The organism is Paenibacillus harenae (assembly GCF_030812415.1).
Lineage (GTDB): Bacteria > Bacillota > Bacilli > Paenibacillales > Paenibacillaceae > Pristimantibacillus > Pristimantibacillus harenae_A.
Window position 1 is genome coordinate 573,629 of the sequence record NZ_JAUSST010000001.1, and the last position, 56,387, is coordinate 630,015.

General features: G+C 52.2%; 58 protein-coding genes and 1 other RNA gene (1 of these 59 cut by a window edge). 22 read left to right on the top strand and 37 right to left on the bottom strand.

All coding sequences use genetic code 11. The features are described 5' to 3' along the window. From J2T14_RS02745 to J2T14_RS02765, 5 genes are all read right to left on the bottom strand, one after another. Nucleotides 1-28 carry the 5' portion of a hypothetical protein gene (locus J2T14_RS02745; protein ID WP_307467472.1) on the bottom strand. Its footprint begins 338 nt before the window's first position, so 28 of the gene's 366 nt are visible here — the first part of the coding sequence; it begins with the start codon at nucleotides 26-28; the stop codon falls past the left edge of the window. Nucleotides 29-109: 81 nt separating this feature from the next. Further along, nucleotides 110-1,375, bottom strand: coding sequence for a CynX/NimT family MFS transporter (locus J2T14_RS02750; protein ID WP_307467474.1), 1,266 nt, complete (start codon nucleotides 1,373-1,375; stop codon nucleotides 110-112). Nucleotides 1,376-1,426: 51 nt separating this feature from the next. Further along, complete coding sequence (locus J2T14_RS02755) at nucleotides 1,427-2,644, bottom strand: GNAT family N-acetyltransferase (RefSeq protein ID WP_307467477.1); 1,218 nt, start codon at nucleotides 2,642-2,644, stop codon at nucleotides 1,427-1,429. Between the two features lie 173 nt (nucleotides 2,645-2,817). Beyond that, the gene (locus J2T14_RS02760; RefSeq protein WP_307201955.1) at nucleotides 2,818-3,120 is read right to left on the bottom strand and encodes a hypothetical protein; all 303 of its coding nucleotides are present in this window, start codon (nucleotides 3,118-3,120) and stop codon (nucleotides 2,818-2,820) included. 55 nt (nucleotides 3,121-3,175) lie between these two features. Continuing rightward, complete coding sequence (locus tag J2T14_RS02765) at nucleotides 3,176-3,385, bottom strand: YwbE family protein (RefSeq protein WP_307201957.1); 210 nt, start codon at nucleotides 3,383-3,385, stop codon at nucleotides 3,176-3,178. A gap of 128 nt (nucleotides 3,386-3,513) precedes the next feature. Here J2T14_RS02765 and J2T14_RS02770 point away from each other — a divergent pair, with 128 nt between their 5' ends. Continuing rightward, nucleotides 3,514-5,292 carry a DEAD/DEAH box helicase gene (locus J2T14_RS02770; RefSeq protein ID WP_307467480.1) on the top strand — a complete coding sequence of 593 codons (1,779 nt, stop codon included), beginning with the start codon at nucleotides 3,514-3,516 and terminating at the stop codon, nucleotides 5,290-5,292. Between the two features lie 440 nt (nucleotides 5,293-5,732). After that, on the top strand, nucleotides 5,733-5,825 hold the full coding sequence (locus J2T14_RS02775) for a YjcZ family sporulation protein (RefSeq protein ID WP_307201961.1): 93 nt from the start codon (nucleotides 5,733-5,735) through the stop codon (nucleotides 5,823-5,825). Nucleotides 5,826-5,903: 78 nt separating this feature from the next. Here the strand turns inward: J2T14_RS02775 and J2T14_RS02780 are convergent, their stop codons facing one another. The 3 genes from J2T14_RS02780 to J2T14_RS02790 all read right to left on the bottom strand — a co-directional run bounded on the left by J2T14_RS02780 (nucleotide 5,904) and on the right by J2T14_RS02790 (nucleotide 9,139). Next, the gene (locus tag J2T14_RS02780) at nucleotides 5,904-6,695 is read right to left on the bottom strand and encodes a Cof-type HAD-IIB family hydrolase (RefSeq protein ID WP_307467483.1); all 792 of its coding nucleotides are present in this window, start codon (nucleotides 6,693-6,695) and stop codon (nucleotides 5,904-5,906) included. A gap of 103 nt (nucleotides 6,696-6,798) precedes the next feature. Continuing rightward, nucleotides 6,799-7,545 carry a pseudouridine synthase gene (locus J2T14_RS02785; RefSeq protein ID WP_307467486.1) on the bottom strand — a complete coding sequence of 249 codons (747 nt, stop codon included), beginning with the start codon at nucleotides 7,543-7,545 and terminating at the stop codon, nucleotides 6,799-6,801. A gap of 1 nt (nucleotide 7,546) precedes the next feature. Beyond that, entirely contained in the window at nucleotides 7,547-9,139 is a 1,593-nt protein-coding gene (locus J2T14_RS02790) for an RsmB/NOP family class I SAM-dependent RNA methyltransferase (RefSeq protein WP_307467489.1), read from the bottom strand. 145 nt (nucleotides 9,140-9,284) lie between these two features. On the opposite strand from J2T14_RS02790, the gene J2T14_RS02795 reads away from it, so the two are divergent. Continuing rightward, nucleotides 9,285-9,803 (top strand): thioredoxin family protein, encoded by a 519-nt coding sequence (locus tag J2T14_RS02795; RefSeq protein ID WP_307467491.1) that lies wholly within the window; start codon nucleotides 9,285-9,287, stop codon nucleotides 9,801-9,803. Then, nucleotides 9,800-10,339: a PCYCGC motif-containing (lipo)protein gene (locus J2T14_RS02800; RefSeq protein WP_307467494.1), complete on the top strand. Its 540-nt coding sequence runs from the start codon at nucleotides 9,800-9,802 to the stop codon at nucleotides 10,337-10,339. The genes J2T14_RS02795 and J2T14_RS02800 overlap by 4 nt, the downstream gene beginning before the upstream one ends. Nucleotides 10,340-10,400: 61 nt before the next feature. Here the strand turns inward: J2T14_RS02800 and J2T14_RS02805 are convergent, their stop codons facing one another. Together J2T14_RS02805 and J2T14_RS02810 are read right to left on the bottom strand one after the other, a co-directional pair. Continuing rightward, the gene (locus J2T14_RS02805; RefSeq protein WP_307201973.1) at nucleotides 10,401-11,204 is read right to left on the bottom strand and encodes a GTP pyrophosphokinase; all 804 of its coding nucleotides are present in this window, start codon (nucleotides 11,202-11,204) and stop codon (nucleotides 10,401-10,403) included. A 17-nt stretch (nucleotides 11,205-11,221) separates the two neighbouring features. After that, entirely contained in the window at nucleotides 11,222-12,319 is a 1,098-nt protein-coding gene (locus J2T14_RS02810) for a quinone-dependent dihydroorotate dehydrogenase (protein ID WP_307467496.1), read from the bottom strand. Between the two features lie 169 nt (nucleotides 12,320-12,488). On the opposite strand from J2T14_RS02810, the gene J2T14_RS02815 reads away from it, so the two are divergent. Then, nucleotides 12,489-12,626 carry a hypothetical protein gene (locus J2T14_RS02815; protein WP_307467500.1) on the top strand — a complete coding sequence of 46 codons (138 nt, stop codon included), beginning with the start codon at nucleotides 12,489-12,491 and terminating at the stop codon, nucleotides 12,624-12,626. A gap of 16 nt (nucleotides 12,627-12,642) precedes the next feature. Here the strand turns inward: J2T14_RS02815 and J2T14_RS02820 are convergent, their stop codons facing one another. From J2T14_RS02820 to J2T14_RS02830, 3 genes are all read right to left on the bottom strand, one after another. After that, entirely contained in the window at nucleotides 12,643-14,103 is a 1,461-nt protein-coding gene (locus J2T14_RS02820; RefSeq protein WP_307467502.1) for a L,D-transpeptidase, read from the bottom strand. A 163-nt stretch (nucleotides 14,104-14,266) separates the two neighbouring features. Further along, nucleotides 14,267-14,503: a ferredoxin gene (locus tag J2T14_RS02825; RefSeq protein ID WP_307201979.1), complete on the bottom strand. Its 237-nt coding sequence runs from the start codon at nucleotides 14,501-14,503 to the stop codon at nucleotides 14,267-14,269. 58 nt (nucleotides 14,504-14,561) lie between these two features. Then, nucleotides 14,562-15,854, bottom strand: coding sequence for a DNA polymerase IV (locus tag J2T14_RS02830; protein WP_373458093.1), 1,293 nt, complete (start codon nucleotides 15,852-15,854; stop codon nucleotides 14,562-14,564). A gap of 242 nt (nucleotides 15,855-16,096) precedes the next feature. Between J2T14_RS02830 and cimA the strand changes: the two genes are divergently transcribed. Then, a complete protein-coding gene (gene cimA / locus J2T14_RS02835) occupies nucleotides 16,097-17,713 on the top strand; it encodes a citramalate synthase (protein ID WP_307467505.1) in 1,617 nt (538 codons plus the stop codon). Between the two features lie 71 nt (nucleotides 17,714-17,784). Here the strand turns inward: cimA and J2T14_RS02840 are convergent, their stop codons facing one another. Further along, on the bottom strand, nucleotides 17,785-18,318 hold the full coding sequence (locus J2T14_RS02840; protein ID WP_307201984.1) for a TlpA family protein disulfide reductase: 534 nt from the start codon (nucleotides 18,316-18,318) through the stop codon (nucleotides 17,785-17,787). Nucleotides 18,319-18,456: 138 nt separating this feature from the next. Here J2T14_RS02840 and J2T14_RS02845 point away from each other — a divergent pair, with 138 nt between their 5' ends. Further along, nucleotides 18,457-19,668 (top strand): MFS transporter, encoded by a 1,212-nt coding sequence (locus J2T14_RS02845; protein ID WP_307467508.1) that lies wholly within the window; start codon nucleotides 18,457-18,459, stop codon nucleotides 19,666-19,668. 69 nt (nucleotides 19,669-19,737) lie between these two features. Continuing rightward, entirely contained in the window at nucleotides 19,738-20,205 is a 468-nt protein-coding gene (locus J2T14_RS02850; protein WP_307467510.1) for a M67 family metallopeptidase, read from the top strand. Here the strand turns inward: J2T14_RS02850 and J2T14_RS02855 are convergent. The 3 genes from J2T14_RS02855 to J2T14_RS02865 are packed head-to-tail and all read right to left on the bottom strand — an operon-like array spanning nucleotide 20,191 to nucleotide 23,427. Next, complete coding sequence (locus tag J2T14_RS02855; RefSeq protein ID WP_307467511.1) at nucleotides 20,191-20,925, bottom strand: 3'-5' exonuclease; 735 nt, start codon at nucleotides 20,923-20,925, stop codon at nucleotides 20,191-20,193. The genes J2T14_RS02850 and J2T14_RS02855 overlap by 15 nt on opposite strands. A gap of 15 nt (nucleotides 20,926-20,940) precedes the next feature. Beyond that, nucleotides 20,941-22,008, bottom strand: a complete 1,068-nt coding sequence (locus tag J2T14_RS02860; protein WP_307467513.1) for a DUF294 nucleotidyltransferase-like domain-containing protein — start codon at nucleotides 22,006-22,008, stop codon at nucleotides 20,941-20,943. 48 nt (nucleotides 22,009-22,056) lie between these two features. Then, a complete protein-coding gene (locus tag J2T14_RS02865; RefSeq protein WP_307467515.1) occupies nucleotides 22,057-23,427 on the bottom strand; it encodes an ammonium transporter in 1,371 nt (456 codons plus the stop codon). Between the two features lie 334 nt (nucleotides 23,428-23,761). Here J2T14_RS02865 and J2T14_RS02870 point away from each other — a divergent pair, with 334 nt between their 5' ends. Continuing rightward, nucleotides 23,762-24,220, top strand: a complete 459-nt coding sequence (locus J2T14_RS02870) for a MerR family transcriptional regulator (RefSeq protein ID WP_307467518.1) — start codon at nucleotides 23,762-23,764, stop codon at nucleotides 24,218-24,220. A 79-nt stretch (nucleotides 24,221-24,299) separates the two neighbouring features. Then, the gene (locus J2T14_RS02875) at nucleotides 24,300-24,608 is read left to right on the top strand and encodes a zinc metallopeptidase (RefSeq protein WP_444939708.1); all 309 of its coding nucleotides are present in this window, start codon (nucleotides 24,300-24,302) and stop codon (nucleotides 24,606-24,608) included. Between the two features lie 157 nt (nucleotides 24,609-24,765). Here J2T14_RS02875 and J2T14_RS02880 read toward each other — a convergent pair whose 3' ends face one another. Together J2T14_RS02880 and J2T14_RS02885 are read right to left on the bottom strand one after the other, a co-directional pair. Continuing rightward, entirely contained in the window at nucleotides 24,766-25,665 is a 900-nt protein-coding gene (locus tag J2T14_RS02880; RefSeq protein WP_307201998.1) for a LysR family transcriptional regulator, read from the bottom strand. A gap of 67 nt (nucleotides 25,666-25,732) precedes the next feature. Next, on the bottom strand, nucleotides 25,733-26,380 hold the full coding sequence (locus J2T14_RS02885; protein WP_307467521.1) for a rhomboid family intramembrane serine protease: 648 nt from the start codon (nucleotides 26,378-26,380) through the stop codon (nucleotides 25,733-25,735). 98 nt (nucleotides 26,381-26,478) lie between these two features. On the opposite strand from J2T14_RS02885, the gene tpx reads away from it, so the two are divergent. Further along, nucleotides 26,479-26,997, top strand: a complete 519-nt coding sequence (gene tpx / locus J2T14_RS02890) for a thiol peroxidase (RefSeq protein WP_307202002.1) — start codon at nucleotides 26,479-26,481, stop codon at nucleotides 26,995-26,997. 101 nt (nucleotides 26,998-27,098) lie between these two features. Here the strand turns inward: tpx and J2T14_RS02895 are convergent, their stop codons facing one another. The 4 genes from J2T14_RS02895 to J2T14_RS02910 form a co-directional block, all read right to left on the bottom strand. Then, nucleotides 27,099-27,488 (bottom strand): DUF1499 domain-containing protein, encoded by a 390-nt coding sequence (locus tag J2T14_RS02895; protein ID WP_307202004.1) that lies wholly within the window; start codon nucleotides 27,486-27,488, stop codon nucleotides 27,099-27,101. A gap of 287 nt (nucleotides 27,489-27,775) precedes the next feature. Continuing rightward, nucleotides 27,776-27,958: non-coding RNA, 6S RNA (gene ssrS / locus J2T14_RS02900), on the bottom strand. 47 nt (nucleotides 27,959-28,005) lie between these two features. After that, nucleotides 28,006-28,800, bottom strand: coding sequence for a YesL family protein (locus J2T14_RS02905; RefSeq protein WP_307202006.1), 795 nt, complete (start codon nucleotides 28,798-28,800; stop codon nucleotides 28,006-28,008). Nucleotides 28,801-29,050: 250 nt separating this feature from the next. Further along, entirely contained in the window at nucleotides 29,051-30,649 is a 1,599-nt protein-coding gene (locus J2T14_RS02910; protein WP_307202008.1) for a DEAD/DEAH box helicase, read from the bottom strand. Nucleotides 30,650-30,846: 197 nt separating this feature from the next. Between J2T14_RS02910 and J2T14_RS02915 the strand changes: the two genes are divergently transcribed. The 3 genes from J2T14_RS02915 to J2T14_RS02925 all read left to right on the top strand — a co-directional run bounded on the left by J2T14_RS02915 (nucleotide 30,847) and on the right by J2T14_RS02925 (nucleotide 33,380). Then, nucleotides 30,847-31,647 carry a YitT family protein gene (locus tag J2T14_RS02915; RefSeq protein WP_307202353.1) on the top strand — a complete coding sequence of 267 codons (801 nt, stop codon included), beginning with the start codon at nucleotides 30,847-30,849 and terminating at the stop codon, nucleotides 31,645-31,647. Nucleotides 31,648-31,790: 143 nt separating this feature from the next. Continuing rightward, nucleotides 31,791-31,985 (top strand): hypothetical protein, encoded by a 195-nt coding sequence (locus J2T14_RS02920; protein ID WP_307202010.1) that lies wholly within the window; start codon nucleotides 31,791-31,793, stop codon nucleotides 31,983-31,985. Nucleotides 31,986-32,183: 198 nt separating this feature from the next. Continuing rightward, nucleotides 32,184-33,380: a putative glycoside hydrolase gene (locus J2T14_RS02925; protein ID WP_307467526.1), complete on the top strand. Its 1,197-nt coding sequence runs from the start codon at nucleotides 32,184-32,186 to the stop codon at nucleotides 33,378-33,380. Nucleotides 33,381-33,454: 74 nt separating this feature from the next. On the opposite strand, the gene pfkA is transcribed toward J2T14_RS02925, so the two are convergent. From pfkA to J2T14_RS02940, 3 genes are all read right to left on the bottom strand, one after another. After that, entirely contained in the window at nucleotides 33,455-34,423 is a 969-nt protein-coding gene (gene pfkA / locus J2T14_RS02930; RefSeq protein ID WP_307202014.1) for a 6-phosphofructokinase, read from the bottom strand. A gap of 49 nt (nucleotides 34,424-34,472) precedes the next feature. Further along, the gene (locus J2T14_RS02935) at nucleotides 34,473-35,501 is read right to left on the bottom strand and encodes a tetraprenyl-beta-curcumene synthase family protein (protein ID WP_307468578.1); all 1,029 of its coding nucleotides are present in this window, start codon (nucleotides 35,499-35,501) and stop codon (nucleotides 34,473-34,475) included. 79 nt (nucleotides 35,502-35,580) lie between these two features. After that, entirely contained in the window at nucleotides 35,581-35,898 is a 318-nt protein-coding gene (locus tag J2T14_RS02940; protein WP_307202015.1) for a hypothetical protein, read from the bottom strand. A gap of 138 nt (nucleotides 35,899-36,036) precedes the next feature. Here J2T14_RS02940 and J2T14_RS02945 point away from each other — a divergent pair, with 138 nt between their 5' ends. Then, a complete protein-coding gene (locus J2T14_RS02945) occupies nucleotides 36,037-37,230 on the top strand; it encodes an MFS transporter (protein ID WP_307467528.1) in 1,194 nt (397 codons plus the stop codon). Between the two features lie 205 nt (nucleotides 37,231-37,435). On the opposite strand, the gene J2T14_RS02950 is transcribed toward J2T14_RS02945, so the two are convergent. Beyond that, nucleotides 37,436-37,633: a cold-shock protein gene (locus J2T14_RS02950; protein WP_307202019.1), complete on the bottom strand. Its 198-nt coding sequence runs from the start codon at nucleotides 37,631-37,633 to the stop codon at nucleotides 37,436-37,438. A 78-nt stretch (nucleotides 37,634-37,711) separates the two neighbouring features. Then, nucleotides 37,712-38,413, bottom strand: a complete 702-nt coding sequence (locus J2T14_RS02955; RefSeq protein WP_307467531.1) for a class I SAM-dependent methyltransferase — start codon at nucleotides 38,411-38,413, stop codon at nucleotides 37,712-37,714. Between the two features lie 123 nt (nucleotides 38,414-38,536). Here J2T14_RS02955 and J2T14_RS02960 point away from each other — a divergent pair, with 123 nt between their 5' ends. From J2T14_RS02960 to pepF, 3 genes are all read left to right on the top strand, one after another. Further along, nucleotides 38,537-38,770 carry a hypothetical protein gene (locus tag J2T14_RS02960; protein WP_307202023.1) on the top strand — a complete coding sequence of 78 codons (234 nt, stop codon included), beginning with the start codon at nucleotides 38,537-38,539 and terminating at the stop codon, nucleotides 38,768-38,770. Between the two features lie 142 nt (nucleotides 38,771-38,912). Continuing rightward, nucleotides 38,913-39,095 carry a hypothetical protein gene (locus J2T14_RS02965; protein ID WP_307202025.1) on the top strand — a complete coding sequence of 61 codons (183 nt, stop codon included), beginning with the start codon at nucleotides 38,913-38,915 and terminating at the stop codon, nucleotides 39,093-39,095. Nucleotides 39,096-39,301: 206 nt separating this feature from the next. Beyond that, entirely contained in the window at nucleotides 39,302-41,092 is a 1,791-nt protein-coding gene (gene pepF, locus J2T14_RS02970; protein ID WP_307467533.1) for an oligoendopeptidase F, read from the top strand. 127 nt (nucleotides 41,093-41,219) lie between these two features. On the opposite strand, the gene J2T14_RS02975 is transcribed toward pepF, so the two are convergent. From J2T14_RS02975 to J2T14_RS03005, 7 genes are all read right to left on the bottom strand, one after another. Further along, nucleotides 41,220-42,083: a DUF92 domain-containing protein gene (locus J2T14_RS02975; RefSeq protein ID WP_307467535.1), complete on the bottom strand. Its 864-nt coding sequence runs from the start codon at nucleotides 42,081-42,083 to the stop codon at nucleotides 41,220-41,222. Then, the gene (locus J2T14_RS02980; RefSeq protein WP_307467538.1) at nucleotides 42,077-42,844 is read right to left on the bottom strand and encodes a glycerophosphodiester phosphodiesterase; all 768 of its coding nucleotides are present in this window, start codon (nucleotides 42,842-42,844) and stop codon (nucleotides 42,077-42,079) included. The genes J2T14_RS02975 and J2T14_RS02980 overlap by 7 nt, the downstream gene beginning before the upstream one ends. 28 nt (nucleotides 42,845-42,872) lie before the next feature. Beyond that, nucleotides 42,873-44,180 (bottom strand): CapA family protein, encoded by a 1,308-nt coding sequence (locus J2T14_RS02985; protein WP_307467539.1) that lies wholly within the window; start codon nucleotides 44,178-44,180, stop codon nucleotides 42,873-42,875. Nucleotides 44,181-44,270: 90 nt separating this feature from the next. Beyond that, nucleotides 44,271-45,749 carry a protoporphyrinogen oxidase gene (gene hemG / locus J2T14_RS02990; RefSeq protein ID WP_373458105.1) on the bottom strand — a complete coding sequence of 493 codons (1,479 nt, stop codon included), beginning with the start codon at nucleotides 45,747-45,749 and terminating at the stop codon, nucleotides 44,271-44,273. 5 nt (nucleotides 45,750-45,754) lie between these two features. Continuing rightward, the gene (gene hemH / locus J2T14_RS02995) at nucleotides 45,755-46,702 is read right to left on the bottom strand and encodes a ferrochelatase (protein WP_307202034.1); all 948 of its coding nucleotides are present in this window, start codon (nucleotides 46,700-46,702) and stop codon (nucleotides 45,755-45,757) included. Further along, on the bottom strand, nucleotides 46,695-47,765 hold the full coding sequence (hemE, locus tag J2T14_RS03000) for a uroporphyrinogen decarboxylase (RefSeq protein ID WP_307202036.1): 1,071 nt from the start codon (nucleotides 47,763-47,765) through the stop codon (nucleotides 46,695-46,697). The genes hemH and hemE overlap by 8 nt, the downstream gene beginning before the upstream one ends. 195 nt (nucleotides 47,766-47,960) lie before the next feature. Further along, nucleotides 47,961-48,326: a hypothetical protein gene (locus J2T14_RS03005; protein WP_307467545.1), complete on the bottom strand. Its 366-nt coding sequence runs from the start codon at nucleotides 48,324-48,326 to the stop codon at nucleotides 47,961-47,963. Nucleotides 48,327-48,511: 185 nt separating this feature from the next. On the opposite strand from J2T14_RS03005, the gene J2T14_RS03010 reads away from it, so the two are divergent. After that, a complete protein-coding gene (locus tag J2T14_RS03010; RefSeq protein ID WP_307467548.1) occupies nucleotides 48,512-49,723 on the top strand; it encodes an MFS transporter in 1,212 nt (403 codons plus the stop codon). 154 nt (nucleotides 49,724-49,877) lie between these two features. Continuing rightward, nucleotides 49,878-50,555, top strand: a complete 678-nt coding sequence (locus J2T14_RS03015) for a DNA-binding response regulator (protein WP_307467551.1) — start codon at nucleotides 49,878-49,880, stop codon at nucleotides 50,553-50,555. Nucleotides 50,556-50,791: 236 nt separating this feature from the next. Here J2T14_RS03015 and J2T14_RS03020 read toward each other — a convergent pair whose 3' ends face one another. Then, entirely contained in the window at nucleotides 50,792-51,421 is a 630-nt protein-coding gene (locus J2T14_RS03020; RefSeq protein WP_307467553.1) for an O-methyltransferase, read from the bottom strand. Between the two features lie 144 nt (nucleotides 51,422-51,565). On the opposite strand from J2T14_RS03020, the gene J2T14_RS03025 reads away from it, so the two are divergent. Continuing rightward, nucleotides 51,566-52,711 carry a THUMP domain-containing class I SAM-dependent RNA methyltransferase gene (locus tag J2T14_RS03025; RefSeq protein ID WP_307202046.1) on the top strand — a complete coding sequence of 382 codons (1,146 nt, stop codon included), beginning with the start codon at nucleotides 51,566-51,568 and terminating at the stop codon, nucleotides 52,709-52,711. Between the two features lie 24 nt (nucleotides 52,712-52,735). Beyond that, a complete protein-coding gene (locus tag J2T14_RS03030; protein ID WP_307467556.1) occupies nucleotides 52,736-54,793 on the top strand; it encodes an LTA synthase family protein in 2,058 nt (685 codons plus the stop codon). Nucleotides 54,794-54,843: 50 nt separating this feature from the next. Here J2T14_RS03030 and J2T14_RS03035 read toward each other — a convergent pair whose 3' ends face one another. Beyond that, complete coding sequence (locus J2T14_RS03035; RefSeq protein ID WP_307467559.1) at nucleotides 54,844-56,277, bottom strand: PDZ domain-containing protein; 1,434 nt, start codon at nucleotides 56,275-56,277, stop codon at nucleotides 54,844-54,846. Nucleotides 56,278-56,387 lie beyond the last annotated feature (110 nt).

A 56,387-nucleotide genomic window follows, 5' to 3' on the forward strand; every position in this document is an offset into this window, starting at 1 on the left:
TAACCAAGCATCCGATTATATAGATCAAAGCTATTCCCTCCACTAAAAAACGTTGGACTGCTTTCTACTAAACGGATACGTCCAGGAAAAGGTTGCCGGAATATCCCAATTATTGCGCATTGACGGTTTTGTCGGCGGCCGCATACCAGCCCGCGAGCCCGAATAAGGCCGATACAATTAAAATCATCCATAACGAAGCCGTCCAATCATGCGTAGCGTCGTGCAGCAAACCGAACAGCAGCGGTCCGGCTGCCGCCAACAAGTAGCCGATCGATTGCGCCATGCCGGATAGCTCCGCCGATTGCTCGGTGCTGGCAGTGCGCAGGACGAAGAACATAACCGCCAGACTGAAACCTGCCCCTCCCGAGATGCCTAGCAGCATAATCCATAGCGGGATCCACGCGGACGGAGCGATTAGCAGTCCCAGGTAGGAGACGACAAGCAAGATTGCCGTAATCATGGCAAGCGGCCGCTGGCTTCGGCTCTTCGCCGCGATTATCGGCACGATGAACGTCGCGGGCAGGCTGACGATCTGAAGCAGGAACAGCATCCATCCCGCTCCGCTATGACTCATGCCGCGGTCATGCAATAGTTCCGGAAGCCACGTTATATTGACGTAGAACGAGAACGATTGCAACCCCATGAATAACGTAACCTGCCAGGCAAGCGCGGAACGTAAGAGCTTATTGCCGGCTGCGGCGCCGGTTGCCGAATTCCTGTTATGATCCGTTTTAACAAGCCTTTGCTTATGTTGCAGTTGCCGCACGCGAACTTGCGGCAGCCAAGCGGCGGCGGCAATGAGGGCAAGCAGAGACCAGGATGCGAGCATCCCTTCCCAGCCGAGCCCGAGGCCAACGGCCATCGGAATGCTGAAGCCCGAAGCAAGGCCCGCCCCGAGGTTCATTACGACGGAAAATAATCCGGTCATCAAGCCTAACGAAGCGGGAAAATCGCGTTTGATCAAGCTGGGCAGCAACACGTTGGCAATCGCGATCGCCATGCCAAGCAGTACGGTTCCGGCAAGCAATGCAGTCAAGGTCGGGAGCGAGCGGGTAATTACGGCTCCAGCGAGGACGAGCATCGCCAGAAAGAGGCTCGTCTCCATGCCGATCCGGCTGGCAATGCGCGGCGCCAGCGGGGATATAAGCGCGAATGCCAGCAACGGCAGCGTTGTCAGCAAGCCGGTCATCGTGCTCGAGATGCCGAAAGTCTGTTGAATATTCGACACGATAGGACCGACTGCCGTTATAGGCGCGCGTAAATTAACGGCAATGATCAGAATGCCTGCTATTAATAACCACGTGCCGCCAAACGCGGCCCGTGTTGCAGTCGACGATGAACTCGGCAACGATTGTTCTGAATTTATGGTTTTCACTTCGGTTTCCCTTCTCTCCTGCTGTATGTGACTCTTGGTTGAAGCGAAGCACTAACCCTGGTATGCCTTGACTCTGTACCAATATTCGTAAGCATGCGCGAAACCCAGTTTGTCATAAAGCCGATTGGCAGGCGCGTTCGCTTTGACGACAAGCAAATAACCATGCGTTGCGCCTTCCCTTTTTGCCCATGAAAGCAAATGACGAATAAGCTTCTCGCCATAGCCTTTATTGCGGAACTGCTCGTCCGTAACGACGTCGTACAAGCCAACCCATCGTTGTTCCAGCGAGGCGAACCCGCAGGCGACAGGAATGCCGTTATCGTACAGCAGCCCATAACACTTCTTAACCGAGGATGACGCCAGCATCGTTTGGGTGGCGGACTTTTGTTCTTCGGTCAAACGGTTGAAAACGGCAACCGCATCCAGCCACAGCTCGGATAAATCCGTCTCCAGGCTAATTTCCGCATCCGAATAGGATGGCAGTTCCATATCGTCCAATACGACCGTCTTCACGCTTGTTGGATCGACTAGCTTATAATTCAAATCAGCCAATATCCCGTCCAATCCGGCCGGTCTCGCGAAAGGCGTCACTTTGAAAACGGTTGGCGCCTGCAGCCCGTTATATAGGGTTTCACATTGGTTGATTTTCAACTCTGTTGGAAGCGAATGACCGTATAGGGGCTGAACCGAGTTGGAACGTTTCGTATAACCGTCCGCCGTACGAATAAGCCAGCCATCGCAAAGAATCGTTTGAAGCGCGGGCCAGCCATTGAGACTCATCTCTTCGAGCTTTAAATGGATCAATCTGTTGATTTGAGCCATATGATGACGGTCGTGCCATAGGAAATCTTTCAAATACGACTCGAATTGGAACGAATGGCCATCGGCATCTACATACGCATGTTCATATCCGGCTATACTCAAGCCTTCAATGACGTTGATAATGCGTCCGCGGATGGTGACGGCGTGCTCAGCCAACCGGCGAATGGACGTTGAAAGCCCATAGCTTTTGGCGATCTCGTTGTATGAATCGTAATCGATATGTTTGACCGTTAACGGCTCCGATTCCGCAGCCTTTGCGATCGCTTCTTCGAAGAAATAATCGTCCCAGCGCGCAATATGGGCTACAACTTCGCGAACCGTCCATTTCCCTTCCGCAATGCTCTGATTCCACAATGACTCCCCTAGCTTCTCTATATGTACGATAAAATGATTCCACTCTCCGAATTGCTCAAGCAACTGCTCTCTTAATGTAAGCTCTATTCCCATACTCTTTCCCCCCCAAGAAAAATTTGCACAGCGAAAATGATCTCATTTTTAGAAGATTCTAACATCCGAATTCTATAACGACAACCATGCTCCTCTTTATGCACGGACTTCGATTTTGAACCATATTCTTAAAAAAAAGAAGCTGCCAATTCGGCAGCCTCCGTACTTCATCCTTATATAAGCCTAAACCGCTCCAACTGGTCAAGCTTATTCGCTTTCAATAGAAGTTCGCGCTGCTTAGGGCCAAGCAGGTCGAAATGGGGAAACGGATCTCGATTATGGATATATCGCGGGTTCAATCCGTTATCCAGACACCAGCGCGACAGCTTCGCCAGATCGGAACAGCCAACCTTCGTTACCGTACGCATGTCCGGAAATCTCGGATCGAGCCAATAATGGGTCAGAAACGCGATTTCGCCTTGCGCGACCGTGTTTTTCCAAGAATCCATCTCCCTGCGCGTAATGCCAAAAGCCATCTCGAACCGCTCCTCCGATGCCTAATAGTCAAGAAGCTCATTCATTCGGTACCTTCTATGCTTGCGAACCGCCGTTTACGATTTGTTTGACCCTGCCGACCTGACCGTCCATTAGGCGCACTTTAATGCCATGAGGGTGATTAGGCGAGTTGGTGAGTAAATCTTTGACAATGCCTCGCGTCAGCTTGCCGGTACGCTGATCCTGCTTAAGGACAATATCGACCACTTGCCCCGCTTTTATTGCAGATCTTATTGTGCCGCTCATTTTTTCATCATTCCTCTGCTAAACTTAGGTGAAATTTAGCATAACATATGTAATGTAAAGATGCACATTATAAGGACAACTGTTATACTAAACTTCAAACGATCGAAATGAAATGAGGAAATATACGAATGTCTAACGCTTTTCAAGCTTTGGGGATAAACCACGAATTAAGCGATTTGCTCCAAAAGAACGGAATAACCGATCCGACGCCGGTCCAGAAGCAGACGATTCCGATGCTGCTGGCGGGACAGGACGTCATCGCTCAGGCGCAGACCGGTACGGGTAAGACCATGGCGTTCGCGCTTCCTATCCTTCAGCGCATCAATACGGAGAAGGAGCAAGTGCAGGCGCTTATTCTAACGCCTACTCGCGAGCTGGCCATCCAAATTACGAGTGAGCTGAAGAAGCTTGCGCCAATCGTCGGAGCCAGTGTCCTGGCCGCTTACGGCGGTCAAGACGTGGAGGCTCAGATTCATAAGCTCAAGCGCTCGCCTCATATCGTCGTCGCGACGCCGGGTCGATTAATTGACCATATGAAGCGCGAAACGATCAACCTTGGCAAGTTGTCGATGCTCGTGCTCGACGAGGCTGACCAAATGCTGCATATGGGCTTCTTGCCCGAAGTGGAAAGTATTGTAACCCAAACGCCTCGCGCCCGCCAAACGATGCTGTTCTCGGCTACGATGCCGGATGCCATTCGCAGACTGGCGGCGGAATATATGAAGTCGCCTTCCGATGTTCGCATTCGAAGCGCCAACGTGACGCTCGATAATATTAAGCAGCTCGTCATCGAGACGACGGACCGTGCCAAGCAAGGCGCGCTCGTCCACCTGCTTCAGCTTCATCAGCCTTACTTGGCCGTTATTTTCTGCCGCACGAAGGTGCGCGCGAAGAAGCTGAACGAAGCGCTGCAAGACCTCGACATCGAATCCGACGAGCTACACGGCGATTTGACGCAGGCTAAGCGCGAGCAGGTCATGAAGCGGTTCAGAGACGCCCGGCTTCAGGTGCTTGTTGCAACCGATGTAGCGGCGCGCGGACTCGACGTCGACGGCGTTACTCACGTGTATAATTACGACGTTCCGCAGGATGGCGAGCTGTACATTCATCGTATCGGCAGAACCGGTCGCGCGGGTCATAGCGGCATGGCGATAACGCTTGCTACGCCTTACGACAAGAACAATCTGCTGCTAATTGAGCAGAGTATCAACGCGAAGCTGGAGCGCCGCAAGATCGATAGCGAAGGCATCTTGTCAATGTCTAACGAGCCGGCAACCGAACGGGGCGCCGGACGCGGCAGAACCGGCAAGTCCGGCAACGCAGGCGGCGGCGATCGTGCCCGCGATGCTAAAGGCACGGGGCGCGGACGGCAACGGAGCGAAGGCCCAAGCAGCTATAAGTCTGCAGGCCGAAGCGGCGGACGCGAGCAGAAGAGCGGGACAGAAGGCAGACGCGGCGGCGGCAGAACGGAACGGAGCGCAAGTGCAGGCGCGGAGAAGTCCGGCTGGGGCGTTGAACGCGTCGCCGGACGCGGTGCTGAAAGGTTCGCCACGCGCGATGAAGCTGCTTCGCGTGGCACTGAGCGCGGTCGTGCAGGCCGCGCAGGCGGAGACGGAACGTCTGCCGGCAAACGCGGAGGACGCGGCGGCAGCGTAGAGCGCACGAGAGACGGCGCTCAAGTGGCAGGACGCGAGATGGATGCGGTCAACAATCCATGGACGGCACTGCGAGGAGAACCGAAGCCAAGCGGACGAGGCAGCGCTAACCGCAGCCGCGGCGCCGCGCGCGGCAATGCATCTAACGGTTCGAGCGGACGCACGGGGCAACCAAGAGGCGGCAGTCCAAGAGGCGGCAAGCCGTCCGGTGGCGGCAGCTCCGCAAGCAAGCCGCGCGGACGCGGCAGATAACGAGAGCATTTAAGAGGCCAGCTGAAGGTATGCTTCAGCTGGCCTCTAATTTATATCGCTTCCGTAATGCTTCTGCCTACGTTGGATTTCTGCATGATAGCGGCCGTGTTCCAGCTCGCTTTGCGAACTATGTTGGATATCTGCAGTAACTTTGCTCTATGCTGACATTTTGCGCCAAAACGGCCGGCCGGCTACGCTGCAAATATCCAATATAGCTCGTATTGTGGAGTCATACAGTGAAAAGTTACTGCAATTATCCACCGTAGCCTCCCTGTGGCAGCGCTACGATTGGAGTAAATGAGCCCAAGATGTACAACTAGTCAACTGTCCAATCAACAATAGGTGAATATACATACAATATAATTAGCCGATGGAGGATTCAACGACTAACCGCAGCTGATCTACGCTCCGACGGTAATCCCATTTCAGGAGGAATTAGCATGTCCGGTGTACATGGAGGCTACACGACAACAGGAGTCATCCTGGTTTTGTTCATTCTTCTCGTGATTATCTCCAAATCGATACTCTGCTAAGCTAACCTCTTTCCAATATAAGACGGAAGCTGTCGTCGCATGTAGCGGCGACAGCTTCTGCTGTCCATTTTAGCGCGATTATACATATTTCCGCAATGCCGCTGCAACGCCGTCCTCGTGATTGGACAACGTGACGGCATCAGCCGACTGCTTAACCAGCTCGGGGGAATTGTCCATCGCAATGCCCAAACCGGCAAACTCAAGCATAGATATATCATTATAATAATTGCCGATTGCCAAAATCCGATTGCGATCGATACCCAGGCTTAATGCTAGCTGCCGCAGCGCTTTACCCTTGTTCGCGTCCGCATGCTGCACATCAATAAAGAAATCCCCGCTTCGGATCGATTGAAGCCGTGCTGGCCATTGCTCCCAATCCGCCTGTACGATGTCCATCTGCTCTTTGCTTCCGAAAACGGTGAATTTCAGCAACCCCGCCGGCAGTCCTTTCGTAAAATCGTACTCTGCCGGCTTTGCGTGGAAGCGCGCGTACATGACTTCCGCTTCGGGCGTCATCCGCTCGACCATCATCTCGAAAGCGGTATTCAAATCGAAATGAACGCCATTTTCCTTGCAATAAGCGATGTACGGAGCAAGATATTCCGGCGTCATCTCGTATTGATGAACGACTGCATGGTCGTAAGAGCTGACTGTCGCCGCGCCATTATGCGAGATGAGCGTTCCCGCAAGCTCCAGCTCTTTCATGACCGGAAGAACGCCGCCCGGTCCCCGTCCCGAACATAAAACGATCTGAGCGCCTTTCGCCGCTGCCTCGCGAACCGCTTCTCGTACTGCATCCGTCAAGACATGCTCGTCGGTTAGCAAAGTTCCGTCTACGTCAAGTGCAACTAAGTCGTAATTCAAAGCCATTTCTATCTCTCTCCCATCCTGTTGTAGCGGTATGCCCGCTTTGTCGCTATCTCTATCTCTATCTCTATCTCTATCTCTATCTCTATCTTACTTATTCAAGTCATCAGCTTCGTTTGTCCGAACGCAATAGCTCCACTTCATCGTCCCTCAGTTCGCGATAAGAGCCTTCCGGCAGGTTATCGTCCAGTTGAAGCGGGCCCATGGATATTCTTTTTAAGAAAATAACTTTTTTGCCGACCGACTCGAACATTCGTTTCACTTGATGGAACTTGCCTTCCTTGATCGTGAGCGAGATCGTAGAGACGATATCATCGCCTCGCTTATCCTTGCTAACTATTCGGAGCTCCGAAGGCATCGTTACATAACCGTCATCCAACGTCACTCCAGCTGTGAATTGCTCCCGATCCTTCTCTCCGACATCGCCTAGAACTTGGGCTAAGTAAGTTTTGTCCACATGCTTGCGCGGCGACAGCAGCTCATGCGCGAGCTGACCGTCATTCGTAAGCAGCAGCAGGCCTACCGTATCCTTATCGAGCCTACCGACCGGGAATGGATCCAAGATGCGATCCTCCGGCGCAAGCAGATCGATGACCGTCCGCTCGCGTCCATCCTCCGTGGCGGAAATAACGCCCGGAGGCTTATTCAGCATCAAATATACGACTTCCTTATAAGCGACTCGTTCGCCGTCATAGGTAACCTCGTGCACATCCGGATCGACGATAAGGCCGCTGTCCTTGACTGCTTTGCCGTCAACCGCTACCTTCCCTTGCTTGACCGACTTCTTAATCTCGCTGCGCGTTCCTAGACCCATATGGGCCAGCAGCTTATCGATTCTTATACGCTTTGCCATCCTATATCCACCTCCATCCTGCCGGAAGCTCGTTCTTAATCATGCCTCCCGCATACTTCGCCCAGCCGAGCGGATAACCGTCCGTGCACACGAGCACATACCCCTTTGCGGCCGTATCCCCTTGTCTAACGATTTCATCGTCCTCGGCAAACAACGTCTCGCCGCGCAAATACCGCAGCGTCTGCGCGTCATCCGATCGGAAGCTGACCGATCTTACTGCTTCTTCCTTCGACAAGCCCATCGCCAGTGGCTGCGAAGGGACGAATTTGCCGCGGTCGGCCTCTCCTACGTACCAGCCCGCTCTGACGACTTTGAGCCCGTTAAGCGAAGGCATGCCTGCTGGCTGCAAATAAATCCGTGAACCATACGCGATTGGATGTCCTTCCCATACCTCCGTACCTTCAACGAACTGGCTCGAGAATTGCTTCCATAACCCAATAGGATCCGGATCGGCAACCACTTCTTTTCTAACGCCGACGGACCTTCCCCGCTCATTTGCAGCCTTGCCGCCCCGCTTTTCGGATGCTCTCAGCAGCTTCTCTTTTTTTCGCCGGGATTGTTGCCGATCAGGCGCTTCCGCAGACGCCAGCACCTGCTCCTCACGCCGATCATCGCGCGCGCTTTCCCGCTCTAGCATCTTCGCTTCCCGCCGCCTTAATACAGCAGCGTAGTGGCCTTCTCCTTCGATCCGATGCGGCCATAGCCTCACTGTCCCCTCGATGCTGCTCAATCGCCCCTCCGCAAGCTCAGCGGCTTCCGGCGCGGCGGCAGCCAAGTCGGCTCTGCCTTCCGCCCAGCCGTAGCGTTGCGGAATAGGCACGACTTCAAAGTCGTCGCGTTCTGCCAGCAATGCGGCGATCTGCCACTCGTCCTCCTCGGGAGAAAACGTGCACGTCGAATAGACGAGCATGCCGCCGGGAGCGAGCATACGGGCAGCATGGCGCAATATATCCCTTTGCATGACCGCGCAATGCTCAACCGAATGCTTCTCCCAATCGGCGATCATCGATTCATCCTTACGGAACATTCCTTCACCCGAGCATGGCGCGTCGATCAGAATACGATCGAACCATTCCGTGAATACAGGAGCAAGCGCAGCCGGCTCTTCATTAAGAATAACAGCGTTGCGAACGCCAGCCCGTTCGATATTTTTGGTCAGAGCTTTCGTCCGCTCCTGCGCGTTGTCATTGGCGACAAGAACGCCCTTGCCTGCGAGCTTGGCGGCGATTTGAGTGGACTTCCCGCCCGGCGCCGCGCATAGGTCAAGCACTCTGTGCCCCGGCTTCACATCCAGCAGCTCTACCGGCGCCATTGCGCTCGGCTCTTGAATATAGTAAAGACCCGCATAATAATGAGGATGCTTCCCCGGCCTGTCTTCCTCGACGTAATACAGCCCATCCTGCGCCCAAGGAATAGGCCTGACACGAGCTGCAATCGGAGAAAGCTCCTTCCATTGATCGATAGCCAGCTTTAATGCATTTATTCTGAGCCCGTATACGCGCGGCGCGGCGTAGGACGCCATAAAATTGTCATATTCGCTGCCGAGCAGTTTTTCCATCTTTTTCGTGAATTTTGTAGGCAATTGGCCGATCATTCGGTCTCCTCCTGCTAATCGTCTAGGTTGGGGTCATATATACAAACGCAATCGGCTTTGTTATATAATAGATAATATGTGGACAAGACATTCATTATAAGATCTGCTTGTCCGTTCAATACTGATTCGGAGGCTGAGTAACTGCATGAAGAAGAAAAGAAAGTTTAAAATGTTTTATGTGTACATCGGAATTATCGTCGTTTTGTTCGGCGCTATCATCTATCTTAATAATAACGAGACGACAAACGCCTTGTACGGCAAGCCTGCCTCCAAGCTGAATCCGGCTACGCGCGAGCTGCTTGACGATCCTAACTATCAGAATATCATATTGCCGGCCGAATTGGACAAGAAGATCGCGGACAAGGAGGATTTCTTCGTTTATCTGTTCGCATCCGACTGCAACTACTGCCGTCAAACGACACCCGAGCTCATGCCGCTGGCCAAGGAGCTTGGCGTCGATCTTCCCCAATTCAACCTGCGCGAATTCGAGACTTATTTCAAAAGCCTGAAGGTTGAATATACGCCAACGCTCGCTTATTTCGAAGACGGCATGGAGGTCGAGCGTTTGGAAGGCGGACTAGCGGCTGAAGGAACGACCGAAGGCTATACGCCTGATGATTTCAAACAGTTTTTCAATAAATATTCGGGAGAAGACTCCCAATGATGGAGCAAGAGCAACCGCTTGAAGCGTCTGAGCATGCACCCAAGCCAAGCGCAAGCAGCGCCCGCGGGATCATGTACGGGATGCTGCTCGCCTTCGCATTCATTACTCTGCTGACGGCATGCGGCTTGTCCGATGACGATAAGCAGAAAGGCGCAGAGCATATGCACGGTTCGGAAACGTGGCAGACGACCGCCTCCAAGGACGTTCTTCCCGACTTCCTATCCAACCATACGGAGCATACGAGCGATCTCTACCGCGCCGTTCATGAACATGCGGACATCATGGAGCAAATGAACTGCTATTGCGGCTGTATGGATGGTCTGGCCGTGGAGACGCCGCATGACTCCTTGCTCCGCTGCTACTTGGCAGAGCATCCAGCCGGCGAGGACGGCGTGACATGGACCGATCACAGTACAAGCTGCGGCATCTGCAAGAAGGAGATGGAGATGGTTATCGACTTGACCAAGCAGGGCAAGACGCCTGAGCAGATTCACGAAGCTATCGACGATGCTTTTAAGCCGAACAAGGCCAGCTAGAACCCACGAAAAAACCTCCAGCCGCATGATGCGCTGGAGGTTTTCACATTATGCCGTGCTATTAAGACTGGCCGCCCTTCTTCGCCTTGCCGATCGCGACCTGAATGTCGAACGACAGCTGGCTAAGTCCTTGGTAATCTTCCTTCTCGAACAGCTCGTTGAACTTCATCTGGAACTGCGCAGCCTCGCGCACGCGGTGGAAGTAATATAAATCTTGGATGCCCTTCAGCACCTTCGACACGACATTCGACTGCTCCTCGAATTCCGTCTGGGCGTCGAGAATTTCTTTCCGGATGCTCGTCATCTCCGTATCGAGAAGAAAGGCCGCCTCGGCCGCTTTCTTGAGCCGCCCGCGCACATCCTCGGGCAAGCTTTCCTTGAATTTATAATTAAGCGAATGCTCGATCGTCGCCCAGAAATTCATGGCCAGCGTCCTGATCTGAATTTCGGCGAGCACCTTCGTATAGCCAAGCGCCGTCTGAACGGGATACTCCACAATTATATGGTAGCTGCGATAACCGCTATCCTTGAAGTTCGTTATATAATCTTTCTCGTAAACAAGCGTTAAGTCTTTACGGTTGCGAATCAGGCTGGCGACGCGGTGAATATCGTCCACGAACTGGCACATGATCCGAATTCCCGCAATGTCCTCAATGCCCGTATCCAGCTTATCCGGCGGTACGCCAAGCCGCTTCGCCTTCTCCAGGATGCTGGATATCCGCTTCACCCGGCCGGTGACAAATTCTATTGGCGCGTACGCCTCTCTAATCTTCAGTTCAACCCGCATCGTCTTAAACTTTACTTTCAGTTCTTCAACCGCTTGTTCATAAGGCTGTAAAAAAAGACTCCAATCTCTACCGTCCATCCGGCCGCCTCCTGTTCCTAACGATGATCTGCGCCGATTGCTTCGGCAATATTCCGGTAGCCGTCCTTGCGCAAGCATTCCTTAAGTCCGTTCGTTAATTCGCGAAGCAATCCTGGCCCTTTATAGATGAGCGCGGTGTAAATTTCAACCAGCGACGCTCCTGCGCGGATTTTATCGTATGCATCTTGAGCCGTAAAAATGCCGCCCGAGCCAATAATAGGCAGCTGCCCGCCCGTCTGCCGGTAAACGGCGCGAATGACCTCCGTCGAACGATCGCGCAGCGGCTTGCCGCTAAGACCGCCCGACTCGCTTGCATGCTGATGGCGAAGGCCTTCCCGCGATAAGGTCGTATTGGTCGCGATAATGCCCGATACGCCGCTCTCCATTATCGTCGATACCGTATGCTCCAGCTCGTCACCGGTCATATCGGGAGCAATCTTGACGAGAACCGGCTTCGTCTTCTGACCTGACTTGGCCCCTTGGCGATTCATCTCTCCCATGACCGCGCCAAGCAGCTTGCGCAGCTCGTCGCCGTGCTGCAGGTCGCGAAGACCTTGCGTATTCGGGGAACTAATATTAACGACGAAGAAATCGCCGTAGCTATATAACGTACGAATGCAAGCCTCGTAATCCTCATGAGCCTGCTCGTTGGGCGTTGCTTTGTTTTTGCCGATATTGACCGCGATCGGGATTCGGCTGATCTTACGCCTTGCGAGCCGCGCCGCCATCGCTTCCGTACCGTCATTATTGAAGCCCATACGGTTAATGAGCGCTTCGTCCGGAGGAAGGCGGAACAGTCTCGGCAGCTCGTTGCCGGCTTGTCCCTTCGGCGTAACCGTTCCTACCTCGGCGAAGCCGAAGCCGATGCTGGAGAAGCCGTCAGCCGCCTTGCCGTTCTTATCCAGTCCTGCTGCAAGCCCGACCGGATGCGGAAACGCAAGGCCGAACAGTTCCATCGCAAGCTCGGACGAAGGAGCGACGCCGTACATCGCATGCATGATACCGGTCATGCCGGGGATGCGGCCGCCGGCAGCCAGACCATCGATCACGAGATGATGCGCCTTTTCTGGATCCATTTTGAAAAAAACAGGTTTTAGAATAGAAGAATAAAGCAACTAACCACTCCGTTCCAAGATGTATGTTCTACGGAACAGTTTATCTTTTTTGAGACAAAAAGAAAAGAGCTGCAGCCATTTGAAAACGCTCGCACGGTTGCGGCTTTTGAAGAAAACGATTACAATGAGATCAGCTATTTTCATTAAGAAATAGAAAGGTTGATTGTCGATGAGCGCCGCCAAAAGAAAACCGCCCGTTATGAAAACAAAGCCGAAGGAAGAAGTAAACAAGAAAGCGCTGATCTGGATCGGCTCCATTGCAGCTGTAGTCGTCGTCGCGGTCGCCGTTCTACTTATCGTATCCTAGTATTGCACATGCTAGCCTAGTTCAACCATTCATACACTTTGACGGGATTGGTTTCATCCTGCTTCGGCTCCAGCTTGAATCTTCCGGCTGCCGGCTTCGAATCGGATGGAAGCGTCCCGTTTTTCACTATCACCGGCGTGCCGAGCGGTACAAGATCGTAAAGCTCCTCTACATCGGCCTTGCCCATTCGGATGCAGCCAAGCGACTCGTCCTTGCCGATGCTCTCAGGTTCGTCCGTTCCATGGATGGCATAAAGCGTATTCGATAACGTCATGCCTCTGCTGCCGAACGTTCCGTTGTCGCTCCCGTTCGGATTTTTTACCTTCTCGCTAATATAGAAGCTGCCCTCCGGCGTACGATCCGCGCCTAAGCCCACCTTATAGCTGCGAACGATGATATTCCCTTGAACGACAGCCAGTCGATGCGTGGCCTTATCGACCACGATCTCGAGCGGCTTGCTCCAATCCGGCTCCATATAGCCATTCGTTCCGATGACCGAAACGGCCGCAGCCTCATTATCGTTGCCGCTGCCGTCCTGTCCACTTGAAGCTTTCGTGCCCTTCTCGCCGTTCTTATCGGCCCGCTCCCTCGCCTTCAAGCGCTCGAGCACCTCGCGGAACACTTCCCGCATGCCGTCCTTCATGCCCGCAAGTACATTGTTCGGATACGGTCTAACGAGATCGTCCAGCTTGCTTGGCCAATTTCCGTACAGCTTTTTATATTGTGTAACCGCGCTGCCAACCGTCCAGTGAAGCTCTTGCTTCGTTTGCCAATCTCGATACTCCTTATAGATGCCGGATGATTCGGCAGGAATGCAGTTGCACGTATCGGAGTCGAACATCGTAACTTCCATTTCGTTGCCGTCATCCGTTCGAATACCGTTGCTTCCTTCGGCATCGGCCTGGTCCTCCTCGGAAGACTCAAGCTGCTTGGCTTCAACCGCCATCACAATGCGTGCGCTTCCCGTCCAATTGCGCCAGCCTTTGTCCTCTTCCAGCTTTGCCGCGATCGCCTTCAGCGGTGCCGATTGGCCGGCGCTAATAAGCCCGTCCCACGCATAACCAACCGGGCGAAGCTCCTTTTGCGGAATGAAAATCACGCCTACCTTAGATACCGTCTCCCTCGTGCCTGCAATCGGCGGCGAGACCGCCTCCTCTTGGTTCATATCGCGGCCGCCCGGCAAGCTGAAGACGAGTCCCAGCAAAACGATTGCTACGAGCGCCGAACGTCTTGCGAACCTTTTATTCTTCTGCTTCCGACTCCATTCCTTCCATATTTGCAACTGATGCTCGGCAAGCGGATGGCTCTCGTGCTCGAATGCATCGTATATTTCGCCTGCCTGAATGAAACAGTAGTTTGCCTTGCCCTCCTTGCCCGCGAGGGAATATTGCTTGCCAAGCAAATACCAGCCCATCTGGTTATCAGGATGCTGCTTCACGAATTGCTTCAAATAGAATATGTCTTCCGGCGATTCCATCCCATATCCCCCTCCATTAGCCTGTATATATCCTATATCGGTCAAATGCTGCAATCATTACAATATCTGGAGGAGAACTCGTTGTCTTTTCGCAAAAAAAGAAGCTCCCTGCCGTCCTTGAGAACGTTAGGGAACTTCTGTCTGTCGTATGAGGTGATTGTTTTTAGTAGTTAAACGGCTCATCTGCAATCTTGATGGAATCCGTCGGACAGCCGTCAGCAGCGTCCTGAAGGTCGTCGTAAAGATCTTCTGGAATTTCCGTGTTGCCTTTATTTCCGTCTGCTTTATAAATAACTTCAGCTAAGCCTTCATCGTCGTAATCGTAAATGTCAGGAGCAGTCGCTCCACAAGCTCCACAAGCGATGCATGTGTCTTTCTCTACCCAAGTAAATTTACCCATGGAAAAATTCCCTCCTATAAATGTACGGTATAATCTCTAGTATACTTGCCGTAAACCCTCACTCATCAATATATAACAAACCATCGTCTTTTTGCAAGGATGTCCCTCGAATTCGTTTATTCCTAATTAAGGCTGAAGGATCGTCGCCCAGCATGCCGGCCGTCAATACGGCGTCTTCGCCGAATTTATCCCTCAGCTTATCCATGGCTTTCGTCAACGCTTCCTTTTTGGGCTGCTCCTCATAGCTGAACAGATCAAGCTGCATCGCCGTTTCATCGATCAGAGATAAGTTCTGAAGCGTTACCCCCAGCAGCCTGACCGGCTCGCCGTGCTTCCAATGCTGATCGAATAAGCGGCAAGCTTCCCGATACACGATATCGGTCGTATCCGTCGGAGCGCTTAACGTATGCGACCGGTTAATCGTCGTCATATCCTGCCTTCGGACCGTTATCTGAACGGTTAAAGCGACCAGCTTCTGACGGCGCAAGCGGCGGCATGTCTGATCGGATAAGTTGAGCAATACTCTATGCGCGTCTTCTTTGGCAACGATGTCGCTTGGCAGCGTGGTCGTATGCCCGATCGATTTGTTAAGCTCGCGATTCGCATTCACAACCGATTGATCCATCCCGTGCGCCGCCGACTTCATCCATGAGCCAACGACACCGAAATGCTTAATCAACAATTGCTCGTCAGTCTGAGCCAACTGTCCGATCGTGCGAATGTTCATCTTGATCAGCTTATCCGCCGTCTTCCTGCCGATACCGAACAAGGTGTCGCATGGCTTATCCCACAATAATCGCGGAACGTCACGTATGCGAAGAACCGTTAATCCATTCGGCTTCTTCATGTCGGATGCCATCTTGGCGAGCAGCTTGTTAGGGGCCAGGCCGATGGAGCATGGCAGCGACCATTCCGTCTGAATACGCTTCTGCAGCGATTCTGCAATCTCCAGCGGCGTGCCGAACAGCTTCGAGCCTGTAATGTCCATATAACATTCGTCGATCGACACCGATTCCACGAGCGGCGTATACTGCCTGGCGATGGCCATAAATCCTCTAGAATACTTGCGGTACAGGTCAAAATCCGGCTGGATAAGGATGAGCGACGGACATTGCTTCATCGCTTGTCTGACCGTCATCCCCGTCTTGACCCCCATTCGCCTTGCCGCGTAGGAGCAAGTAACGACAATGCCTTTGCGAAGCTCGACGCTTCCGGCAACGGCGGTCGGCTTATCTTTATAATTCTCAGGCTGCTCCGCTTCATGCACAGAGCAATAGAAGGCATTCATATCCAAATGGATAATAACGCGTCCCTTGGGCGGATAATGCTCACTCGTATCTGACACTGGCATAAAACGGATTCACCTCCCGCTGAAAAGAAGCTTCATATCAAAACATATGTTCCCAATATAACACTAATAACCTTAGCATACGATTGGCCCATCCTCAAGTCAACCGAAGCGAAACGGCTAACGCCGTCCATTTGGCGGCGGATTAGAAAAAAACGATTCCTCCTCTCTACTTTCAACTAAACAAGTGTTATAATAGTACATTATGATTTGAAAAGGCCATCAGTGAAGGAGGCGTCCCGATAATGACAACAATCATCTCAATCTTTGATACGACGCTGCGCGACGGAACGCAAGGCGAGGGGATCAGCCTGTCGGCGGATGATAAATTGAAAATTGCCCAGAAGCTCGACACTTTGGGCGTTCATTATATTGAAGGCGGCAATCCGGGAAGCAACAGCAAGGATATCGAGTTTTTTCAGCGTGTTAAGTCATTGAATCTGAGTGCCAAGATTACGGCATTCGGCAGTACGCGCCGCAAGAACAGCTTGGCGGAGCAAGACGCCAGCCTGCTGCGGATCGTAGAATCGGGCGTACCGGCAGCGACGCTCGTCGGCAAAGCATGGGACTTCCACGTACATACTGCGCTTCAGACGACGCTGGAAGAGAACCTGGCGATGATCTATGACTCCTTTGCCTTCCTAAAACGCAATGGGGTAGAAGCGATGTACGACGCGGAGCATTTCTTCGACGGCTACAAGAACAATCCGGAATATGCGCTGGCAGCGCTGAAGAAAGCACAGGACGCAGGAGCCGATTGGCTCGTTCTATGCGACACGAACGGCGGTACGCTGCCGGGCGAGATTACGGAGATCGTCACGCGCGTACGCGAAGAGCTAAGCGCCGAGATCGGAATTCACACCCATAACGATTGCGAACTGGCCGTTGCGAACACGTTGGCCGCCGTACAAGCGGGCGCAAGGCAAGTGCAAGGTACCATTAACGGCTATGGCGAGCGTTGCGGCAACGCTAACCTATGCTCCATCATTCCGAATCTGCAGCTCAAGCTGGGATACGACTGCTTGCCGGAAGATAAGCTCCGCACGCTCACATCTACGGCTCGCTATGTCTCCGAGATCGCTAATGTGCATATGCCGGTCGGCCAAGCCTATGTCGGCAATGCGGCATTCGCACACAAGGGCGGCATTCACGTATCGGCTATTATGAAGGATTCCAAAACCTATGAGCATATCCAGCCGGAGCTTGTAGGCAACAAGCAGCGGATTCTCGTCTCCGAGCTTGCCGGACAAAGCAACATCATATCGAAAGCGCAGGAGCTTGGTCTGGACGTCAATGCCAACAACGACAAGACGAAGCAGATTATGGATCAGATTAAGGAATTGGAACATCAAGGCTATCAATTCGAAGGCGCGGACGCATCGCTTGAGCTTCTCCTTCGCGATGCATTCGGCGGCGAATCGAAGGAATTGTTCAAGATAGAGTCGTTCAAAATGCTCGTTGAGAAAACGAACGGCCAGATGCTGTCGGAAGCGATCGTGAAAATCAACGTTGACGGCGAGCAAGTCTATACCGCTGCTGAAGGCAACGGGCCGGTCAATGCGCTCGATAACGCGCTGCGCAAGGCGCTCGTTCAATTTTATCCAAAGATCGAGCACATTCATCTTTCCGACTATAAGGTGCGCGTCATTGACGAGAAGGACGCGACTGCAGCCAAAGTACGCGTGCTCATCGAGTCAACCGGCCTCGACAATACGTGGAGCACAGTCGGCGTATCCAACAATGTCATCGAAGCGAGCTGGGAAGCGCTCGTGGACAGCATCCGTTACGCACTGATAGGCATGGTGAAGGTTGAATCGCGAGCTAATGATCATAACGACCGAATCGGTCTCGTGAACCACTAGAAAAAAGAATAGAACGAAAAGAGGCACAGGGAGCATCTCGTCGATGCATCCTGTGCCTCTTCTATTTTCGATTACATCCACTTCTCAATCAAACGCTCCCACTCTTCGAACGTTATCACGCCGTTAATTCGTTCGCGTATCACGCCGTTGCTGTCAATAAGGAATGTCGTAGGAAACGTATCCACCTTATATTTCTTCGTAACATCCCCTTCTCTGTCCATGAGTATCGGGAACGTAAACTCATGGTCAGCGACAAATTCCCGCGCAGCCCGTTCTTTGTCGTACTTCGTCGCATTGACGCCGTATAACATGATGGCATCTCCGTATTTTTCATGCAGTTTCTGCAAGTCGGGCGCTTCCAGCTCGCAAGGTCCGCACCAAGACGCCCAGAAGTTAACGAAGGTTAGCTTCTCGCGTTTCCCGCCGACAGCGTAGGATTGCTCATCCAGCGCCGGCAGCTCGAACGTTGCCGCCTCGAACCCAGCCTTTGGCTTGAATCCTTCTGCCGAAGCCGCCAGCGATTCGTTTCCTTTATTTATGTATTGGTACACCGCTAATCCCGCAAAAACAAAAGCGATCGTAAACAAAGCAATCATGCGTTTCATGATGCACGTCCTTCTTTCACTTAAATTCAATCCACTATTCGAACTGCCTACATCGTACCATGCGCCGAATGGAAGCTCAAGACGAAGGGCACATTAGCCATAAATACGTCACGAAATAGAAACAGAGGAGGCTCCTTTATGGCACAATCCAAATCCAAGTGGGTCCAGTTTTCCGCATTTGCTACCGTGCCGCTCGTTCTTGTGCTTGGCAACTCCATGCTTGTTCCCGTGCTGCCGGATATGGCCAAGCATATGAAGCTCTCCGAGTTGCAATCGAGCCTCGTTATAACGTTATTCTCGGTTAGCGCAGGATTGTTCATACCTTTCATCGGGTATTTATCCGATCGAATGCGCCGCAAAGCCGTCATCGTCCCCGCACTCGCCTTATACGGCGCTGCAGGGATCATGGCTGGAATGGCAGCCGTGTGGAATTCATATCCCTTGTTGATCGCCATGCGAAGCGTACAAGGGCTTGCAGCCGCCGGTACGTCGCCGATCGCGATGGCGCTCGTGGGAGATATGTATAAGGACGGCGAAGAGAGCGAAGCGCTCGGACTTATCGAGGCATCGAACGGAGCAGGCAAAGTAATCAGTCCAATTATTGGCTCGCTGCTGGGTTTATGGTCTTGGTATGCACCGTTTTTCGCTTTTCCTTTTTTCTGCGCAGGATCGTTGATTGCCGTCATCTTTCTGATCAAGGAACCGAAGCAGAAGGAGAAGCCTCTACCTTTCAAGAAATATATTGTTGAAATCAAGGCCATCTATGCCAAAAACTTAACATGGCTGCTGACAGCCTACGCTGCCGGCGCGTTAGGCTTGTTCATCCTATTCGGCGTACTCTTCTACTTATCCGACATGCTCGAGAAGCCTCCCTATTCGATTGACGGCGTCGCCAAAGGCGGATTGCTTGCCATCCCGCTGTTAGGCCTCGTCTTGACGGCTTATACGACCGGGCGGTTAATTAAGAATAAAAAGAAACTGATGCGAAAACTCATGCTAATTGGATTATCCGTTATTGTTTTATCCTTGTCCGCAGCCGCAATATGGCATTCAAACCTGATCGCTCTGATCTCCTTCGTGACGATAAGCAGTATTGGAACCGGCCTGCTGCTCCCTTGCTTGAATACGATGATAACCGGCTGTGCCGAAAGAGCCTTTAGAGGTACCATCACATCGTTCTATAGCAGTCTGCGCTTCCTCGGCGTTGCTGCCGGACCACCCTTGTTCAGTTTTATCGCCGGCAAGTCCGTGACGATGCTGTTCATCATCCTCGTTATCTTATCTGCCGCCTCTTTATGGCTCGTCTTTCGCTTTATCCACCCGGGGGCGCAAACGACGAACAGCGGCTAATCATTAGCCGCTGTCTCCTTTAAAGGTTATAATAAGGCTATAACTTCAATACGTAAGGAGGCAAAAGGAATGGAACAGCTCAACCGGATTCCAATTCATGAGGTTGGTCTCATCACGAGGCAGGCCTATAATCAATTGCTGAGCATATGTCTTGGCAGTCTGCCGGAGGAAGCTTGCGGCATCGTTGCAAGCCGAACTTCAGCGCCTGGCGACGATCTATCAGCCGCAAGTCCAATCGATACGATTATCCCAATACGCAACATTCACTCCAGCCCTCGTACGGCATTCAAATTCGATCCGGAGCAATGGACATCCGCTTATTACGAAATGCAAACAAACCGACAATCGCTTGTCGGCTTATTCCACTCCCATCCCTCTACCGAGGCTATACCGTCCAGCTTGGATCAAGCTGGCTTCTGGCCTGCCTCGTCTATCTCCTATTGGATCGTATCGCTTGCAGATCGCAGCTCACCGCGCATTCAGCCTTATCGCCGCATTCATGGGGGCTTCGAGCCGCTCGAGCTAGTGTTTGCTTAAATACGCATACAAATCTCCGAGCGTCGTAATGTTCCGCTCTAATATACGGGTCAAATAATTTTGCCATAGCTTCGCTGTCATCAGCGAATCCTGAAGCGCGTGGTGACGGTCGACAATGTCGATGCCGCAGCTATCGAGCAGATCATCGAGCGCGTAGCTGTCACGCTTCGGCTCGAGCCACTTGGCGACCATCATCGTATCCAGCACGCGATGATTCAGATTCACCTTCGACGTACGCCATAACGCCGCATTCAAGAACTGTTTGTCATGTCCTGCGGCATGCGCGACAAGCAGGCGCTTGCCCACGAACTCCATAAAGTCATGAAGCACTTGCATCAGATCAGGCGCATCCTGCGCCATCTCATTCGTTATGCCGGTCAGCTCCACAATCGACTTCGGTATCTTTCGCTTCGGATTAACGAGGCTGTAGAACGTATTCGTCTCATGCACCTCGACACCTTGCATAAGCACCGCTCCGAATGAAATGATCTCATCGCCATTATTCGGATAGAAGCCCGTCGTCTCCAAATCGAAGATAACGACCTCCAGCTCCTTAAGAGGCATATCCAGCATCGATTGCTTGCGCTGCTCCTTATTGACCGATCTAATAAACGCCATTTGCTGTGCATTTTGAGAGCCTAACATAGAAGCGATGGCAGGCGTAAATCCTCCCATTTTGTATAGGTTCCACATGCGACCGACGCCTTTTTGTTCCTTCATTATAACTCCACCGCCTTACATTAGCCTACCCATTGTCTTCTTCATGACCAGGCGCTGCAGCCTCTTGCCGATACGCAGGCTGCTCTTCAGCTCATCCGCCATTTCCTTCGTCAGCTTACTGCTCGAAATCTTGCCATTGTTGGCATAGAAGCCGTTTTCCATCCGTTCGGTCGTCATGAGCCGCAGCCGCAAGAAGATACGAAAGGCTTGTTCATATTGTCGCGCATCGGCTTCCGGCAGTACACCAGTCTGCACGAGCCTCTTAATGCGCTCTAACGTGGCCGTCTCCCTAATTCCCTTATGAATCGACATCAGCCGGATCGAATTGACCATTGGAATATAGGCGCCATACTTAATGTCCAAGCTGCCGGCATCCGCTCCGTACCGCTCCTTCAGCAAATGGCCGAAAACGCCGAGAAGCACTTTATGCCTCATCGTATTCTCAAGCATTCGCCTTACGATAATCGGATGATTAAGCATATCGGTAAAAAAACAATCTTTAAACGCGTCTACCAAATCTTGATTTCCATAAACGCCGCGCCCGTCTGCTACGATAAGCAAATAACGAACCGATTCCCAAGCCGGTTCCTCAAACCAATGGCCCAGCTTCGCCCGCCATTCGGATAACGAGAGACACCATTCCGAATTGTTGCTAAGCACGTTCCCCTCGCAAGGCGGATAACCGCTTGTCTGGAGATTTCCGACAATAATGTCCGTTAATTGCTTAAAATATTGCTTTACTTCCGCCGAATCAGACACTGGATCTTCGTAGACAACGCCGCTGTCTTGATCGCTGGACAATGTTTGCTCTTTCCGACCGCCGCTGCCGAACAACAGATACGCATAAGGCACGGGGGGAGAACCCATCCCCATCCGTGCCATCTGCGTCTCTGCGAGTGCAACGGCCCGGCTAATAACCGCGTCGTGCATCTCGTTCAGATAATCATTAAATTGTTCGACCGGACGCGTTGGGAGAAGAGCCTCCATCTGCTCATGTACCTGATCCCGCAAGCTTCGCAGCTCCTCCACTTGATCGGCCGAGCCGATCCGTGCAAGCAGCTGGGTCCACACCGGATCACCCATCTGATGCCTCTCCCTTCGGTCAGTCCTTCATGATAGTTAATGGATGGATTACCCTTGAATATGTTTATCCGATTTTTTCATTTGTTCCGGGTAACCATAAGCGCCGTGCTCGCTAAGGTCAAGACCGATAATTTCTTGTTCTTCCGTTACGCGGAAGCCCATGATAAGTTTCATCACGCCAAGAACAAGGAACGAAGCGGCAAGTACGAATGCGCCAACTACGACAACGGATTCGAATTGAATCCATAATTGATGCCAACTGCCCGTGTCGATAAGTCCGCCTCTACCCGTGTTAAGTCTAGTTGCTAGTTCTTCCGTTGCGAAGATACCGTTGGCAAGCGTACCCCAGATACCTGCTGCGCCGTGAACGGACAAAGCGTAGATTGGATCGTCGACTTTGATTTTCTCGAAAAACTTCACGCTGTAGAATACGAGAACGCCTGCTACCAAACCGATAACAACTGCCGCCCAAGGATCTACGAATGCGCAAGATGCTGTAATGGCTACGAGACCTGCAAGCGTACCGTTTAGCATCGTCGTGATATCAGCTTTGCCTGTTACTGCCCATGAGATAAGAAGCGCAGCTACGCCGCCGGCGCCGGCGCCGAGCATCGTGTTGAAAGCAACGAAACCGAAGAAGCCGTCGCCGACCGATACGGTCGATCCCGCGTTGAAACCGAACCAGCCAACCCATAGAAGCAATACGGAAAGGGCAGTGAATACTTGGTTATGTCCCAAAATCTCGTTCGCCGAGCCGTCTTTGTTGAACTTGCCGATACGAGGCTTAAGTAGTACGGTTGCCGCGAACGCCGCAAGAGCACCCGTTAAGTGAACGACAGTCGAGCCCGCGAAATCTTGCGCTCCATCATCGAACAGCCAGCCGCCGCCCCAGATCCAGTGAGCAACCGTTGGGTAAATAATAGCAATGAAAAATACGGTAAATACAACATATGATGCAAGTTTAGCGCGTTCCGCGAAGCCGCCCCAAGCGATCGAAAGCGATACCGCCGCGAATGCGAGTTGGAACAGGAAGAAGATCGTGCTAGGCAGGCCGTTTTCTACGCTTGCCTTCGCCGGATCGAAGAAGAAGTCTCCCCAGCCGAACAATGCGTTCATGCCGTTGTCTGCGTTGGCTCCGCCGAAAGCAAAGCCGTAACCGAATGCCCAATAAATAATAGCTGCCAGGCCGGTTGTAAAGATCGTCTTGCCGGCAACGTGGCCTGCGTTCTTCATACGAGTCGAGCCTGTTTCAAGAAGAATGAATCCGCCTTGCATAAGTAATACAAGGATGAATGATAGCATAACCCAAAGTGCATTCAACCCCATGTTGAGCGTTGCTCCGGAAGGGTCTTCCGCAAAAGCCATTGCCGGGAATAAAAGCGTTAATGCACCAAAAGCCAAGACCGTTTTCTTAATCAATTCGACCACTCCTTTAATGTTATGTTTCCTGACGCATGAGGAAAGACTTAATGTCATTATAGTCAGAAGTACTCAATTTGACAATACGCATTATTCCGTTTTTCGAAAAAAATCTAACGTTCGGCACAAAATCTAACACGAACGTTAAGCTTTTTTACCATTCCTCACCAAAAAGGATTATGAAGGCATCTCATTCTTCGCGTTTAGCCTTGATTAATAGAATAGAGAACTCAAAAACGACAGTATCATCCATCTAGTAGTATAGTCGCATGGCAGGTTTGACTGCGCGGATACTTACTATTATCATATTTATTATAGAAGAGAGTATTCGCTAATGAAGGAAGGTGTTGTTATGGAAGGTGCAGCTTTATACCGGATCGGAGAATTATCCAAGCTTGCGCAAATGAGTCAGAGAACGCTTGATTATTACACGTCGATCGGCTTAATCGAGCCAGCGGAGCGTTCAGCCAAAAATTATCGCCTGTACGCCCATGAGACGCTGCTCCGCTTGGAGCGTATTGAACAAATGAAAAAAGATAAATATACATTAGAAGAGATAAAGGCGAACTTAAAGACTTGGAGCAAAGTAACGCCCGAGGAACAGATATCCCTGCGGCTCGCCGACCTCCATCATCAATTAAGCCAGCTGGAGCGCCAGGTGAAGGAACTGGAGCCCGATATTAAGAAGCTGAAGCCAAGACAGGCCAATCAATTGTATACACGCCTCGTTCCTCAGACCGCGGCTTGCATCGAAGCGTTGATGCTGCTTATGAATAAAGGACCTTTTATGTAATCCGATTTCTTGCAGCAATGTCAGTCTTATATGGAGGAATGCGTCCGTGCTGCCGTTTCACCCGATGGATTCAATGATTTTGGTTGCATTTGCCGTTTGCATCTGTGCTCAATTCCGCGTCAAGGGCACGTTCAGCAAATGGTCGCGCACGCCAGCCGCACGGGGCCTTACCGGCTACGAAGCCGCTCGGCTGCTTCTCGATGCGAGCGGACTTCGCAACGTGCCCATAGAGCCTGTCAGAAGCTCTCTGACCGACCATTACGACCCGGTTCATCGAATAGTACGTTTATCGGCCGTCAACTTCGCTTCCGCCACCGCCCCCTTCCTATTTTTAGCGGTTCTATTGTTCACTTCGTCAACCTTAATTGCGGTAATGCCAAAGTACTGAACGCAGCAGCATTCACCTGCGTGGCGGCTGCGCTCGTCTCCTTTCCAAAACTTCCCAAATGCATCATGATATTCACTTCCAGACGCGATGAATAAGCACGCAAGAAAAAAGGCTTCCTCGGCTATTGGCGCCAAAGAAGCCTTTCGAATGTCATCTGCTATTGATGGCGACGGTCATTGAAATAACGAATAAGAAAACCGTGGAAAACTTTGGCCACTAGGGGCAGCTTCTCATTCGTACGGCGAATAAGTCCGATCGTCCTTGTCACCTGCGGATTGTTGATCCGCACCTTGGCAGGTTGAAGAGGTCCCGTGTAGTGGAGCGCCATCTCAGGCAGCAAACTGACGCCCATACCAGCGGCTACAAGTCCGCGAATCGTATCCGTCTCTTCGCCCTCGAATCCGATATTCGGCGTAAAACCAGCCCGCTGACACGCCTCCCATACGATCGGGCGAAGCGAATAGCCTTCACTGAACAGCACGAACGTCTCATGCTCAAGCTGCTTGAGATCAATGGCCGATTCATCGGATAGCGGATGACCCGGAGGAAGTATGGCATATAACTCTTCGGTCAACAGTACTTCACCGCATACGAATTCGTGATCGCCGGGGAATGGCGAAATGAATGCAAGATCGATCTCGCCTTTGATCATATCGCGAATAAGCGACGGATACATCCCTTGCTTGAAGCGAAACTTCACGTTCGGATACAGCTTGCGGAACGCTGCAACGACTTGAGGAATTAACGAGATGCCTAAGCTATGGGGAAACCCGAGCCTAATCTCGCCCTTCTCCGGATCAAGGAACTCGTGAATCTCCACGACCGCCCGCTCCAAATCCGCCAATATCGCCTCGGCGCGCTTCAAGAACAGCTGCCCCACTTGGGTCAGCTGTAAGTTCCGGCCTTTCTGAACGAAGAGCTTGACGCCAAGTTCCTCTTCCAGCTGATGAATTTGGCGGCTGACCGCCGATTGCGCAACGTGCAGCTCCTCGGCTGCTTGCGTTACATGCTCTTTCTTTGCTACCTTAACAAAATAATAAAGCTGACGAAGTTCCATCTAGGTTTATCTCTCTCCCGTCACGGACCCTTGAATAGTTTTGTCGTTCATTGTTCACTAACCTTGCCTAGCGCCCAACACGCTGCTTGCGCACCATGCTGCGGTCGAACCCGTTATATAGCAGGAAGCCTGCAGCTCCCCCGCCAACATGCGCCCACAGATCGACGCTCGGCACGAGAAACGAATAAATGACTCCGAATATAAGAATCATATAGACCGTCTTCCGCGAGCTCTCGTCGAGCCATGCCCTTCGGAATAACGATAAATAAAGAAACGCTCCGAATACGCCGTAGATCGCGCCCGAGGCACCTACCGACACCTGCGCTCCACCATCCTGTAGCGTCTGTATCCATGCGCTTGCGAGATTGCCGGCAATGCCGCACAGCAGGTAGAAGACTATATATTTCGGCGTTCGAAGCAGCCTCTCGAGCGGTGGCGCGAAGATGAGCAGAGAGAACATATTATACAGCAAATGCTCCAAACCCGAGTGCATGAACATGGATGTTAAATATCGCCATGGATGCTCCATACCATACGGATCCGTTATCGGCTTGGTTACAAAAGCGCCGAAATCGATCGCGTGGTAAGCATCGTTCGGATTGCCATTGATTGCGATGACGATAAAGTACACGATGTTTAGCGCAATGATCGCAGCTGTAGCCGGATATATCCTTAAATATTCGCGGAAACTTTCGTAACGCAAAAAAATCATCATTTCAGCCCCTTTTTCCATCCATGAATTGGACAATGTCGTTTCATTACGATTATAATGAATTTGGTATTGACCATTCAAATCGAGGAGGACATTCGCACATGTCACAGGAACGTACAGGAGTTGCAACATTCAAGGGCAACCCGATCACTCTCATCGGCCCGGAACTTAAAGTTGGAGACAAAGCTCCAGACTTCTCCATTAACAAAAACTTGGTGGAGAACGCATCGCTCGCCGACTACGCAGGTAAAGTCAAGCTCATCAGCGTTGTTCCTTCGATCGACACGGGCGTATGCGATGCTCAGACGCGCCGTTTCAACGTTGAAGCCGCTTCCCTGGGCGAGAACGTTGCCATTCTTACCGTGAGCGTAGACTTGCCCTTCGCTCAATCCCGCTGGTGCGGCGCATCCGGCGTAGACAAAGTCGTCCTGCTCTCCGACTACAAAGGGCATAGCTTCGGCGAAGCGTACGGCGTCTACATTAAAGAACTGGGTCTTGATATGCGTTCGATCTTCGTTATCGATGCGAACGACACGATCCAATACGTCGAGTACTTGCCTGAAATGACGGAGCATCCGAACTACGAGCAAGCGATTAGCGCAGTGAAAGCACTTCTGTAAGCTACGCGAACTTCATCATACGCAATAAGATGCATGACCGCAAACAAAGCGAGTGAAGGATATCCTTCCTCGCTTTGTCTTTGTATAGATGTAGTTAACCCTTAGCCTGTTACTTTAAACGCCGAAAGCTTCTTGTCCAGTGTCCGATACAGGTCCAAAATAACCCTGTAATTCGATCCGAGGTCTCCGAGGGAACCGCGGGATGCCGAATAAATATCAACCGCCGACGTAAGCGGATTGACGCTGATGACGGAAACGGTGATGTCCATCGTTCTGCCGAATGCTGTACGTTTCTCCAGTACGATCTCTCCTACAGACTGCACCTCATGTAATACCTTGTAGCCCTGCATCTTCTTAAGAGTCGATATAACTTCCTCCCAAGCCTTCTCCTTCGAGAGCTTGTAGAAATGCGATTTCAGCATTGGATCCTTGGCTCTGTCGCCCGTCTGTTCATGACTGCGCAGCAGCCCGATAAAGGTCCGCTTCAACAACAACGATCTCCCCCTCCGAAATCTATGTACATTACTCTATATGATACCATGATTTGTCCCAAGCGTAAACGGCATACGCCGTCATTGCGGCGTTAGCTATCGTTTCGCGGAGAATTCTAAGCCAAATATAAATGTAATACTTTGTGACTATTAGAATTTAAGCGTAAACGGCTTCGGCGATGCTGCTTTCCGTATCCGTCCATTGTCCATCCGTCATCAAGACCTGCCCAAGGCATGAAAAAAGAGCGTTCACCGGATAAATCCGGCAAAAGCTCCCTTCGATCAAATAGAAACCCGCCTATGCCGTCCGACTTACATGTTTCTGAACCCGCTCTCGCAGGTGGGTGTCCGCAGAAACGCTTTTGAGATCCCCTTTCGGGGGCTTGTCAGCTGCGTTCCGATCTAGGTCTCCCGTGAAACAGCCATTGGTTCAAAACAACGAAAAGCCGAAACGAACATCGCAGGATGTATTGTTATTATAGTCTTATCCCATGCAAAAGTAAACGCTGACAGGTTGTTATTTGTTGGCGTTGTCAGAATCATGCTTAATCAGGTCGACCCGATCAAGCTCCGCTGCTTCCTCGGCTGCTTCTTCCTCGGCAAGTCGCGCTTTCTCAGCTTGGTCCTGGAGCTTCTGGTAGATCAGGTTGAAGTTCCAATACGATAAGTACGCGATGATGCTCCCCATGAAGAAGGGGATAAGAAACGTAAATCTTGTGCTGAAGTACATGACTGCGCCGGCCATAATCGCCGTAGACAACGAACGGAACGGCCTGCCTATCGTAATCAATACGGCATTCTTAAGCAATTGAAACGTTTTCATATGATAGTGAACAAGCATCGAGAAAAAGTTGAACAACGATACAATGAGCAAAATAAGAAATGCGACAAAAATGTACGACAATAGGTTCAACTGTTCGCGGTATACGATAAAGTCGACAATCATAATGGCGAGCAGCAGCGTGTAGATGATGCCGCCTAGCATGCTCTGCTTGTAATTCTCCTTATAGCTGCGGAAAAAAGTTTTGAACAGCGGGACGTCTACCTCGCCTGTAACCCATTTGCGCGCGACGGCGAACATCGCTGCAGTAGAAGGGAACAACGTGAAAGGCGCTACGATAGCCATGAAGATAAGCGTCATATAAACTTGGCTTAGCATTTCTGCATCCGTACCCGTTCCCGCAATAAGAAGAGTCCAGGCGAAAAATACGAATGGCAGCGAGCAGACAAGCCACAACACATTAATTACCGCTAAACGCATGATCCATTCGGAGATTCGGTAAAATCCCCCCATTAGTCCTCTTGGTTCCATTTGATCTGCCTCCAGATAAGTCCATTCTTAAGAATGCAAGGTGAAACGGCTGTCGCCGTCCTTCATGCGGCGCAAAGCAACGTTTCGCGGAGAAATATAAGCACCGTATAAACATGAAATTTATACTTTCTTGTATTTAAATAAAAACCGGGGAGGCCCGATGCCCGCGGGCATAACGGACTTCCCCGGTTTCATTGACCGCGAAGCGCTGGCTGCCTTGCAAATAGCTCAGCTCATAGCTTAGAACCAATTAGTTGTTGACGAAACCTTCGCTGCCGCTCTTCGGACGACGGCTGTCGCTGCGTCCTTCGCTGCTGCGCTTGCTGCCGTAACCGCCAGTTGCGCTACGGTTCTCATAGCCGCCACGCGAACTGCTGCTGCTGCTTCCGGCGCTGCTGCGTCTGTCATCGCGTCCGCGATAACCGCCGCCGCCACCTGTACCGCCGCTGCGATTGCCGCCATAAGAGGAGGAACCAGTGCGGTTGAACGGACGACCGTTCGAACGAATATCCGGTCTGCGCTTCTTAGCACGAAGCGGCTCTTCAGGCGTCAGCTCGACTTCGACGTTTTTCTTCTCGCCTGTAAGCAGCTTGATTGCTGCTGCAAGAAGGTGAACGGAATCATACTGCTCAAGCAATTGAATCGAAATGGCTTTGTACTCGTTGAACTCTTCGTTATGAACGATTTCCAGTAAGCGCTCCGCGGTTACGCGTTGCTTGCCTTCGATCGCCTCCGCAATGCTAGGAAGCGGCTTGCGGTTCATCTTCTGACGCGTAATCTTCTCAATGAAATGAAGGTGATCGATCTCGCGCGGCGTTACGAACGACCATGCAGTTCCTTCTTTGCCTGCGCGGCCGGTACGGCCGATGCGGTGAACATAGCTCTCCGGATCTTGCGGAAGGTCAAAGTTGATTACATGCGTTACGCCGGATACATCCAAACCGCGTGCTGCAACGTCGGTTGCAACAAGAACGTCAATGCTGCCGTCGCGGAATTTACGCATTACGTTGTCACGTTGATTCTGGGACAAATCGCCGTGCAACCCGTCGGCTGAGTAGCCGCGCTTCTGCAGCGCTTCGCTAAGCTCGTCTACGCGGCGTTTCGTGCGACCGAAGATAATAGCAAGATCGGGCGATTCCATATCGAGCAAGCGGCTAAGAGCTTCGAACTTCTGACGCTCATGCACTTCGATATAAGCTTGGTCAATGGATGGAGCCGTTACTTGTTTCGGGATAACCGATACATGCTCCGGATTTTTCAGAAACTGCTGTGCAAGCTTCTGAATGTTGGCCGGCATCGTAGCCGAAAACAGCATCGTGTGGCGCTCGTCCGGAACTTGCTTCAGGATGGACTGAATGTCTTCCATAAAGCCCATGTCCAGCATTTCGTCCGCTTCGTCCAAAATAACCGTTTGAACGTCTTCGAGACGAATCGTCTTGCGGTTGATGTGATCGAGCAAGCGTCCTGGCGTACCGATAATGATTTGCGGCTTCTTCTTCAATGCGCGGATTTGGCGTCCGATTTCTTGTCCGCCGTAAATCGGCAAAGAGCGAAGACCTTTGTATCGAGTCAGCTTCCCGATCTCTTCAGCCACTTGAATAGCGAGTTCACGGGTTGGCGTCATTATTAATGCGACAATGCGTTCCTCGCTTGTCGGAATTTTGTTGATGAGCGGAATTCCGAATGCCGCCGTCTTTCCCGTACCCGTCTGTGCCTGGCCAATAAGATCGGTTCCTGCCAGGGCGATCGGGATCGCTTTGTCTTGGATTGGGGTCGATTCCTCAAATCCAAGTTCAGTAATTGCTTGCAAAACCTTAGGTTCCAAGCCAAATTCAGCAAATGTTTTCAAACTTTTCTCAAACTCCTTTTATCTACTGCCTACTTAAGAATATCCAAACCATTATAGCACAGAAACAATTGTGAATACCAGTAAACCAAATAAAGCCATACTACAACCGACAAAAAGATTGCTTGTCTAGTCCTTTTGCATCGGAGGCGATCCACTTGAATCGGCAAAGCTTGCACCACCTTTACAACGTTCCGGTCATGACATTCGGCGCGCTTCTCGTTGCGGTCGGCTTCAACTTGTTTCTCATCCCGCATCAGCTGTTAAGCGGCGGATTGTCCGGCATTTCGATGATGATCGGCTATATTACCGGAGGCAATATCGGCTGGCTTTACTTTGTGCTTAATTTGCCCGTGCTGCTCTGGGGCTGGTTCGTGCTAGGCCACCGATTTATCGTCTGGAGCATATATATCGTCATCACCTCTACATTGTTCCTCCAGATCGTTCCCGTTATGAAAATTGTCGAGGATATTGTTCTTGGCTCCGTATTCGGCGGCATCATCGTTGGTTTCGGAAGCGGATTGGCGCTTCGGTACGGCGGCTCCTCCGGCGGCTTCGACATCATTGCCTCGATCGTCACCCGGAGACGCGACTTTCCCGTCGGGATGATCATTTTCGTACTGAATAGCCTCGTAATCGCCATTTTGGTCCTTTTTACGCAAAACTGGGACTTAGCCTTGTACTCCCTCGTCTCCATCTATACAGCAGGCAAGATTGTCGATATCATCCACGTTCGCCATATTAAAGTGACCGCTTTTATTATTACGACAAAAACCGAAGAATTATTAGCCAAGCTGCTGAGTCATCCTCGCGGAATTACCATCATTAAAACGAAAGGAGCTTACTCGTCGGCTGAGCGCGATATGCTGATGACCGTCAGGACCAGGTACGAATTATCCGACTTGAGCAAAACGATAAGAACCATCGACCCGCATGCATTCATCAACATCGTGGAAACCGTAGGCGTAATCGGAGATTTCTCGAAACCGAAGGAACATTGATATACGCAAACATGGATTTTATACGGTATCCCTATGTTTTTGAAAACGATCCTGCTATAATGTGTGTAACCCGTAGTTTAGGTTTCTTGCCATAGGATTTCCCCTATCTTTGAACAATCGATCGACGAAAGGGTGATGCTAAGGTGGATTTGGAAACGGTAAAACTGTCTCAAATTGTGGAGAAGCTTGCGCCTGAGCTTAGTCCTTTTCTCACGGCACGCGAGATGGACATAAGCATTGTACTGCGGGACGGACTTGCTGTACTTGAGCCGTCTGACGCGATGGAAATCGTGCAACACAGTATTTGCGAGCATCAAAGAGAAGCTTTCCTGCAATGACAATACGGATACACCAGATTACCATGCGCCTGTCGAGCCCGTTCTCGGCAGGTTTTTTTGTGCCGAAACGATTGCTATTGGCCATTTAATTACGGCGCAAGCCGGTTGCATTTGCGATAAAAGGAAAATAAATGATGACCAAGCCGCGTAAACTGCTTTATAATTTGGTTACAGATGTGCTGACGGGGAGAGAACATAGTGGATATTATTCTATCAACTTTACTGCTGCTCTACAATTTGCTAACCGGCTCCGGCGATGAGAGCATGGCCGCCAAGGAACTGGCCGCCGCATACATAAACGCCGCCGCAGGACAGACGATTATACAGCCGGACTCTCCAGGACTTAGCGGGTTGCCTGGCGGGCTTAACGGCATCGCTGCCGTAAAGCAAGATCCTCAGCCCGACGCACCGGCTATCAAAGGCATCTACGTTACCGCGCACAGCGCAGGCGGCGCAAGGATGGAATCGCTGCTAAAGATGGTCGACGGCACCGAGCTTAACAGCATGGTAATCGACATCAAAGACGATAACGGCTACATTACTTATCCGACAACGACGCCCGAGCTGCTCGAAGTAGGCAAGCCGCAGAGGTTCATCGGTAACATCAGCACGCTGATGGCAACCCTGAAGAAGCATGACATCTATCCGATTGCCAGGATTGTCGTATTCAAGGATACCGTACTCGCACGCAAGAAGCCGGAGCTGTCGTTCCTGCATCAGGACGGAACGATATGGAAGAACAACCGCGGAGAGAGCTTCGTCAATCCTTACCGCAAGGAAGTATGGGATTATAACGTAGCGGTCGCCAAGGAAGCGGCCCGGCTTGGATTCAAAGAAATTCAATTTGACTACGTGCGCTTCCCGGAAGGCTTCGAGACAAAGGCGGACTCCTTGAACTTCACGAAGTCGGAGCTTAGCCGCGTGGACGCCGTCGCCGGCTTCGTCAAATACGCAAGAGAGCAGCTTGAACCGCTCGGCGTACGCGTATCCGTGGATATATTCGGCTTTGCGGCGTCCGTTCCGGCAGCCGAGGGCATCGGACAAGACTTCGTGAAAATATCGAATGACGTCCACGTCATCTCGCCGATGATCTATCCGAGCCATTACAGCACCGGCTGGTTTAAGCAGAAATATCCCGATCTAAGTCCGTATGCCGTCATCAAGGGCGCCATGGAGGATACGCATAAGAAGCTTGACGGAACAACGGAGCTAAAACCGATTATCAGGCCGTGGATCCAAGACTTCACCGCAAGCTGGTTAGGGAAAGGCCAATTCATGAAATATGGCAAGACCGAGGTCGAAGCGCAAATCAAGGCTTTGAACGATTCGGGCGTAACCGAGTACCTGCTCTGGAATGCCGGCAACAAATATTCGCCTAACGTCGTTTACAAATAACCGCAAATAGACACAAGGCTGCCCTCCATCATCGGTTTGACGATTTGGAGGGCAGCCTTGTTTGATCTTTTAGCTTATTGCGATAATCGAAGCGCCAGCTCGTACATATCCATGTTGAATGGCTTCTTGGTGTTGACGACCGTGTCGATGTCGGTCGTTACCAGCTCGCCGCGGACGACGCCGCACGCTTTGCCCGAAATGCCAGCCATCAATTGGCTTACGGCAAAGTCGCCTAGGCGGCTAGCAAGAATGCGGTCGACGGCCGTTGGCGTGCCGCCGCGCTGAATATGTCCTAACACCGTGACGCGGGGCTCGATGCCGCAGCAATCGGTGATTTTCTGGGAGACGTCTTCCCCTTTGCCCGCGCCTTCCGCAACAACGATAATACTATGGCGTTTGCCTTTGGCAAAGTTCGTTTTCATCCGATCCGCAACCTCGTTCAAGTCGAAAGGCACTTCCGGCACAAGAATCGTCTCCGCGCCGCTTGCAAGGCCTGCATGCAGCGCAATATCGCCGCAATGGCGCCCCATAACCTCGACGATCGAGGAACGCTCGTGGGAAGACATCGTATCGCGGATTTTGTTGATCGCGTCAACAACGATGCTCACGGCCGTGTCGAAACCGATTGTCATATCCGTGAACGGAATATCGTTATCGATCGTTCCCGGCAAACCCATCGTCTTAATGCCCAGCTTGCTCAGCTTGTTCGCGCCTTGGTACGAACCGTCTCCGCCGATGACGACAAGGCCGTCGATTCCTCTTGAACGGAGCACTTCGGCGCCTCGCTGCTGGCCTTCCGCTGTCATGAACTCCTTGCAGCGGGCCGTCTGGAGAATCGTGCCGCCGCGTTGAATAATATCGCCTACGCTGCGCAAATCCATTTGGCGCAAATCGTCGTTAAGCAAACCTTGATAACCCCGTTGTACGCCGTATACGTCCAGCCCATGGAACAAAGCGCTCCGTACGACGGCACGTACAGCCGCGTTCATTCCTTGAGAATCTCCTCCACTTGTCAGTACAGCGATTGATTTGACTGCAGACATGTTTCATTCCTCCACTTTCCTCTGTGTAATTGATGTAATTGTTATAAGATCAAGCTTGCTTTTTCCGAATCCAAATGCTATTGACAAGGAAAAACAGGCGTGTAAGCGGACTGTTCTTCATAAGCTTCCGAGAGATGCCTCTTACCGGCGGCTGATGCCGTACTTTCGGATCCGATAAGTACAACGCAAGCAGCCCCTCGATAATCAAACGGTGGAAGCGCGAAGCAGGCAGCAGCTTTACATCCTCACGCGCTCTGGCAACAATTGTGCCAAGCCGATCAACAAGCAGACTATCGTTCTCGTAGTAGTTGCAGAAGTTAAGGTCGCCGCCTAGTTGATCTTCTTCCTGATCGATCAAGTAGTCGAGCAAAATATGCTGGGCGCATACATGCGGGAAATAGCCCCTCTTAATGGCGGCAGCGTCGCTCGCGGACAACTTGTCCTCCGTCGCAGCCAGGAACAGCATGAACATACCCAGCGTCGATCCGGTAGCCGCGGCAAATTCATTCCACTGCAGGTTCGGATAGCTGCTCTTATGCTTCTCCCACCAGTCGAGGAGCATCGGCTCTCTCATATCCTTTCGAATATGCTTATACACTTGCAAGTCGCTATAGAGGACGACAAGCTCCGTAACATACGGCTTGACGCTCGCGTAGGAAGGCAAGCTCGCAGTCATTCGCTGACAGGTAAGTACCAATTGATGCAAGTAGCCGCCATCGTTATTCTCGTTGCGATGCAAGTAATAATCCTGAAGCGAAGCTGCGGGGTTCACCGCATCCAGCATCGATTGATGAAGCTGGCGGAAGTCGTCCGGATCAAGCGACGTGCTGCGGTCGCATAAGTTATCCAAATAATCGCTAATCGTCTGGAGCGCTACAATAAGAGGGATCAAGATGTGACGATGCTCCAAACTAACGATCGCAAAAACGGCGCCGCCTTGGCAATGGAACTTCTTGCTGTCCATGCTGCTAAGCGCCTGATTCCTTAGTTCATCGTCAGGAATCGCTTCTGCACGCGCGCGAAGAAGCGCCAGCTCCTTCTCAACGCCCGGCAGCACATATTTGTACACGCGATGCATGAGCTTAAGCGGGCTCTGGGGCACGCGTCCGCTTGAAAGAGTCGTTACTCGCAAGATGCGCTCCTCCTCGAACTCAATATCATGAATGCCTGCGCGATTCCAACTCTTGATTGATCCGGTACCAGATATGCAGCTCGTTAATGCGGCTCGCATATTCGGCTATTTCGTAATTCAGCTCGCAGCATCTATCGAAATCATGCTCCTCGAATAGCCGGACCTGCATCCCGTTAATCAGCCGTTCGAATTCGATGACGCGATCCGGAATCGTTCCCCTGATCGACTCCCATCGCTCAATGATATTCATTTGCTCGGATACCTCGTATTGCTCCCAATCGCTCTCAAGGATAGGCAGGCTGATACGAAGCCGTTCATTCCAATCAAATCGATACTCGCCCATTGTAAACCTCCAAACATTAATGTACCATTTCGATTCACAATAATCCAGCTTCAAAAATCAAATTGGTCGGTTACTAGAGCCGTGCTATAATTGAGGACGAATGAGCAATCGCATAGAGATGGAGTGAGATTTGCACCTATGGAAACATCCGGAACTTCAGAGGCGGATAGACCGGCAACCTCTGCCACTGCCCGCAAAGAGATTTTTGCATTGCGTACTTATACGTTTTTCTCCTATTCTACGGCCGCAATGGTCGTCTCCTTTATTCCGTTGTTTTTTTTGGAGCGCGGATATTCGGAGCAGCAGATCGGCATTATTTATGCGACCGGCCCGCTGATGTCGATCTTCGCCAACATTCTATTCGGCATGGCCAGCGACAAGCTGCGAACGATCAAGAAGCTGCTCTTTCTGCTGCTATTCGGACAGCTCGTAATGATTTCGATTTTACTGCCGATCGAGCATTTTGCGCTCGTCTGTATCGTTATGTTGGGCTTTTATTTTTTCCAGACGCCTATTAACCCGTTAACGGACAGCCTGATCCTGCTATCCAGCCAATATACCGGCAAGCCTTATGCGCTTATTCGTATTTACGGTTCCCTCGGCTTCGCGGCGACCGCATATACGCTTGGACTCATCCTGAAGCAAATCGGATCAAGCTGGACCATGCCGCTTGTGCTGCTTACGATTGCGATTACGCTGGGTCTTGTTTTTGGATTGAAGGACTATCAAGCGACCTCTCGCAAAATGGATTTTTCCGGCTTCTTCAAGCTGCTCCGGCAGCGGAATATCGTGATCTTCTTCTTGCTCGTCTTGGCGATCTCGATCCCTCACCGCATGAACGAAGGTTTCCTTGCCGTCACGATGCGACATCTCGGAGCGAGCGATTCGCTGGTCGGACTTTCATGGCTCGCTTCCGCGCTGAGCGAAATTCCGATTCTGTTCCTGCTCGGCAAATACGGGCATAAGTTCAAGGAGCTGCCGCTCCTTATGATCGCTTCGATCATGTACGCCATTCGCTTATGGTTCGTGAGCGATATTCAAGATCCGAGATGGGCGATTGCGGCTCAAGCGATGCACAGCGTTTCCTTCGGCATCTATTTCTCGACGGCGCTTCGCTACATCTCCAGAATCATTCCCGACGAGTACCGCGCATCCGGACAGGCGGTTTACGCCGTCGTATGGACTGGTCTCGCCGGCGCAATCAGCGGATTATTCGGCGGCTTCATCTACGAGCAGTTCGGACGGGAAAGCTTCTTCCGCATGGGCGCGATCATTGCCATGGCAGCGGCGGTCGGCTTCCTGGTGAAGTACTACTATAGCGATGAGCGGTAGCGCGGTTGCCGCGTTAAAATAACGCGAGAAATTCCAGTTAATTGGCTTCAGTCAAATGGATGTAACTTCGTTGACGGGAGCGCGGCGAGTGGGAGATGACTATAAAAAAAAGCGGCCGAACGAGGGACAAATCCCTGTTCAGCCGCTTCTTCGTCATGCCTTACAGATGTAACACGGTCATACAATATTATAAGAAACGTGGATCTTATAATTTAATGACGTTGGCCGCTTGAGCCCCGCGGTTACCCTCAGTAATGTCAAACTCGACTGCTTGACCTTCTTCTAGCGCCTTGAATCCTTCGCTTTGAATGGCGGAGTAATGTACGAATACATCTTCTCCATTGTCGACTTGAATGAAGCCGTAACCTTTCTCTGCATTAAACCATTTAACTGTACCTTTCAATTAAACAACCTCCTAAAGATGACCGCCGGTATTAACGGCGAGTAGAACCATTATAACGATAACCGAAACGCATTGCAATTATAGTGAAATAAGCAAAAAATCGCTTTTTTTAGGTATAAAAGGAAGTTTGGAGGGCAATAATTGTACGTTGCCTCCGTTTGTCTCAATCGAGGCCAGCAGCTCGTCCAACCGGGCAAAAGGCTCCCAGTTCAGCGTTTGAAGCGGATAGATGCGGATCTGGCCGCCCTTCCTCGTTACGCGCATAAGCTCGGAGATGGCCTGCTTATGGAACTCATAACCGAATTGCTCGGCATATAGAAATAAGAAGTGGCTGCATAATACGAGCGAGAATCTACCGTCAGCGAAAGGAAGCTCAGGAAGCTTGCCTGCTACGTAGGAGTAATGTCCAGTTGGATCGGTAGCATCCGCTTCGAATTTGGCTAGCGAGGCTTCTCGACCAGCTCGGTGACGGTCAAGCGAGCCGTAATAACTCCAGTCGAGCACATGAGAGATCTTGGCCAGCTTATCTGTCGACGTGCCGATCTCTTCCCTTGCCTCTTCCACCCACCGCGGAACGTCGCCGCCGTATCTCGGATCAACCGCAAACGCTTCATAACCTCTTGCCTTGGCATCCGCCGTGAAGGAAGAACCGCCTGCAGCAACGTCCAGAATCGGACCGGGTTCAAGATCGGACTCCGTCATATCGAACATTCGAATATATTCCTCATACCCTCTGCAGGTCATAGCGACTCCAACCTGCTCATACCTTGCTTGACTCATCTTGACACTCTCCTCTTCTCGTCTCATCTCGTCTCGTCTTACCATTAACCATGTTGCTTTATGCCCTGTGTTTTGGCATGATGTTAACTATACCATAATTAACTATTCGAAGGTGGAAAATTCATGTTCAAAAAGCACGAAATTTACAAAACAGACAAATACAATATGCTGACTGTCGAGGTTCAAGGCAAAACGTTAATCGTCAGAGAAATTTCCGACCAATGGGGCGAGGACTGCCATACGTTCGTCAGCCGTCCCGAAATGCTGCATTGGGCCGAGAACCGTTTCCGTCCATCCGATTTCGTCGGCAAAGAAGACGAGCTTGCCGCCATCATGGCCGCTTTCAAAGAAGTGTAAGAGCAAGATTGATGCAACAGCAGCAGGAAAAATTGTCCTTTGCGGCGAACATATCCTTACAAGCGCCCGCATAGGTAACGATAAGCGCATGCGTCGCGTTTCGCTATGCATGTCGCTTTTTTAGAGGAGGAGCAGCTTCGGGATGGATCCAACAGCTACTATTATTTTCATCATCGCTTCCTTTGTCCTTGGGGGCCTTGTCGTCTTGAAGAAGGATACGTTATCGCCAGGCATGCGCCGAGGCTTGGCCATCTTCTCGATCGTTTTCATTGCTTTCGCTTTTTTCCTCATTGTGTATGCTTTCTTCACGATGGGCTCCGCTTAATCCAAGCGGCGGTTACATATTCGCTTAAGAGGCTGGGCATGGTAATGGAAAACTGTGCCTGAGGTGATTAGCGAGTGAAATGGCTTCCTTTGCTTGTAGCTTTAAGCTTAATACCCGGCAACGGAGCAACTCACGCTCATGCGAGCACCAAACCCGACTCCGAAGCCAAGTCGCCATCTACTTTATCGATACCAAGGAGGAGTTCGATGAATCACGTACCGAAACGTTCCGAATCCGCGCCCGAGACGACCTGGAAGCTGGAGGATATCTTCGCCGATCAGGCGGCATGGGACAGCGAGTTCGCGGAAGCGAAGAAGTTGATTAAGAAAGTAGCCGATTATGAAGGCAAGCTTGCCGATCCCGCCCAGCTCAAAGCTTGCTTCGAGCTCGAAGATGAATTGTCGCTGCATGTCGAGCGCCTCTACGTATACGCGAACATGAAGCATCACGAGGATACGGCAGAGCCGGTCTATCAAGCGCTGTCCGACAAATCGAAGAAGCTTAGCGTCGAAACCGGCGAGGCTCTCTCCTTCATTACGCCTGAAGTGCTCGGCCTGTCGGATAACGAGCTCGAAGCGATGATCGGAAACGAGTCGTTGGCCAAGTTCCGCCATACGCTGGAAGAAATGCGCCGTCAGAAAGCGCATGTGCTTTCGAAGAACGAAGAAGCGCTGCTGGCTCAAGTCGGCAACGTCAGCTCCGCTCCGGGCACTATCTTCGGCATGCTGAACAACGCGGACTTAAAATTTCCTAAAGTGAAAAACGAGGACGGCGAAGAAGTCGAGCTGACTCATGGCCGTTACATACAGTTTCTCGAGAGCAAAAATCAAGACGTCCGCCGCGAAGCGTTCAAAGCGATGTACGATACGTATGGCAAGTTGAAAAATACGCTCGCTACCACGTTGGGCGCGAACGTGACGAAAAATATTTTTTATGCCAAAGCCCGTAAATACGATTCTGCGCTCGATATGTCGCTCTATGGCGACAACATCCCGCAGTCGGTCTATACGAATCTGATCGATACGATCCATAAGCATCTGCCATTGATGCACCGCTATATGGAGCTTCGCAAGAAGCTGCTCGGCCTTGAAGAGCTTCATATGTACGATTTGTTCGCCCCGCTCGTAGACGAGTTCAAGATGGACATAACGTATGAGGAAGCAAAGAAAACGATCAAGGAAAGCTTGAAGCCGCTTGGTGAGGACTACTTGAACGTGCTTCAAGACGGCTTCGACAACGGCTGGATCGATGTGTACGAGAACGAAGGCAAGCGAAGCGGCGCTTACAGCTGGGGGGCATTCGGCACGCATCCGTACGTGCTGCTCAACCATAAAGACAACTTGAACAGCATGTTCACGCTCACCCATGAGATGGGCCATGCGCTGCATTCTTATTACTCGGACAACAATCAGAATTACCGCGACGCGCAGTATACGATTTTCCTTGCCGAGGTTGCGTCGACGCTTAATGAAGCGCTCCTGATGGATTACTTGCTGAATAAATCGACCGATCCGAAGGAAAAAATGTACCTGCTTACGTATTATGCCGATCAATTCCGTACAACGGTATTCCGCCAGACGATGTTCGCCGAGTTCGAGAAAATCGTTCACGAGCGCGTCGAGCAAGGGGAATCGCTGACGCCGCAGGACCTTAACAAAATCTATTACGACCTGAACGTTCAGTACTACGGTCCGGGCATGGTCATTGACAAAGATATCGAAATGGAATGGGCGCGTATCCCGCATTTCTACAACAGCTTCTACGTGTACAAATACGCGACCGGCTTCTCGGCAGCGACAAGCTTTTCGAAGCAAATTCTCGAAGAAGGCGCTCCGGCCGTCGAGCGTTACCTCGGCTTCCTGAAGAGCGGGGGCAGCGACTTCTCGATCAACATCCTGAAGAAGGCCGGCGTCGACATGTCTTCGCCGGAGCCGATCGAGCAAGCGATGAGCGTGTTCGAAGAGCTTATCGGACAGATGGAGCAGTTGACGAAGTAGCTGATTCAAGGGTAACAGCGAGGAAAGCTGGAGCTCGATTACAGCGTAACAAGAGGACAAGGAAGGGACTATCCAAGCGCCGACTGGCGCTCGGATAGTCCCTTTATTCGTGATGGCGCGGCGGCGGTTAGAGCAGCGCCGCGCCAATGCCTAAGCCGAGCAAGCCGGCGAACAAGGACGACAGGAGGTTCACCCTGTCGTTGTTCAGCCAGGCGAAGCCGCGCACGAGCTCGGCCGGGCCGCCGCAATGCGCGGCGCGCTCGGTGACGCTGCCGCAGGTCCGGCAGCGGTACATGGCCTGGCCCGTGGCGCCGAGCAGCGAGTCGGCGAAGGCCCCGGCCAGGCCTGCGGCGGCCGCCGCGGCGATGTACGCCGCCGCGGCGCCGCCGAGCGTGCCCGCAGCAGCAGGCGCAAGCTGCTGCGTAGCCGCCAGCAGCAGCGCGGCAACGGCGCCAATGAAGACGGCGCCTGCGAGCGCTGCTGCGCTGCCGAGCGGCGTGACCCCGCCGCTCGTGCCAGCCGCTACGCGCTTGCCGCTCAAGACCATACGCGGCGCGCTGCGGCTGAGGGCGCCGATTTCCGTCGCCCACGTATCCGCGTTCACGGCGGCCATCACGCCGATGTACGCGAACAGCCATCCCTCATGCGGCCATATCGCATGGGCCGCGCAGAGCAGCAGCCCCGCTCCGCCGTTCGCCCACACTTGTCCGGCGTCGCGCCTGCCGGTCTTCTCGTAATTCGCTTCCGCCGCCGCCTTCGCCCGGTGCTTGCGCTTATACTTCGACAGCGCAGACGACGATACGAAGAAAGCAATCAATACCCCGAACCATACGGGCTCGCCCAGCGTTACGAAGCCTGTCCCCATTACGGCTGCCGACCATGCGCCCGATACTGACAACGATCGCGCCTTATACGCGGCTGCAGCAGCAAAGCTGCTGCAAATCAATCCAGCCAGCAGCCTGAACCACCATTCATCTATCAGCCCTACCATTGCAACCACTGCGATACGCTGGACGCTCTCGTTTTGCGATGCAAAGCCTCGCGCCACCTCTCCGGATAATTCGTACATATCATGAGATTAGAATCAAGCTCTGTCAGCTTACGAATCGTACGCTCATCATTCGCCGTCCATGCCATCGTCTGAATGCCAGCATCATTCAAAATAGCTATTCTCTCCCTATTAAGTCGCGAGAAGCCGATGGATAGGAAGTCTGCGCCAAGCTCCTCCAGCTCCTTCGGCAGCGAATTCCGCCAAGCGTCCAGAATAAGTCCAGTCCGCACCTTATTGCTAAGCTTTCGAGCATTGTACAAAGCGCCTTCATGGAAGGACGTCAACACAACCTCGTTCACGGCGTCGAACGCATGGATACGCTCCAGAACCTTCTCCTCCAGCATCGGATAGCGGATGCCGTCCGTCTTCAGCTCGATGTTCAGCTTGCAGTTGCCGATCGCTTCGCGAAGCACGTCATCAAGCGTCGGAATCGGTTCTCCCTGATATTTTTGCGAGAACCAATGACCGGCATCCAGCTGCGCCAGCTCCGCCGCGGTCCAATCCTTCACTTCGCCTTTGCCGTTCGTTGTTCGTCTTAGCTTATAATCGTGAATGACGACCGGCACATGATCTTTCGACAGCTGCACATCGATCTCGATCCATTCAATGTCCGGCTCGGCGATTGCCAGCCGAATCGCAGCCATCGTATTTTCCGGCGCGCGGCCCGACCAGCCCCGATGCGCTACGCACGGATTTCTCATTATGCACTCATCCTTTCAATAGCTAGTACTACTGCGCTTCCAGTCTGCCGTCTTCCCGCAGCGCGACTCCGAAAGAAATCGACGTCAATCGATCCAGCAGCGTTGTCGCTTCGTCCCCTTCCAGCGGAATCGGCTGCGAATTAACCGAGACCATCGGATGGAACGTCATGTCGCATTCCCCGCTCTTCGAGCATACCGCGTCAAGCACGCCGGTATCCTTCTCCTCGCCCTTCGGATTCAAGCCGAAAATAAAGTTCCCTAAACTGTATGCAATCCATTTGCCATTATACATTTCAAAACCTTGCAGCACATGCGGATGGCTTCCGATGACGAGATCTGCGCCCGCATCGATGTATTGCCTTGCAAACTGCTTCTGATAATCCTCGAGCACCGTCGTTCGTTCCGTCCCCCAGTGTACCATGACGACAACAAGGTCGGCCATATCGTTCGCTTTGGCAATTGCTTCTACAGCCCGCGTCGTATCATACGTTTCCGCCACGCCGGGCGTATTTTTGTCCGCCTTCCACGACACCTCGGGTACGACGCGGCTTAGTCCGACATACGCCACCTTAACGCCTCTCACTTCATGAATGCTGGGAGCGAAAGCTTCCGTATCGTTTTTGCCGGCTCCCATATGCGAAATGCCCGCTTTGTCCAAATAATCCATCGTATCGAGCAGACCTTCTGCTCCATGGTCCATCGTATGATTATTCGCAAGGCTGACGACATCGAAGCCTGCATCCCGGAATGCGGGAAGAGGATCGGGCGGTCCTTTATACACGTACTGTTTATTTTCTGCCGGTGCATCGCGCAGCGTAACGGCATACTCGAAGTTTGCCGCGGTCAAGTCCGGCTCGCTGAGGTACAGCAGCGATTCCCGGTACGGAAAGTCGAAGCCGTTTTTCTTCATGACATCTTCGACATAAGGAGCCAAAAGCACATCGCCGACAAAAGAAAGGCTGATCTTCTCCCCTTCTTCGTTCCCTTCATCCGCTGTCCCGGAATTGCCGTCACCATCGTCAGCAGGCGGGGGATCGTTATCCGTTACCGGATCCATGTTGCTCTCGTCCTCATCCTTACCCAAGCCCACATCATTAGGCGGCGAATCTCCATTTGTATCGTCAGGCTCATTCGGTTCATTCGGTTGATTTTGCCCGCTGTCATTGCCGCTATTCGGGCTGTCCGCAGCCTTATTCGGGTTTAATCCAATTAACCATACGGCGATCACGGCAACGATAATCGTCAGCAGCGTCACATTAATGATCATAAGCCGTCTGATTTTTCTCTTGCGCTTTCTCTTCTCATGCTGACGCGTCTCAGACCGGGATACGTTCATGAAAATAAGCTCCTTCATTGATATAATTGGAAAAAATCTATCAAGACTTTTCCATTATATCAATGTTAGGAGCTTCATGGTCAACAAATATTACGCTTCTGCTAGAATCGCTTTCGCCGCTTCCTTTCCTTGCCGCACGCAGTCGGGCAGCCCAACGCCGTCGAAAGCCGCTCCGGTGACCCACACGCCCGGCAGCTCCTGCGCAAGCCTTGCTCGCAGACGCTTCACATTGTCCAGATGCCCGACCGGATACTGCGGCATCGAACGGTACAATCTCGTAATCTCCGTGAAAAGAGGCTCTGCCTTAATGCCCATCGTCACCTCGATGTCATGGCGAACCGCGGCGATAAGCTCCTCGTCGGGGAGCTTCGCCTTCTCCTCGTCGCCGGCTCGTCCGACATAGCAGCGCAGCAGCACCTTATCGCCCGGACTCGTATGAAGCCACTTGCTCGACGTCCACGTGCATGCCGTAATGCTAAGCCCTTCCGAACGCGGAACGAGGAAGCCCGATCCGTCGAAGTCCAATCCGAACGTCGCCTTATCGAACGCCATCACCACGTTCGCTACCGAAACATAATGAATCGCTCTAAGCTCGCTCACATCGGTCAACGGCTCGAGCAGGTCGGCAGCGTCGTGTGCCGGCGCGGTCATTACGATGCGGTCGGCAGGCAGCTGTTCGCCGTTTTCCAGCACCACCGTATAACGCGCTTGCCCGTTCTCCTGAACTCCCGCTTCGCTTGATTGCCCTTCTCGCTTCACCGCCACCCGCCGCTCGTCGCGTATTTCCGCAACCTTCACGCCAAGCTTACGGTCAGCGCCGCTTAGCGCCTTGTCGAGCGCCTTCACAACCGTCGTCAGACCGCCCTTGAACGTCAGGAAGGTTCCGCCCTTCGCCACTGCGGGAAGCGCTGCCGCTCCCGCCTTGCGGTTGTGCTGCATGCCGCGTATCAAGCTGCCGTGCTTCCTCTCCGATGCCGCGAACTGCGGGAAAGTCGCTTGTATGCTAAGCTTTCGAAGGTCTCCCGCATAGATGCCCGCCAGCAGCGGCTCGGCGATTTGCGTCATGATCTGCGATCCGACGCGGCGCTCCAGAAAGCCGCCCAGCGATTCGTCGCCCTGTACTTTGCGCGCAGGCAGCGCAAGATCCATCAATGCACGAAGCTTGCCTCCCCAAGATACAAGGCCCGACTTCAGAAAAGGCTTCATTTCCGTCGGTACGCCCAGCACGAGTCCGGCCGGCATCGGATGCAGCTTCTTCCGATGCAAAATATACGTCTTCTTCGCGCCCGGATTCGTCGTCGTCAGCTCATCCGACAGCCCGAGCTCCGTCGCCAGATCGATAATCGCCAGCTTGCGGGCAAGGAACGAATCCGGTCCTTTCTCGATGACGAAGCCGTCACGCTGCAGCGTATTGATTTTTCCGCCAAGAGCCGGAGCACCGTCGACAATCGTCAGACGGATGTCCTTTCCTAGCCGCTCCGCTTCCCGCTGCAAATAAAAAGCGGAGCTCAGTCCGCTGATCCCTCCGCCAATGACGACAATTCGATCAGGTTCTCCGATTCTCCGCATCCCATTCATTCCTCTCTCTCTCTTGCCATTGCTTGTGTAACCGATTCTGCCAAAGTCTCCATATATAACGGATCGCGATTCAGCATCGCAATTCGATCGAGTGTCATATCAAGCTCTTTTGCCGCAGCCTTTGCCTCAATATCGAGGTCATAAAGCACTTCCAGATGGTCCGACACGAAGCCGACGGGTGCGACAAGCACCGCTTTGACACCTTCCTCACGCAGTACAGGCAGTGTCTCAAGTATGTCTGGACCGAGCCAAGGATCCCTCGTCCGCCCTGCGCTTTGCCAAGTGAACTGCCAGTCCGTCGCGCCTGCGGCTTTCGCTACCGCGGCCGAAGTTTCCAGCAGTTGCCGCTCGTACGGATCGCCAAGTTCGCGAATCTTCTCCGGCAGGCTATGAGCGCTGAACAATACTTTCGCAGGCATGCCGCCTGTTTGCTCCGCCAAGCCGCTCAAACCGTCCTTCACGCGCTCCGTAAGCGCCTGCAGCAGCTTCGGATGCATATGATATTCCTTCACGAACGACATCTTCACGCCCAGCTCTTCCGCCTTCTCTTGCGCCCGCTTGATATAGCCGCCAACGCTCATCGTCGAGTAATGCGGAGCAAGCACGATGCCTACTGCCTGCTTAATGCCGTCAGCAGCCATTTGCTCCACGCCATTCTCGATATAAGGCTTGGCGTGCTTCAGCCCTTGGTAGCAAGCGTACTTGCCTGGAGCGAGCTGCTCCAGCTTATCCTGCAGCCCCGCTACCTGACCGTTCGTGTTCTCGCGAAGCGGGAAGACGCCGCCTACGATCGCTTCATAGCGCCCCTTGAGCTCGGCTAACAGCTCGGGCGTCGGAGCATGTCCGCGGCGGATATGCGTATAGTACGCTTCGACGTCCTCCATCGATTCCGGCGTTCCGTAAGACATCACGAGCACGCCGATTTTAGGATTGATCTCAGACATGACTGGTCTCCTTCCCGCCGCGAAGACGGATCGCCTTCGTTGAATAATCATGCACGAATGCAGTCAATTCCGCCAGCTTCTCCAGAGACGCTTCAGGGAACAAACCGTGACCCAGGTTGAAAATAAATCCGTCTTCCTGAATGCCCTGATCGATAATTTCTTTCGCGTACGATTCGATCACTCCGATTGGCGCCGTAAGAATGGTCGGATCGAGATTGCCTTGCACCGCCGCGCCATTGTTCAAACGGCGCCGTCCCTCCGGAATCGATACGCGCCAATCCAGTCCGAACACATCGGCCTTCACGCCGCCAAGCTCTGGCAGCAGCTCCCCGGAGCTGACACCCGGAAAATAAATTTTCGGCTGCGGCAAATCGCCGAGCTCTGCGAATATACGCTCAATGGTCGGAAGCACGAACTTGCGGAAGTCCGCTGGAGCAAGTGCGCCTACCCAGCTGTCGAATAGCTGGAACGCCTTGCCGCCTGCCGCCATGTGGGCGCGCAAATAAGTAATAACCATATCGCCGAGCTTGCGCATCAGCTCATGCCATACCTTCGGTTCGCTATACATCATTTCTTTCGTGCGCAAATAGTTTTTCGAAGGTCTTCCTTCAATCAAATAGCTCGCGATCGTGAAAGGTGCACCGGCAAACGTAATTAACGGCACGTCCAGCTCGCGGTTCAAAATGCGGATCGTCTCCAGCACATGGCCTAGATCGCCTTCCACATCGATCGGCTTCAGACGTTCAACGTCCGCCGCCGTCCGAATCGGGTTCGCGATGACCGGCCCGATGCCGCCGACAATATCGAAGTCAATGCCGATCGAAGCAACGGGATTCATAATGTCCGAATATAAGATTGCAGCGTCTACGCCAAGCTTCTTCACTGGCATCATCGTTACTTCCGCAGCCAGCTCCGGCTGCTTGCATATTTCAAGCAATGAATATTTCTCTTTTATTTTACGATAATCCGGATCGTAGCGACCTGCCTGCCTCATGTACCATACCGGCACGCGGTCTACTTCTTGCTTCTTGCACGCCCGAATGAAACGGTCGTTATAAGACATTCCCGTTCCCCATTTCTATGTAGTGTCATCTGTATCCATTATGCCCTTTTTCCGTCACCCTAACAACCGCTCTCCAATGCGTTCCTATGACAATAGTATGACAATCGATGTCACTTTGCATGAAGATCAAATAAAATAAGAATGACCTCCGCCCTAAGAAGCCGCCAGCTTCTGTCCATCGGTCATCCTTAACGATTAAGCGGAAGCCTGTCCTTCCTTTGCTTGCTCTTCTTTCAATAAAGAATCCTCATACTGCGGCATTGAATACGCTTCTATGTTCATTTTCAAACTTAAAACCGGTTTGTTTCGATCCATAAATGGCTGTTTATATAGATCCGGATAATCATTGCCGATATCCGAAGGCTTGAGCTCGGTGAACGTCCATTTCTTAATGGCGAACAATCGCTCATTCCGCTCCAGATTATCCATATACGTTAATAGATTCTCCAAGTGTCCGACGATTAATATTTCGAATACGGACGTCTTAAGACCGTTCCCGGTGTTCGTGCCGTCTTCGCTAGATTCGCCTTCCTCGTTCCTTCTGCTGAGTAATATAGGCAAGCGGAGCCTTGGACTTCGCCGCCAAATCCGTGAAAGATACGATCGTAGCCGAATCGCTCGTTGTCTGCTCCACCTTTTTGATTGTATCAATATAAATCGCTCTCGTTATTTTCTTGCCGTCTGCTAAATCCCGAGACACTTCTAACACAGGAAACTGATTATCGCTTTGTGTTATACTTTTACTTATGGAACAGTGGAAAAAAAATCTAGTCGTGCTTTGGTTTGGTCAGTTTCTCGTAATGGCGGGGATGACAATGATCATCCCCTTTTTGTCGCTGTATTTGCAATTCGACCTCGGACTAAGCGATCCGCATGAGATCGGCATTTGGGCAGGCGTAATATTTGCAGGCAACTTCGTTACCTCCTTCATCTTCCAGCCGATTTGGGGGAAGTTCGCGGACCGCTACGGCCGCAAAATCATGCTGCTTCGCTCCGGATTCGGCATGGCCATCGTCATGGTGCTGATGGGCTTCGCCACGAATCCTTGGCATCTGCTGCTGTTGCGCATGCTGAACGGTACGATATCCGGCTTCAATCCGGCCTCTATAGCGTTAATCTCGGCTACAACGCCTAAGGAACGTATGGGCTTCGCTATGGGGACCATTCAATCGGGCGGCATTGCCGGCACGATTCTAGGGCCCTTGTTCGGCGGCTTGCTTGCCGATACGGTAGGCTACAGGCCGATCTTCTACTTGACCGGCGCATTATTGTTTGGCGCCTCCCTGCTCGCTTTGATCGTCGTCAAGGAACCGTTCGACCGTGCGAAAGCCGCGGCTCGCGTACAAGCCTCAGTCGTCGAAGGGCTGAGGAAGCTTGCCCGCATCCCGCAGCTCATGTCGCTGTTCGCGGTAACGTTCCTTATCCAGTTCGCGATGATGAGTCCGATGACGCTTATTCCGCTTTATGTGCAGGAACTGCACGGGACGGCTGCCAACTTGGCTTTCTGGGCAGGTTTCGTCGGTTCGGTGACGGGCCTCTCCAACCTCGTTGCCTCTCCGCTGCTCGGCAAGCTCGCAGACCGGATCGGCGGGGAGAAAATATTGGGCGTCGCCTTGATCGGCGCGGCGATATCCTTTATCCCGCAGGCGCTTGCAGGAACGGTATGGCAGTTGCTGCTGGCAAGGTTCATGCTCGGCATTTTCCTCGGGGGGCTCATACCTGCCGTGAATACGCTCATCCGCAAGTATACGCCGGACGGGATGGAGAGCCGGTCGTACAGTTTCAACACAAGCGCGCTTGCCATCGGCAACATGATCGGCCCGATTACAGGCGGGGCATTGTCCGGCTACATCGGCATTCAAGGTCTATTCTTGCTATCAGCCTTCATGATGATGCTTAATGCATTTTGGGTATGGCAGTCTTTGCTGCGCAGACGTTCGAGCGGAGTTCGAGGTTAGGTTATCTATTGAATTAGCTGCTGGCTGGATTGCCCCTTCCATGTTAATATGGAATGAAATCTTATAACGCAGGTCGCAAAGCATGCGCTGTTTAATCCGGATGGACCGGATTGAACGGCGTTTTTTTATATTACTAAATGAGAGGATGTTGAAGATGGATATGTCTACGTTTGAGGTGACTCACATGCAATGGTTGGAACATCATACGAGACAGAGGAAGGGTGAGAGCTTGCGAAGACTTAAGGAAGGACATGCCCATGCCGAACAGCTCATGCTGCGCAACGTATGGTGGCCTGCGTTTGGACACTTAGCCAACTTGCATCCAGAGTATGAGGTGAAAGACTTCAGTGAAGGGTATCGTTATTTGGACTTTGCCTTCGTGAAAAAATATGTTCGAATAGCAATCGAGGTTGACGGATACGGTCCGCATGTTCGCAACATTTCGAGGAGGCAGTTCAGCGACCAGTGGGTACGTCAGATGCATCTCACGAATGGCGGATGGATCGTCGTCCGAATTGCATATGACGATATCGAGCAGCGTCCTAGACTGTGGCAGCAGCTCCTCCAGCAAATGATGGGCAGGTTGTTCGGCGACTCTAGCTTGGAAGCAGGCCTGACCGCACAAGAACGTGATGTCGTTCGGCTAATGCAGCAGCTTGATCGCCCCATTCAAATAAGAGACTTCAGTGATGCTTTGCAATGCGGTTACAAGTCATCCCGTGATCGCTTACGAGTACTAGAAGAGAAGGGCTGGCTGCAGCCAGCGGGGCGCGGAACGCAGCGCATCCATTCATGGCGCCTAACCCCCACTGCCAAACCGTTCATTTTGTAATAACGGCATTTCGTCGAACTAAATCAAACTACTCAGCCAAAAGTTCTCATTTAACGGCATTCCGTCAAACTAATCGAGCCTTTTCAGCGGGTGAAGCCAAAACCGCCTCGTTAACGTCCCGAAATCAAACTAAATAAGGCGGTTCTACTACTCCCCTTTAATTAGTTGCCCTAACTGCCGCTTTTGCACATTAGCAAGCTCTCGGTTCAGGCAGAAACGTCGAATTGTTAAGCAAACTACTTCACAATCGCAATCGCAAGGCCGTCGTAACCGGGTATGACGGTGCTGAGCAGGCGTTCGTCGGTCGCGATACGCTCATTGAACGAACGGACGGCGCGCACGGCAGGGCCTTGCTTCGCGTCGTCGATTGTCCGGCCGCGCAGGAAAATGTTGTCTCCGACGATCAACGCGCCCGGTTTCGCCAGCTCCATCGCATAGCCCAAGTAGACCGGATACCCTTCCTTATCCGCATCGATGAAGAAGAAGTCGAACTTCCGGCCTTCTGTCGCAAGCCTCGCCAAGCTCTCCTTCGCATCCCCTACAAAATACTCAACTTTACCTCCAAGTCCCGCAGCTTCCATATTCGCCTTAGCGACGTCCGCATAATGCTGCAGCAGCTCCAGCGAAACGAGTTTTCCCTCTTCCCCCATGCCCCGTGCCAGGCATATGCCGCTATAGCCGCCGAGCGCTCCAATTTCCAGAACGCTGTCCGCTCCCTTCAACCTGACGAGCATCGTCAGCAGCCGTCCATAGCCTTCGGCAACCGATATATCGGGCATTCCGCGCTCCGCAAGCACGGTTTTCACACGTTCCAGATCGGCGTCTTTTGCATATAAAGAATCCACATATTGCTCTTTCAGAAACATTATTCATCTCTCTCCATTTAAACAATTTGTAAAAACAACCTAGTTTGTCCTATACTTGATTGTATGTTTTTGTTCGCAGCGATACAAGCGCAGCCCGGACATTAGTCGACAGGCCTCGCAGTACTAATGAAAAGAGAGTGTTAGATGGAGAAGCTACAACTAATTGCAACCGCGCCGATGGGTCTTGAGGCGGTTGTTGCCCGCGAGCTTAAGGATCTTGGATACATGGACCTGCAGGTCGAGAACGGTAGAGTCAACTTTACGGGCGGTCCCGCCGATATATGCAGGACGAATCTATGGCTTCGTTCCGCAGGCAGAATTCTTATCAAGATGGGTGAATTCCGCGCAACGACGTTCGATGAGCTGTTCGAAGGCACGAAGGCGCTTGACTGGCCGACATGGATTCCCGAGGATGGCGAGTTCCCGGTTGACGGACGTTCGCAGAAATCGCAATTGACGAGCGTGCCTGCCTGCCAAGGCATCGTGAAAAAAGCGGTTGTCGAGAAAATGAAGGAAACTTACCATACCGAATGGTTCCCGGAAGATGGCGGCCGTTATGTCGTTGAAGTGACTTTGCTTAATGATCAAGCGATGCTTACGCTAGACACGACAGGAGCCGGCCTGCATAAGCGCGGCTACCGCAAAGTGTCGACGGAAGCGCCGATCCGCGAGACGATGGCGGCGGCTCTCATTCAGCTTAGTCGCTGGCAGCCGGAACGCCCGCTCTACGACCCGTTCTGCGGCTCGGGCACCATTCTAATAGAAGCTGCGATGATCGGCTGGAATATTGCGCCGGGACTTCGTAGATCGTTCAACAGCGAAGGCTGGCCCCTCTTGCCTGAAGAGCTATGGGATGCCGCAAGGGAAGAAGCGTATGATGCGGTCAAGGACGATATTCCGCTTCAGATCGCCGGCTCGGACATCGATCCGAACGCAATCGAGATTGCGGAGGCGGCCGTGAAGAAAGCCGGCTTCGGCAAAGACATCAAGCTCAGCGTCCTGCCGGTCGCCAAAGCAAAACCGCAAGGCGATTATGGCGTAATCATTACGAATCCGCCCTATGGCGAGCGTCTGGGCGATGACCGCGAAGCGGAAGCTGCATTGAAGCAATTCGGTCTGACGGCGCTTCATTATCCGACCTGGTCGTTCTTCGCGATAAGTCCTTCAACGACGATCGAGAATTACTTCGGACGCCCTGCGGACAAGAAGCGCAAGCTGTTCAACGGCCGGATTGAATGCAACTATTATCAATTTTTCGGCCCGTTGCCTCCACGCGGCGGCCGGAACTAGGGAGAAAGGCAGGACAATCTTATTATGTATGCCAATAATTATAATATTGTACGGCGAGTCATGGGCAGCGTGCTCGTAAGGCTGACTCGTCTCAAGACGGTAGACATGCTGCTGTTTACCGTCGTCTTGATGGCCAAGCTGTATGTATTTTCCGATTTTATCGGCATGTCCAAAATGAGAATGAACGGCGAGGATGCGTTCATTGAACTGGGAGCGGTATTGCTCACGATCTTCTGGACCATCTGGCTGCCTCCGCGCGGCCGGATTATTGCTCTTATTATTATAAATATGATTCTCTCGTTTGTTATGTATGCCGATCTTATTTACTATCGTTACTTCCAAGATTTAGTCACCGTACCGGTGCTTATGCAGATGGGCCAAGTCGATTCGCTCGGCGAGAGCATTAATACGCTGCTGGCTTGGAAAGACATTGTCTTCTTTATCGACTGGGCAGTCATCGTGCCTTTTCTTGTCTATGTCATCTGGAGAGGCCACGGCGATCTTCGCAGAGCGAATGAACAAGCCGGCAGAACTTCCGATCCGCTATGGCGCAAGGCGGTTGCCCGCATCATCATAAGCGTATTCGTATTTATGCTTGGCTCCAACCTTGTTTTCACGAATATTGAAGAGGCGAAACGGACGTGGGCGCAAGGTATTTTCGTCGGTGCCTGGTGGAATGTATCCATTTACAACGTAACGGGAGAGCTTGGCTTCCACGGCTTCGACATCTATCGTTACGCGAAGCAGAACTGGTTTGATACTTCGAACGTTACAGCCGAACAAGCATCCGAATCGAAAACATGGATCGATGAGCGGGGCGATGCCCGCAATCAGTTGGAGAAAGATGCGCTATTCGGCGCTTATAAGGGAAGCAACGTCCTTATGATTCAGTTGGAAGCGATCCAAAACTTTATGATCGGCCAATCGATCGGCGGCGAGGAAGTCACGCCGAATATGAATAAGCTTATTAAGGAAAGCGCCTATTTCAGCCAATTCTATCACCAGACCGCGCAGGGGCGTACGTCAGATGCCGACTTCGCTGCGAATTGCTCGATGCAGCCTGTCGGCAACGGCTCGGTCTTCATCCAATACGCGAATCATGAATTCGACTGCATGCCGGAGACGCTTAAGCAAGAAGGCTACGTAGCGAATGTGTTCCATGCGTATGAGGGCGGTTTCTGGAATCGGAATACGATGTACCATAATATGCAATACGATAAATTTTACAGCAAAAAGCATTTTACGTTGAACGAAAAGGTAGGCTGGTCGCTGGGCGACAAATCGTTCTTCCAGCAGTCGCTCGATGTGATCTCGGAGCAAAACCAGCCGTTCTATTCGTTCTTGATTACGCTGTCCAGCCATCACCCCTACACCATGCCTGCCGATCAGCATAAGCTGAATGTCGGCGAGCTTGACGGAACGATTATGGGCGATTACCTGCAGGCAACCCATTACGTCGATGCGGCAATCGGGGAATTGGTCGAGCGAATGAAAGAGGAAGGCCTTTGGGACAATACGATCCTTCTCATGTACGGCGATCATGACAATTCCATCAAGGACATGAAGCTGTTCGAGACCTTCCTTGGCAAATCGCTTTCCGAAGTCGAGCAGACGATGATTATGAAGCAAGTTCCGTTAATCGTTCATTTGCCGCGCGGCGAGCATGCCGGAGAATATCCGAATGTCGGCGGACAGATTGACGTCACGCCAACCGTTATGCATTTGCTCGGCATCTCTACCGCCGACAAATATATGATCGGCATGCCGCTCATTACCGGTCAGCCGGTTTCCGGTCACAAGGTCGTCCTGCGCAATGGTTATTGGACAGACGGAACCGTCTTCTTCATGCCATCCGCCGACGGCATTGCCGAGAACGGAAAGTGCTGGAATATTGCCGATAATGCGCTCACCGACATTAATGGCTGTTTGCCTGGCGTAGAAGAAGCGAGCACGGAGCTGGCGATGTCCGATCAGATCATAGCGAACGATCTCCTCGCCGATTACAAGAAGCAAGACGCTACGGTAGCGCAAGCCGGCACCAAGGATGATTCTAGCGCGCAAGCTTCGGCAGGCGCGCAATAATACAAACAACCCGCCCTCCCCAAACGAGAGCGGGTTGTTTGTTTGTTTGTTCACGAACCTTGCAATCTGGAGCCGTGCTCGGCTAACCAGCCAAGCACTTCGTCAATCGTACGGACAGGCACAATATTAAGCGCAGGCGCAGCTGCTCGGGCGTCTTCTGCGGAAGCTGCCGGAACGAAGAACACATCGGCATCGGTTCGGCTGACGGCATATGCCTTCTGCGGAATGCCGCCGACAAGCCCGACGCTGCCGTCAGGCTCGATCGTTCCTGTTCCGGCAACTTGCAAGCCCCCAGTCACGCCCCCGGGCGTCAACTGATCGATGATCGCCAGCGTCAGCATGGCGCCATGGGAAGGTCCTCCGATATGCGCCAAGTACCGTTTATAATCAATCGAACGAGGAATATCGAGCTTTACATTCGTCTGCACGGAGATGCCGAATACAGTACGATTATTGTCATCGTCGGCAGCACGGGTAGGCGCGTCGATTCGAAGCGTCTCTCCTTCTCTGTCAATCGATAGCGTCACCGTATCGCCGGGCTTAATCGCATCTCCCATATAACCGGTCATATCATCGAGTGATTGTACCGCCCGGTCGTTTAAGCGATGAATAACGTCGCCGGCCTGGAGCAATCCCTCTACCGGGCTTCCGCTTACGATAGCGACGATGCGTACCCCATCGGCCGTGACGCCTTTGCCGATCCCTGCCTTCTCCATCGCAATGGCGGCCGCGACGCTGTTGGCATCCGTCTTCATCATGACAACTTGCGAATAGGACTCGGTTAGCGGCGGCTCATCCTCGGGGATCGGCTCGAAGCGATATTGCGGGAACAGCTTGCCGTATACCCAGTCCATCGGCACAGCCGGCCTTTCGAATACGAGCACGCCGTTTATCGTCCCTCCTGCAGTCCCATTCTCGACATGCGCGTAACGATTCATATCAAGCGTCATTCCCGGGTAAGTGACATTATAGCCTGTCGGAGAAACAAGCAGTGCCAATACGATCGCAATACCCATCCATAAGAGCACGGTGCGCTTCGGAAATCGCGGCTTTCCGATAAGGTCCCAATCAAACATTTCGCTAAGCAGCATATCCAGGACAACAAGCAGTGCCGATATACCAATGAACAGGAGTATCAGCATCAGCTTCTCCGAATCGAATAACGCAATTCCAGCGACACACAAACTGACTGCAATGACGGCCTGCTTAAGTATGTACAGCAGAACATAAGCGAGCTTGTTACGTCGACTTCGATTGGATTGCCCTGCGTAAGCTTTTCGAAGGGCTACAATGCCTAATGCCGCACCTGCCGCCCAGAGCAGCGGAGGCAGCGCGAGCAGCATGAGCAGCCAATCGATCATCTCGATCCATTCCATGCCCGCGGATGTCTTAAGCGGCGCCGGCAGCCATATAAGCTCGGCAGCGGCCAAATAAACTAATGAAACGACAAGTCCGATTACATAGTAGTTCCGGTGCTTTCCCAACCTTATCCTCATCCTCATTCAGCAGTCCTCTTCGCCAATAAATTGTTCGCTATTCTTTATGCCAAGATGTCCGCAACGAGCGAGAACCCAACGGAAAACTTCGCCGTTGG

Coding starts and splice junctions, on each gene's coding strand:
- J2T14_RS02755 (WP_307467477.1), bottom strand. CDS start 2,644: ATGGGAATAGAGCTTACATTAAGAGAGCAGTTGCTTGAGCAATTCGGA.
- J2T14_RS02760 (WP_307201955.1), bottom strand. CDS start 3,120: ATGGCTTTTGGCATTACGCGCAGGGAGATGGATTCTTGGAAAAACACG.
- J2T14_RS02765 (WP_307201957.1), bottom strand. CDS start 3,385: ATGAGCGGCACAATAAGATCTGCAATAAAAGCGGGGCAAGTGGTCGAT.
- J2T14_RS02770 (WP_307467480.1), top strand. CDS start 3,514: ATGTCTAACGCTTTTCAAGCTTTGGGGATAAACCACGAATTAAGCGAT.
- J2T14_RS02775 (WP_307201961.1), top strand. CDS start 5,733: ATGTCCGGTGTACATGGAGGCTACACGACAACAGGAGTCATCCTGGTT.
- J2T14_RS02780 (WP_307467483.1), bottom strand. CDS start 6,695: ATGGCTTTGAATTACGACTTAGTTGCACTTGACGTAGACGGAACTTTG.
- J2T14_RS02785 (WP_307467486.1), bottom strand. CDS start 7,545: ATGGCAAAGCGTATAAGAATCGATAAGCTGCTGGCCCATATGGGTCTA.
- J2T14_RS02790 (WP_307467489.1), bottom strand. CDS start 9,139: ATGATCGGCCAATTGCCTACAAAATTCACGAAAAAGATGGAAAAACTG.
- J2T14_RS02795 (WP_307467491.1), top strand. CDS start 9,285: ATGAAGAAGAAAAGAAAGTTTAAAATGTTTTATGTGTACATCGGAATT.
- J2T14_RS02800 (WP_307467494.1), top strand. CDS start 9,800: ATGATGGAGCAAGAGCAACCGCTTGAAGCGTCTGAGCATGCACCCAAG.
- J2T14_RS02805 (WP_307201973.1), bottom strand. CDS start 11,204: ATGGACGGTAGAGATTGGAGTCTTTTTTTACAGCCTTATGAACAAGCG.
- J2T14_RS02815 (WP_307467500.1), top strand. CDS start 12,489: ATGAGCGCCGCCAAAAGAAAACCGCCCGTTATGAAAACAAAGCCGAAG.
- J2T14_RS02820 (WP_307467502.1), bottom strand. CDS start 14,103: ATGGAATCGCCGGAAGACATATTCTATTTGAAGCAATTCGTGAAGCAG.
- J2T14_RS02825 (WP_307201979.1), bottom strand. CDS start 14,503: ATGGGTAAATTTACTTGGGTAGAGAAAGACACATGCATCGCTTGTGGA.
- J2T14_RS02830 (WP_373458093.1), bottom strand. CDS start 15,854: ATGCCAGTGTCAGATACGAGTGAGCATTATCCGCCCAAGGGACGCGTT.
- cimA (WP_307467505.1), top strand. CDS start 16,097: ATGACAACAATCATCTCAATCTTTGATACGACGCTGCGCGACGGAACG.
- J2T14_RS02840 (WP_307201984.1), bottom strand. CDS start 18,318: ATGAAACGCATGATTGCTTTGTTTACGATCGCTTTTGTTTTTGCGGGA.
- J2T14_RS02845 (WP_307467508.1), top strand. CDS start 18,457: ATGGCACAATCCAAATCCAAGTGGGTCCAGTTTTCCGCATTTGCTACC.
- J2T14_RS02850 (WP_307467510.1), top strand. CDS start 19,738: ATGGAACAGCTCAACCGGATTCCAATTCATGAGGTTGGTCTCATCACG.
- J2T14_RS02855 (WP_307467511.1), bottom strand. CDS start 20,925: ATGAAGGAACAAAAAGGCGTCGGTCGCATGTGGAACCTATACAAAATG.
- J2T14_RS02860 (WP_307467513.1), bottom strand. CDS start 22,008: ATGGGTGATCCGGTGTGGACCCAGCTGCTTGCACGGATCGGCTCGGCC.
- J2T14_RS02870 (WP_307467518.1), top strand. CDS start 23,762: ATGAAGGAAGGTGTTGTTATGGAAGGTGCAGCTTTATACCGGATCGGA.
- J2T14_RS02880 (WP_307201998.1), bottom strand. CDS start 25,665: ATGGAACTTCGTCAGCTTTATTATTTTGTTAAGGTAGCAAAGAAAGAG.
- J2T14_RS02885 (WP_307467521.1), bottom strand. CDS start 26,380: ATGATGATTTTTTTGCGTTACGAAAGTTTCCGCGAATATTTAAGGATA.
- tpx (WP_307202002.1), top strand. CDS start 26,479: ATGTCACAGGAACGTACAGGAGTTGCAACATTCAAGGGCAACCCGATC.
- J2T14_RS02905 (WP_307202006.1), bottom strand. CDS start 28,800: ATGGAACCAAGAGGACTAATGGGGGGATTTTACCGAATCTCCGAATGG.
- J2T14_RS02915 (WP_307202353.1), top strand. CDS start 30,847: ATGACATTCGGCGCGCTTCTCGTTGCGGTCGGCTTCAACTTGTTTCTC.
- pfkA (WP_307202014.1), bottom strand. CDS start 34,423: ATGTCTGCAGTCAAATCAATCGCTGTACTGACAAGTGGAGGAGATTCT.
- J2T14_RS02935 (WP_307468578.1), bottom strand. CDS start 35,501: ATGCATCGCGTGTACAAATATGTGCTGCCGGGCGTTGAGAAGGAGCTG.
- J2T14_RS02940 (WP_307202015.1), bottom strand. CDS start 35,898: ATGGGCGAGTATCGATTTGATTGGAATGAACGGCTTCGTATCAGCCTG.
- J2T14_RS02945 (WP_307467528.1), top strand. CDS start 36,037: ATGGAAACATCCGGAACTTCAGAGGCGGATAGACCGGCAACCTCTGCC.
- J2T14_RS02955 (WP_307467531.1), bottom strand. CDS start 38,413: ATGAGTCAAGCAAGGTATGAGCAGGTTGGAGTCGCTATGACCTGCAGA.
- J2T14_RS02960 (WP_307202023.1), top strand. CDS start 38,537: ATGTTCAAAAAGCACGAAATTTACAAAACAGACAAATACAATATGCTG.
- J2T14_RS02965 (WP_307202025.1), top strand. CDS start 38,913: ATGGATCCAACAGCTACTATTATTTTCATCATCGCTTCCTTTGTCCTT.
- pepF (WP_307467533.1), top strand. CDS start 39,302: ATGAATCACGTACCGAAACGTTCCGAATCCGCGCCCGAGACGACCTGG.
- J2T14_RS02975 (WP_307467535.1), bottom strand. CDS start 42,083: ATGGTAGGGCTGATAGATGAATGGTGGTTCAGGCTGCTGGCTGGATTG.
- J2T14_RS02980 (WP_307467538.1), bottom strand. CDS start 42,844: ATGAGAAATCCGTGCGTAGCGCATCGGGGCTGGTCGGGCCGCGCGCCG.
- J2T14_RS02985 (WP_307467539.1), bottom strand. CDS start 44,180: ATGAACGTATCCCGGTCTGAGACGCGTCAGCATGAGAAGAGAAAGCGC.
- hemG (WP_373458105.1), bottom strand. CDS start 45,749: ATGCGGAGAATCGGAGAACCTGATCGAATTGTCGTCATTGGCGGAGGG.
- hemH (WP_307202034.1), bottom strand. CDS start 46,702: ATGTCTGAGATCAATCCTAAAATCGGCGTGCTCGTGATGTCTTACGGA.
- hemE (WP_307202036.1), bottom strand. CDS start 47,765: ATGTCTTATAACGACCGTTTCATTCGGGCGTGCAAGAAGCAAGAAGTA.
- J2T14_RS03010 (WP_307467548.1), top strand. CDS start 48,512: ATGGAACAGTGGAAAAAAAATCTAGTCGTGCTTTGGTTTGGTCAGTTT.
- J2T14_RS03015 (WP_307467551.1), top strand. CDS start 49,878: ATGGATATGTCTACGTTTGAGGTGACTCACATGCAATGGTTGGAACAT.
- J2T14_RS03020 (WP_307467553.1), bottom strand. CDS start 51,421: ATGTTTCTGAAAGAGCAATATGTGGATTCTTTATATGCAAAAGACGCC.
- J2T14_RS03025 (WP_307202046.1), top strand. CDS start 51,566: ATGGAGAAGCTACAACTAATTGCAACCGCGCCGATGGGTCTTGAGGCG.
- J2T14_RS03030 (WP_307467556.1), top strand. CDS start 52,736: ATGTATGCCAATAATTATAATATTGTACGGCGAGTCATGGGCAGCGTG.